This is a genomic window from Bacillus sp. MYb78 (genome assembly GCF_002975115.1).
Classification (GTDB): domain Bacteria; phylum Bacillota; class Bacilli; order Bacillales; family Bacillaceae_G; genus Bacillus_A; species Bacillus_A cereus.
The window spans coordinates 403025-460695 of record NZ_PCOB01000002.1; the positions used below are offsets into that span (position 1 = coordinate 403025).

Sequence of the window (57671 nt, forward strand, 5' to 3'; positions counted from 1 at the left end):
CGTGAGGCTGGTGTTCGTACGCTAGAACGCCAAATTGCAAAAGTTTGCCGTAAAGTAGCGAAAATTATCGTTACAGCAGAACGTAAACGTATCGTTGTGACAGAGAAAAAGATTGTTGATTTACTTGGTAAACACATATTCCGTTATGGGCAAGCTGAAAAAACAGACCAAGTTGGTATGGCAACAGGTCTAGCTTACACAGCAGCAGGCGGCGATACACTTGCAATTGAAGTTTCTGTAGCGCCAGGAAAAGGGAAACTAATTTTAACAGGGAAACTTGGGGATGTTATGAAAGAATCAGCACAAGCTGCGTTTAGTTATATACGTTCTCGTGCAGAAGAGCTTCAGATTGATCCGAATTTCCATGAGAAAAATGATATTCATATTCATGTTCCAGAAGGAGCAGTTCCGAAAGATGGACCGTCAGCAGGTATTACGATGGCAACGGCACTTATTTCTGCACTAACAGGTATTCCTGTAAGTAAAGAAGTAGGTATGACAGGTGAAATTACACTTCGTGGTCGTGTATTACCAATTGGTGGCTTAAAAGAAAAAACATTAAGTGCTCACCGCGCAGGCTTAACAAAAATTATTTTGCCAGCAGAAAACGAGAAAGATTTAGATGATATTCCAGAGAGCGTAAAAGAAAACCTTACGTTTGTGCTTGCATCTCATTTAGATGAAGTATTGGAGCACGCATTAGTAGGAGTGAAACAATGAAAGTAACAAAAGCAGATATTGTAATTAGTGCTGTTAAACCAGAACAATATCCAGACAGTGATTTACCAGAAATTGCATTAGCAGGTCGTTCAAATGTCGGGAAGTCTTCCTTTATTAATAAAATTTTAAATCGTAAAAAGTTAGTGCGTATTTCTTCTAAACCAGGAAAAACACAAACGCTGAACTTTTTCTTGATCAATGAGATGATGCATTTTGTTGACGTTCCAGGTTATGGATATGCGAAAGTGTCTAAATCGGAGCGCGCGGCATGGGGGAAAATGATTGAAACGTACTTTACAACGCGTAAGCAATTAGACGCAGCTGTATTAGTAGTTGATTTACGTCACCAACCGACAAGTGATGACGTGATGATGTATGATTTCTTAAAGCATTATGAAATCCCAACAATTATTATTGCGACGAAAGCTGATAAAATCCCGAAAGGGAAATGGCAAAAGCATTTAAAAGTTGTAAAAGAAACGCTTGCTGTTGAAATTGGCGATGAAATCGTTCTATTCTCTTCTGAAACAGGACTTGGAAAAGAAGAAGCGTGGAAGGCAATTCATAAAATGACAAAAACAAAAAACGCGTGACGAATGTCGCGCGTTTTTTTCTTTATATAAGCTGTTAACGTACGTTTAATGTAACTTCAATATTACCTCGTGTTGCTTTAGAGTAAGGACATACACCGTGAGCCGCTTCTACAAGTTCTTGTGCTTCGCTATGTGAAACGCCAGCGACATGTACATCAAGCACGGCAGATAGGCCAAAACCACCATCTGTATCTTTTCCGATAGAAACGTGAGCGGTTACTTCTGTACTTTCTACTTTCATACGTTTTGTACGAATGACAAGTTGTAATGCACTATCGAAACAAGCTGCATAACCAGCTGCAAATAGTTGTTCTGGATTTGTTGCTTCTCCACCTGCACCACCTAGTGCTTTCGGCATTTTCACATCAAGATTTAATATGCCATCATCTGAAACTACTTTCCCATTTCTTCCACCTGTTGCTGTTACTGAAGCAGTATATAATTTATCCATATTTATTCCCCTTTTCCATCATTAATTGTTTTCATTGTTTCAATTAGTTTATTTAGTTGAATTAATAAAGAGCGATATTCTTGCTCTGTAATTCCTAAGTTTGTAGCCATCGTTGTCGGTAATGAACAAGCCTTTTCCTTTAAATCTTTGCCTTGTTCTGTTAATTCAATACAAACTTTTCGCTCGTCTTCTTTGGAACGAACACGTTTTACAAGTGTTAATGATTCCATTCGTTTTAACATAGGTGTTAACGTACCGGAATCTAAAAATAGACGTTCTCCAATTTCTTTTACTGTTAGTCCATCTTGCTCCCATAGTACGAGTAAAGTAATGTACTGGGGATACGTAATACCCATCTCTTCTAAATAAGGTCGATAAAAACGAGTAACCTCTCTAGAGCAGGCATAAATAGAAAAACAAAGTTGGTTATCTAGATGCAAAGAGTCCTCTGTCATACATAACTCCCTTCTTATTAAGTTGTGCACAATTTAATTTTGTAAAATCAATATAACGAAAAATAAATAAAATGTCAAATACATTGTATTGAGAAAGTGTCTGCTACATTTTGGAACAATCATACATATTTTCCTTCATGATGAAAGAAGATAGGAAAGATGATGTTATAATTTATATGGAATAGTTTCCATCACTTGATTATGAGGACTTTTTTTGGTAACGTACAAATAGAGTTATTAATTTATAATCATTATAAAGTAGAAGTTTTTTTATTAGTTTGCTGAATCTCCTTTATTACATACGGAGAATAATTAAAAAATAATCGGTTGTTCACACGATTGTCAGATTCATAAGAGGAAAGTTGTATTATGATAGTAGATAAAGTGATAAAACGGGTGAAGGGGGACATGCTGCGTGCATATTCTTGTTGTTAGTGTAAATTATCGAACAGCCCCTGTAGAATTTCGTGAGAAACTCACATTTCAGGCAGCAGAGCTAGAGCGAGCGATGACTACATTACAAAATCAAAAGAGCGTGTTAGAGAATGTCATTGTATCAACTTGTAATCGCACTGAGATTTATGCTGTTGTAGATCAATTACACACGGGACGGTATTATATTAAGAAATTTTTAGCTGATTGGTTTCAGCTTGAAATAGAAGAAGTCGCACCATATTTAACTATTTTTGAACAAGATGGTGCAATAGACCATTTATTCCGCGTAACGTGCGGTTTAGATTCTATGGTAGTGGGAGAAACACAGATTTTAGGCCAAATAAAAGATAGCTTTTTAGAAGCACAACAAGTTAAAGCAACAGGCACAATTTTTAATGAATTGTTTAAGCAAGTCATTACATTAGCAAAACGTGCCCACTCAGAAACAACAATTGGTGAAAGTGCGATGTCTGTTAGTTATGCTGCTGTTGAGCTTGGAAAGAAAATATTTGGCGAGTTAACAGATTGTCATGTGCTTATTCTTGGTGCTGGTAAAATGGGCGAACTTGCATTGCAAAACTTATATGGAAGTGGTGCTCGTAAAGTAACAGTTATGAATAGGACGCTTTCGAAAGCAGAAGTAATGGCTGAGAAATATATGGGATATGCAAAATCGTTAAGCGAATTACAATGTGCATTATTAGAAGCAGATATTTTAATTAGTTCAACTGGTGCATCAGAGTATGTCATTACGAAAGAGATGATGACAAAGGTGGAGAAAATGCGCTCTGGTCGTCCTTTGTTTATGGTTGACATTGCAGTGCCACGTGATATTGATCCAGCGATTGATGAGCTAGAAGGTTCTTTCTTGTATGACATTGATGATCTGCAAGGAGTAGTGGAGGCAAACCGTGCTGAGCGTTTGAAAGAAGCAGAGAAAATTCAATTTATGATTGAAGAGGAAATTGTTCTATTTAAAACGTGGTTAAGTACACTTGGTGTTGTTCCATTAATATCAGCTCTTCGTGATAAGGCACTTGCAATCCAAAGTGAAACGATGGTAAGCCTAGAGCGGAAAATACCAAACCTTAGTGATCGTGAGAAAAAAGTTATTAGTAAGCATACGAAAAGTATTATTAATCAATTATTAAAAGACCCAATTTTAGTAGCAAAAGAAATAGCTGCTGAAGAGGGAGCGAGCGAAAAACTAGCGTTATTTGCAAAGATTTTTGATTTAGAAACGGAAGAAGTAGAGAGTCGTGCGGAAGAAGTAGAACATAAAAGAGTGTGGACACCATCCGTTCCATCTTTATAATTTGGAAGGATGATCGGATGAGTTTTTTAAATAACAGTATTATTTATCATATTGCAATTATTTTATATGCTTGTAGCATTAGTTTATATTTTATAGATTATTTCCAAAGTAACCGAAAGGCGAACCGATTTGCTTTTTGGTTACTTTCGATTGTATGGGTATTGCAGTCTATTTTTATGTTGCTTAGGGCGACAGATTCAGAAACGAATCCCATTTTAACTTTATTATCAGGGATTTATTTTTATGTTTGGTTATTGATTACGATGTCGTTAGTCATAAATCGATTTATGCGCGTTGACTTTTTAGTCTTCTTTACAAATGTTGTTGCATTTGGCGTAAGCGCTTTTTCTATTTTTACACCGCTCGGAAAGATGTCGCCAGTACTTGCAGAGCAATTAGTTTCAGAACTTGTATACGTGCATGTTGGAATGGCGATTATTTCTTATGCAACGTTTACGGTATCGTTTATTTTTTCTATTATGTATTTACTGCAATATCGCCTATTAAAAAAGAAAAAGTGGAATGCGAGATTAAGAAGGTTAGGGAATTTACCGAAGCTTGAATCTACGTCTTACGGATTAAATTTATTTTCTGTTCCATTTTTCTTACTAGCAATTTTATTGGGGTGTATATGGGGATATACAAAATTGGACAATTTCCATTGGTATGATACGAAAGTAATCGGATCTTTTGTCGTTCTATTTGTGTATTGCACAGGTTTATATTTACGAGCGGCAGATGTGTTGCAAGGTAAGAAAATTGTACAGTGGAATATCGGATCGTTTCTCGTAATGCTAGTAAACATTTTTCTATTAAGCAGTTTATCCAATTTCCACTTTTGGTATTTATAATGAGGAGAGAGAATTATGCGCAAAATTATTGTAGGGTCACGAAAGAGTAAACTAGCATTAACGCAAACAAACTGGTTTATTGATCAGTTAAAAGCGCTAGGTCTACCATATGAATTTGAAGTGAAAGAAATTGTCACAAAAGGTGATGTTATTTTAGATGTTACTCTTTCAAAAGTAGGCGGAAAAGGCTTGTTCGTTAAAGAAATTGAGCATGCGTTACTTACGAAAGAAATCGATATGGCTGTACATAGTATGAAAGATATGCCGGCCGTACTTCCAGAAGGTTTAATGATTGGCTGTACACCAAAGCGTGTTGACCCTCGGGATGCTTTTATCTCAAAAAATGGAGCATCGTTTAAAGAGTTAGCGGAAGGTGCTATTTTAGGTACGAGTAGTTTAAGACGTAGTGCACAGCTACTCGCTGCGAGACCAGATTTACAAGTGAAGTGGATTCGCGGGAATATCGATACACGTTTACGTAAATTAAAAGAAGAAGATTACGATGCGATTATTTTAGCGACAGCTGGATTACAAAGAATGGGCTGGGATGATGAAGTTATTACAGAACATTTAGATGAAGCGTTATGTGTACCTGCTGTAGGACAAGGTGCATTAGCGATTGAATGTCGTGAGGATGATAAGGATTTATTGCAATTGTTATCGCATATTAATGATGCGATAACAGAAAGAACAGTGGCAGCGGAGCGAGTATTTCTTCATAAACTTGAAGGTGGATGCCAAGTTCCAATCGCTGGATATGCAACCCTTACAGAAAACGATGCAATCGAATTAACAGCTCTTGTCGGCTCTATGGATGGCTCTGTTTTATTAAAAGAGACAGTAGTGGGTACTAATCCTGAAGAAGTAGGATTAGAGGCCGCGGACCGTTTAATTAAACAAGGCGCCAAAGAACTCATTCTTGCTGCAAATAAGGAGCAACAATAAATATGAACGCTCTCGCTGGAAAAACGGTATTGATTACACGTGCCCAGCATCAAGCGAAACAAATGAGTGTAGCAGTGAAAGAAAAGAGCGGAATTCCATTGGAAATTCCGCTTTTGCGTATGGAAGGTATGTCTCATAGGCAAATTCAACATATTGAAGAGCAGCTACATTCATACGACTGGGTTATTTTTACGAGCAGAAATGGTGTAGCTTTTTTTCTAGATAGTTTAAAAAAGAAACTACCACTAACCATTAAAATCGCTGCGGTAGGTGTGAAAACAAAATTAGAGTTAGAAAAAAGGGGCTATCAAGTTCATTTTGTTCCGACTTCATTTGTTGCAGAAGCATTTGCCGAAGAGCTTCTAAAAGAATTAAATGGAAACGAACGTATTTTATTTCCAAAAGGCAATTTAGCAAGAGATGTAATACCAGTTAAACTGCGTGAAATTGGTGTTTTTCTAGATGAGTTGATCGTATACGGTACGAAAGTGAATGTAGAAAAAAAGCAAGAGCTTATAGCAGCGTTGAAGTTAGGAGAAGTAGACATTATTACATTTACGAGTCCTTCAACTGTTACTAGTTTTGTTCGTTTACTTGAGGGTGCAAACTGGAGAGAATGGACAAAAAAATGTACAATTGCTTGTATAGGACCTATTACGGAAAAAGAGGCAAGTCGTTATTTTCCGTCTGTTATTGTGCCGAAAGAGTACACTGTAGAAGCATTACTACAATGTGTTTGTGAATCTATAAAATGAAAGAATGGGGATAGAAATCTATGAACTCTTTACAATTTAATCGTCATCGTCGTTTAAGACAAAGCGGGGGCATGCGTGCGCTTGTGCGTGAAACGTTTTTACATACGGAAGATTTTATTTACCCTATTTTTGTATTAGAAGGTGAAAATGTTCGTAATGAAGTTCCTTCTATGCCAGGCGTATATCAAATGTCTTTAGATTTATTGCAAGCTGAAATGCAAGAAGTTGTTGATTTAGGTATTCGTTCTGTTATTGTATTTGGTTTACCTGCTGAAAAGGATGAAGTTGGATCATCAGCATATTGTGATCATGGAATTGTACAACGTGCTATTCAGCAAATTAAAGGTGATTTCCCTGAGCTAGTAGTAGTTGCAGACACATGTTTATGTCAATTTACAAGCCATGGTCATTGCGGTGTAATTGAAGATGGTATTATTTTAAATGACGAGTCTCTTGCAGTTCTTGCGAAAACAGCTGTAAGTCAAGCGAAAGCAGGAGCGGACATTATTGCGCCATCAAACATGATGGACGGCTTCGTAACAGCAATTCGCCATGCATTAGACGAAAATGGTTTTGGACACGTGCCAGTTATGTCGTACGCTGTGAAATATTCATCAGCATTTTATGGACCATTCCGTGATGCTGCGCACGGTGCACCGCAATTTGGTGACCGTAAAACATATCAAATGGATCCGGCAAACCGTATGGAAGCATTCCGTGAAGCAGAATCAGATGTAATGGAAGGTGCAGATTTCTTAATCGTAAAACCAGCTCTTTCTTACTTAGATATCGTTCGTGATGTGAAAAATAACTTTAATTTACCAGTTGTCGCTTATAATGTAAGTGGTGAATATTCGATGATTAAAGCGGCAGCGCAAAATGGCTGGATTAATGAAAAAGAAGTTGTTCTTGAAAAATTAATTAGTATGAAACGTGCAGGAGCAGACTTAATTATTACGTATCATGCGAAAGATGCAGCAAAATGGTTACAAGAAGGAGGCGCTAAATAATGAAAAAGTTTGATAAATCGATTGCGGCGTTTGAAGAGGCACAAGACTTAATGCCTGGTGGCGTAAATAGCCCGGTTCGTGCTTTTAAATCTGTTGGGATGAATCCGTTGTTTATGGAGCGTGGAAAAGGCTCTAAAGTATATGATATTGATGGGAATGAATACATCGACTACGTATTATCATGGGGGCCTTTAATTCATGGTCATGCAAATGATCGTGTTGTAGAAGCATTAAAATCTGTTGCTGAAAGAGGTACAAGCTTCGGTGCACCAACAGAAATTGAAAATAAATTAGCAAAACTTGTTATTGAGCGCGTGCCATCAATTGAGATTGTGCGTATGGTTAACTCTGGAACGGAAGCAACAATGAGTGCACTACGTTTAGCTCGTGGTTATACAGGTCGTAATAAAATCTTGAAATTTATTGGTTGTTACCACGGTCATGGTGATTCGCTATTAATTAAAGCTGGTTCTGGTGTGGCGACTTTAGGTTTACCAGATAGTCCTGGTGTACCAGAAGGTGTAGCGAAAAATACGATTACAGTAGCTTATAACGATTTAGAAAGCGTAAAATACGCGTTTGAACAATTCGGTGATGATATTGCTTGTGTAATTGTAGAACCAGTAGCAGGAAATATGGGGGTTGTTCCTCCGCAGCCTGGATTTTTAGAAGGTCTTCGTGAAGTAACAGAACAAAACGGTGCATTGCTTATTTTTGATGAAGTAATGACAGGGTTCCGAGTAGCTTATAATTGTGGCCAAGGTTATTATGGCGTAACACCTGATTTAACATGCTTAGGTAAAGTAATCGGTGGTGGTTTACCAGTAGGAGCATACGGTGGTAAAGCAGAAATTATGCGCCAAGTTGCACCAAGCGGACCGATTTACCAAGCTGGTACTTTATCAGGTAATCCACTTGCAATGGCAGCAGGTTATGAAACGTTAGTACAGTTAACGCCAGAATCATATGTAGAATTTGAGCGTAAAGCTGAAATGTTGGAAGCTGGATTACGTAAAGCAGCTGAAAAACATGGCATTCCACATCGTATTAACCGTGCAGGTTCTATGATTGGTATTTTCTTTACAGATGAGCCCGTTATTAATTACGATGCAGCAAAATCTTCAAACTTAGAATTCTTTGCGGCTTACTATCGTGAAATGGTAGAACAAGGTGTATTCTTACCGCCATCTCAATTCGAAGGTTTATTCTTATCGACAGCACATAGTGACGCAGATATTGAGGCGACGATTGCAGCAGCTGAAATTGCAATGTCAAAATTAAAATAATGTATTAGAGAAAAATCGCTCTCCATAAGGGGAGCGATTTTTTTTTATTCATAAAGTAAGCTTTCCCTACATAAATCTGTAATGACATATAGTTTGGGAGGGGGAAAAGAAGTGGCTGCAGATCATTCGTTACGATTTTCATTAAAAGAATCTGTTTGGTTCCAAAAGGGACAGGAAGTCGATGAACTTTTGTCAATTTCGTTAGATCCAGACGTTGAGATAGAAGAGCTTGATCATGAAGTAATCGTGAGAGGGCAATTAGATTTAACGGGAGAGTATGTTGCACGAAAAGATGATTCGGCGTATTCATTAAGAGAACTATCGCCAGCAAAGTCAATTGATTATGTAGAAACAAGGGAAGATGGGGTTAATGAACTTGTTCATTCCTTTCCGCTTGAAATATCAATTCCGAGAAATCGAGTGAAAGTAATTGAAGAGCTATATGTATCAATTGAGGAATTTGATTATGAATTAAAGGAAAATGGTTGCTTACAATTATTAGCGGATATATCTATTACCGGTTTGTGTGATGAAGAGAGAAACGAGGATGAAGCTGAAGAGGAAGAAACGGTGTATGCCGAGTTAGAAGAAGATTCAGCGCAAGAGGATGAAAATAGACCGGCGCCGCATGTAGAAGAACCAGCATATAAGGAATCAGATGAGTGGGAAGATTACGCATTTGAACCGTTCCAATTAGAGGAAAGAAAAGAGCAGGAATTAGAAGAAGAGAAGATAGAGGAACATGAATTTGTGGAGCGTGAAGAGGAGCAAGAAACAACGCCGCAATTTGAATTGTTTGGGCGAAAAGATTTCAAGAAAGAAAAAGCGAAAAAGCAGGAAGAACAAGAAGAAGAGTACTCACAGCGAGATGAAAATGCGCTTTATTTAACAAAACTATTTACGAAAGAACCGGAAGAAGAATTTACAAAGTTAAGAATGTATTTCGTGCAAGAAGGGGATACAATTGAATCTATTGCAGAACGTTATGAAACGTCTGTGCAAAATGTGTGCCGTGTCAATCAAACAGAAGATATATTTTTAAATACGGGGCAAATTATTTATATTCCCGTTTCAAGGGTAAAGGCGAAATAAGGAAGTGAGTGTTTTCACTCGCTTCTTTTCTTAGAGGCTATGTTTTGAATAGAAAGGGTTATTCGTATGGATATTGAATTACGAAATCACTATGAACCTATCGTGAGGCAATATAGATTGGATACGCAGCATATGGAAGAGCACGGAAGCGTAATGAAAATTTATACGAATCAAGGTCCATATGCACTCAAGAAAATAGAAGGCAGAAAGTTAGAGCGGAATAATTTTCTGCATCATATTCAATATTTGAAGGAGAAAGGTTTTTCAAATTATGTACCTATATACCACGCGACGGATGGAAATTATATTTTAAGTGACGGGACGTATAATTATTATTTAATGCCTTGGTTAGAACGTGCAGAAGGAAACGGCGAGGATAATGATCAATACCATAAAATGTTTCAGACACTTGGAACGTTGCATCAAAAAACTGTGAAGGAAGAAACATATACGGAAGAAGATTTAGAAAAACATTATACAACTATATCCGATCGCTGGGAAAATGATGGTGAGATGTTAGAAGAGTTTCTCGTAGAATCTGAATCAAAATGGTATATGTCCCCGTTTGAATTACAATATTGTACGTACTATCATCATGTAATGAGAGCGCGTGAATTTGCAACGAAGCAATTAAATGAGTGGAACGATGCGATGAAAGAAAAAGAGAAAACACGTATTACTTTTGTGCATGGTAACGTTTCACTTAATCATTTTTTATTTGACTATGAGCGAAATGGCTATTTTATTAGTTTGGAAAAATCGAAGTTTGCAACGCCTGTGCAAGATATAGTAGGTTTTTATTCACGGTCTTTAAACACATATCCAATCGCAAGAAGTGATCGGTTTGAATGGTTTCAAATGTATCAAAAAAATTTCCCTTTTACGAAAGAAGAGCAACTACTTATGTTTGCGTATATGACGTATCCATCGCAATTTATTCGGCAAATCCAGTCTTATAAGAAAAGAAGAGATAATCGCAACGAGGAAAATGAACTGCGCGGAGTAAAGAGTTTGCAACAATCGCATTGGCTCGTTAGCAATATAGAATATTTCCTGTCACAATTACAAGCTGCCCAGCAAGGGAACGGGTAAAGTAAAACTTTAATCAGCGGGTGGCTCCAACCTAACTTCTTTGTTTTAGCTGAATTTTGAGGTGGGGTCTTATTGCCCGCAAATAGCGGGATAAAGAAGATAAGTAGAGAATGCTACTTATCTTCTTTATATTCACCCGAAAAGTCATAGTTTTAAATTTATCTTGACGAATAAGGTTTCGTTTTTTACACTATTGTATATAATAATTAACAATCATATAAATGCCTTGAAGGGGAAGAGTATAACATGAAACGTCTTCAGAGAGGAGAATCAGTAGCTGGGAGATTCTCTAGATAGTTATGTTAGAAGGTAGCCCTGGAGCATCTTTTCTGAACAGAATAGTTCTCATTAGGAAAAGACGGATTTGTCCGTTATCAAATTAAGAGTATAAGCAAATTATGAATTTGTTTGTAAATAAAGGTGGTACCGCGATGTCCCTCGTCCTTTTTGGATGAGGGACATTTTTTATTTTAAGGAGGGAAAATAATGTCAAACACGGAAAAGAATTTACCAACTAAATATGATCATATGTCCGTTGAAGAAGGTCTTTATCAATGGTGGCTTGAAGGCAAATATTTTGAAGCAACAGGAGACGAGAAGAAACAACCGTATACAATTGTAATTCCACCTCCGAACGTAACTGGTAAGTTACACTTAGGTCATGCTTGGGATACAACTCTTCAAGATATTTTAACTCGTACGAAGCGTATGCAAGGTTACGATGTGCTATGGCTTCCAGGAATGGACCATGCTGGTATCGCAACACAAGCGAAAGTAGAAGGAAAACTTCGTGAAGAAGGTATTTCACGTTACGATCTTGGCCGTGAGAAATTCCTTGAAAAAGCTTGGGAGTGGAAAGAAGAGTACGCTTCTCACATTCGTCAACAATGGGGGAAAGTCGGTTTAGGACTAGACTATTCTCGCGAACGTTTCACATTAGACGAAGGTTTATCTGATGCGGTTAATAAAGTATTCGTTCAATTATACGAAAAAGGCTTAATTTACCGCGGTGAATATATTATTAACTGGGATCCAGCAACACGCACAGCTCTTTCTGATATTGAAGTAATTCATAAAGAAGTTCAAGGTGCATTCTACCATATGAACTATCCGTTAACAGACGGTTCAGGTCACATTCGCCTTGCTACTACTCGTCCAGAAACGATGCTTGGTGATACAGCGGTAGCAGTTCATCCAGAAGATGATCGTTACAAACATTTAATCGGAAAAACAGTTACACTTCCAATCGTAGGCCGTGAGATTCCGATTATTGCTGATGAGTACGTAGAAAAAGACTTCGGAACAGGTGTTGTAAAAATTACACCAGCTCATGACCCGAACGACTTTGAAGTAGGTAACCGTCATGACTTACCACGCATCTTAGTAATGAACGAAGATGGATCGATGAACGAAAAAGCTGGTAAATATAACGGTATGGATCGTTTCGAATGCCGTAAAGAATTAGTGAAGGACTTACAAGAAGCTGGCGTATTAGTAGAAATCGAGCCACATATGCATTCAGTAGGTCATAGTGAGCGTAGCGGTGCAGTTGTTGAGCCTTACTTATCAACACAATGGTTCGTAAAAATGGCTCCACTTGCTGAAAAAGCAGTAGCGCTTCAACAAAAAGAAGAAGAAAAAGTAACGTTCGTACCAGAGCGTTTTGAAAACACATATTTACGTTGGATGGAAAATATTCATGACTGGTGTATTTCTCGTCAATTATGGTGGGGACACCGTATTCCAGCTTGGTACCATAAAGAAACTGGTGAAGTATACGTAGGTACAGAAGCACCAGCAGATATTGAAAACTGGAATCAAGATAACGACGTACTTGATACATGGTTCAGTTCAGCGCTATGGCCATTCTCAACACTTGGTTGGCCAAATGAAGATTCAGCAGACTTCAAACGTTACTATTCAACAGATGCACTAGTAACGGGTTATGACATCATCTTCTTCTGGGTATCTCGTATGATTTTCCAAGGTTTAGAGTTTACAGGCGAGCGTCCATTTAAAGATGTATTAATTCACGGTTTAGTTCGTGATGAGCAAGGTCGTAAGATGAGTAAATCTCTTGGTAACGGTATTGACCCAATGGATGTTATCGAGAAGTACGGTGCAGATGCAATGCGCTATTTCTTATCAACAGGAAGTGCACCAGGTCAAGATTTACGTTTCAGCATGGAAAAAGTAGAATCTACTTGGAACTTCATTAATAAAATTTGGAACGCATCACGTTTCGTATTAATGAACATGGATGATATGAAGTATGAAGAAATCGATTTAACTGGTGAAAAATCAGTTGCAGATAAGTGGATCTTAACTCGCTTAAACGAAACAATCGAGAGTGTAACACGTAACATGGATAAATATGAGTTCGGTGAAGCTGGTCGTTCATTATACAACTTCATTTGGGATGATTTCTGTGACTGGTACATTGAGATGGCGAAACTTCCACTATACGGTGAAGATGAAGCAGCTAAGAAAACGACTCGTTCTATTTTAGCTTACGTATTAGATCAAACAATGCGTCTATTACACCCATTCATGCCATTCGTAACAGAGAAGATTTGGCAACATTTACCGCATGAAGGCGAGTCTATTACAGTAGCTGCGTGGCCAACAGTTCGCGAAGATTTACAAGATACGGAAGCTGCGGCAGAAATGCACCTTCTAGTTGATATCATTCGCTCTGTTCGTAACATTCGTGCAGAAGTAAATACACCAATGAGCAAAAAAGTTCAAATGCAAATTAAAGCAAAAGATGAGGCTGTACTTGCTCAACTTACGAAAAATAGCTCTTACATTGAGCGTTTCTGTAACCCAAGCGAATTAACAATTCAAACGGACTTACAAGCGCCAGAAAAAGCAATGACTGCAATCGTATCAGGTGCAGAGTTATTCTTACCGTTAGCTGATCTTATCAATCTTGATGAAGAGAGAGCTCGTCTTGAGAAAGAACTTGAGAAGTTCGATAAAGAAGTAGAACGTGTACAGAAGAAACTTTCTAACCAAGGTTTCGTAGCGAAAGCTCCTGCAGCGGTTATTGAAGGAGAGCGTGCGAAAGAGCAAGATTACCTAGAAAAACGCGAAGCAGTTCGTCAACGTCTAGCAGATCTTGAAAAGTAAAAATATTTTTAGAGACTCACTATATTGGTGAGTCTCTTTTCTTTGCGTATAATAGAACTATGAAAGTTGTCTTTTGAAAGGGGAAAAGCATACGTGATACATACATACGAAGAAGCGATAGGATGGATTCATAGCCGATTGAAATTTGGTATTAAACCAGGATTAGAAAGAATGAATTGGATGCTAGAAGAGCTCGGAAATCCAGAGCGTCATATAAAATGTATTCATCTTGCTGGTACAAATGGAAAAGGTTCAACGTTAACATATATGCGTTACATGTTAGAAGGCGCGAAATATAAGGTAGGAACGTTTACCTCTCCTTACATCGAAACATTTAATGAACGCATTAGTGTGAATGGAACACCAATTGCAGATGAAGAGATTACTGAACTCGTAAAGATGGTAAAACCAGTCGTGGAAAAACTAGATGAAACGGATTTAGGGGAAGCGACTGAGTTTGAAATTATTACTGTTATGGCAATTTGCTATTTCGGTAAAGTCAATTTCTGTGATGTTGTTTTATTTGAAACAGGGCTCGGTGGACGTTTTGATTCTACCAATGTTATACACCCTGTTCTCACGATTATTACGAATATCGGTCACGATCATATGCATATTTTAGGGAATACACTAGGAGAAATTGCATATGAAAAGGCGGGGATTATTAAGTCTGGTGTGCCGGTAATTACTGGTGTAAAAGATGAAGAAGCTTTGCAAGTCATTCAAAATGTTGCACAGGAAAACCATGCAAACTTATACGAACTTGGCAAGCATTTTACAGCGTTACATAAACAGTCTAACGAAGATGGGGAACAGTTTGATTTTACTTGTCCTTTTACCGCATTTGAAGATTTGCAAATCTCAATGAAAGGTATTCATCAAGTAGGAAATGCAGCGCTAGCACTTATGGCAGTAATGTATGTAAAAACATATTTATCATTTTTAATTGAGGAAGAGGGAATAAGAACGGGATTACGGGAAGCGTATTGGATTGGGCGCTTTGAAAAGCTACAAAGTAACCCGGATATTATTATAGATGGTGCTCATAATCCAGAAGGTATCGAAAGCCTTGTGAAAACAGTAGCAGCGCATTACAAAGATAAAAATGTAATAGTTTTATTTACTGCCCTTGGTGATAAACAATTGCATAACATGGTAGGCCGATTAGAAACCATTGCAGATGAAATGATTTTTACAACATTCGCCTTTGATCGTGCTATTTCTGCAGACAAGCTTGCATCATATTCACAAAAAGAATCAAAATTAGTTTTTGAAAATTGGAAAGAGGCAATTGATACAAAAGTTGAAATGATAGGGGAAAATGATGTTTTTATCATAACAGGTTCTCTTTATTTCATTTCTGAAGTTCGAAAATATATTCGAGAGAAAAACTAGATAGTCTTTGCTATCTAGTTTTTTGTTCTACAAATGAAGTCAAATGCATACATATAAGATAAATATATAGGGTTATTTGGCGAATTCCTCTGACAAATATCTCGTTTTTTTGTGAAATGAATATGATATGATGCGGACAACGATAAGAGGTGAGGTGTGAGTGTATGGACAAGCAATCACGAACGATCTCAGTGAAAGTGAATGGAACAGAAGCGAAGTATGAGGAAAAGAAGAAAGATGAATTTGAATGGATGGTAGTAGAAAGTGAACGACCTAAAAATGTTGTTCCGTTTCAAAAAGCGAAATCAGTGTCTGTGGAAAAATACCGAAAGAAGTGGAGTAATACATTAATTGCGATCGTTGCAACCGCAATTATTATCGGTACGACGTTTGGAATGGGGATGCTTCATTTACTTACTGGACAAGGAACAACAGGAGGAAGTGAAGTAACTGCTTCAAGGCCGACTGGAAATGGAGAATCAAAGGTGGGTGGAACGGCAGAACAAACACCAGCACCGAAAGAAGAAAAACAAAAGGCGCAGACAGGAACGTCATTGGATCCGATGAAATTATTCTTTGTTCAAGGGGGGCTTTATTCTTCTGAAGAAAAGGGACAGGCAGCTCTTGAAGAATGGAAAGGCAATGGGGGCATTGGTGCTTTGAGACCGAGCGGGGATAAGTATGCAATAGTTGTTGGTATTACTAGCGATGAACAGGCTATAAATCAATTAATGACTAAGTATAAAAATGATGGTGTCTCCGTTTTAAAAAAGAACTGGGATATAACAGATAAAGCATTGCTGAAAGATGATAAAGAAGTAGGAACATTTTTAACAAAAGTGCAGCCATTATATACTCATTTAGCAAAATATGCTTCTAGCGTACAAGTTGGTGGAAAAAGCAGCGCAAAAGATATAGAAGTGATTGAAAAAGAATGGAAAGCGATTGAAAAAGAAGGGAAAAGTATGAAGCGAGAAGAAGCAAAGAAACTGTATATGTATACGTCGGTAGCTGTACAAACAGTAAAAGATGGGAAAATGGATAAGGAATCTTTGGCGAAATTAAATCAAGTTATTATTGATGGCTTACTCTCGTATGAAAAAATTGTTTCGTAGAAAGTGAAATGATAGGATAATAAAATGAGTAAGAAAGAAGTACATGTACTTCTTTCTTTTCTTTTGAATTTAGAGCAAAGTGCTTTCTCTATGACAGGAATATAATCGTATGCAATAAAGAAGTGTTATTTTTAGTTAGAGAAATTAATATTTCTTTCATTTGTGGGCAAACTATTCCTTTGATACGATTGATATAAATTGTTCTGCTTCATGTGAGAAAGGAAGGAGAAAATATGAAAAAAATAATTTTAGCTTCAGGGTCACCTCGGAGGAAGGAATTGCTTGAGTTAGCTAGCGTACCATTTGAAATCGTTGTAAGTGAAGTAGAGGAAACAATTGGTGCATATTCATCGCCTTCTGATATTGTAATGTCGCTTGCCTTGCAAAAAGCATCAGCGGTTGCAGAAAACAATAGTGATTACATTGTGTTAGGTGCAGATACAATTGTTACATATGAGTCGCGTATCCTTGGTAAGCCTTCTAATAAGGATGAGGCGAAAGAGATGTTACAATTACTATCTGGGAAAACACATGAAGTGTATACAGGTGTTGCGATTATATCAAAAGAAAAAACGGTTACTTTTTATGAGCGTACAGAAGTTACGTTTTGGGAATTAACAGAAGAGGAAATTGATACATACGTCGCGTCAAAAGAACCTCTTGATAAAGCAGGTAGTTATGGGATTCAAGGTAAAGGGTCTATTTTCGTTCAACATATTCAAGGGGACTACTATAGTGTAGTTGGCTTACCAATTGCACGTCTCGTTCGAGAATTAAAACAATTTGATATTGATGTAACCCATGCGTAAAATTGCATGGGGTTTTCTTTGAGAGAACAAATAAAGGGGTGGAGAGATGAACGGTATTCGTGATGTTGTAAGAGAAGAACAACCACGGGAGCGTTTATTGTTAGAAGGTGCTGGAAGTTTATCAAATCGAGAGCTCCTCGCAGTGTTACTCAGAACAGGTTCTAAAGAAGAAACAGTTTTAAAGTTGTCAGATAAAATTTTACACCAATTTGATGGCTTACGTATGTTGAAAGATGCAACATTAGAAGAGCTAATTAGTATACATGGTATTGGGATTTCAAAGGCATCGCAACTTATGGCAGCCTTTGAGCTAGGCAGAAGAATGGTACGTTTAGAATATCAAAATAGATATAGTATTCGAAGTCCAGAAGATTGTGCAAAATACATGATGGAAGAAATGCGCTTTTTACAACAAGAGCATTTTGTTTGTTTATATTTAAATACAAAAAATCAAGTTATACATAGGCAAACGATCTTTATTGGAAGTTTAAACACGTCAATTGTACACCCAAGGGAAGTTTTTAAAGAAGCCTTCCGTCGTGCAGCAGCCTCTATCATATGTCTTCATAACCATCCCTCAGGAGATCCCACGCCGAGCCGTGAAGATATTGAAGTAACCAAACGCTTAGTAGAATGCGGCCAGATTATCGGAATTGAAGTGCTTGATCATATTATAATAGGTGACCATAAATTCGTGAGTTTAAAGGAAAAAGGTCATATTTAAGACTATGCTTTTTACTTATTTTGTTTTATAATGTGATTTATGAGTTTTTTGTAGAAATTTATCTACAAAAAGGATAAAGATATAAAAAACGTACTGTTTTTATAATATAAAGTAAGAAAAAATGAGTCCGTGAAAACAAGAAAGGAAGATAAATAATATGTTTGGATTTGGTGGATTTACTCGCGATCTTGGAATAGACTTAGGAACTGCGAACACGCTTGTATATGTAAAAGGAAAAGGTGTAGTTTTACGTGAACCTTCAGTAGTTGCGTTACAAACTGATACGAAACAAATCGTTGCTGTAGGTAGCGATGCAAAACAAATGATTGGTCGTACACCAGGGAACGTTGTGGCACTTCGCCCGATGAAAGACGGTGTAATTGCTGATTATGAAACAACTGCAACAATGATGAAATATTACATTCAACAAGCTCAAAAATCAAACGGTTTCTTCTCACGTAAGCCGTATGTAATGGTATGTGTACCATCTGGTATTACAGCTGTAGAAAGACGTGCAGTAATCGATGCGACTCGTCAAGCGGGTGCTCGTGATGCTTATCCTATCGAAGAGCCATTTGCAGCAGCAATTGGTGCAAACTTACCTGTTTGGGAACCAACTGGTAGTATGGTTGTTGATATCGGTGGTGGTACAACAGAAGTTGCAATTATTTCTTTAGGTGGTATTGTAACAAGCCAGTCAGTTCGTGTTGCTGGTGATGATATGGACGATTCAATCATTCAGTACATTAAGAAAAGCTATAACTTAATGATTGGTGAAAGAACAGCTGAAGCATTAAAATTAGAAATTGGTTCTGCAGGCGAGCCAGAAGGTATCGAGCCTATGGAAATTCGCGGTCGTGATTTAGTAAGTGGTTTACCAAAAACAGTACTAATTCAGCCAGAAGAAATTGCAGATGCATTAAAAGATACAGTAGATGCGATTGTAGAATCAGTTAAAAATACGTTAGAAAAAACGCCACCTGAATTAGCGGCTGATATTATGGACCGCGGTATCGTATTAACAGGCGGCGGGGCATTACTACGTAATTTAGATAAAGTAATTAGTGAAGAAACGAAAATGCCAGTTCTTGTTGCAGAAGATCCATTAGATTGCGTAGCAATTGGAACAGGTAAAGCATTAGACAATATCGATCTTTTCAAAACTGCTGCTCGATAATATTGCAAAATAAAAATCAGTGAAATTAAGAGGGTGTGAACGTGCCACAGTTTTTCTTAAACAAAAGATTAATTGTTTTGTTGGTTAGTATTATTCTTCTCGTGGCATTGATTGGAATCTCATTGAAAGAACGGAACAGTTTAACATGGCCAGAGCAGTTTGTTAAAGACACTGTCGGTGTTGTAGAACGTGTATTCCAAAAGCCAGCGAAATACGTAGCTGGATTCTTCGAAAATGTAGATGATGTAAAGCGCACGTATGAAGAGAATAAAGAATTAAAAGCAAAATTAGATAATTATGCAGGTCTATCAGGGAAAGTAAAACAACTAGAAGATGATAACAAGAAGCTACAAGAGCTAACTGGTAAAAAAGAGTTAAATAGCGGGTATACTGAAATTCCAGCTACTGTTGTTTCTCGTAATCCAGATAAATGGTACGATTTAATTGGAATTGATAAAGGGGCACAGCAAGGAATTAAAAAAGATATGGCTGTAGTAACTTCACAAGGGTTAGTTGGAAGAGTGAAAAGTGTATCTCAGTTTACATCATCAGTAGAATTACTAAGTTCTATGAGCCGAACAAATCGCGTTTCTGCTATTGTACAAGGGCAAGAGAAAATCTTTGGTTTGATTGAAGGTTATGACAAAGAAAAACAATTACTTCTTTTCACAAAGATTGGCTCTGATGCACCGGTAGAAAAAGATCAACTAGTTGTAACATCTGGACTTGGTGATATTTTCCCGAAAGGTCTTGTAATTGGAAAAATCGTTGATGTTCAGCCGGATGCATATGGCTTAACAAAAACAGCTTATGTAAAACCTGCCGCTGATTTAAATGACGTAGAGCATATTACGGTTGCTAAACGTGCAACACCTTCAGCGCCATTAGAATAGGAGGAGAAGAAGAGATGATGAAGATATTAAAAAGAGCAGCTCTTCCTCTTTTGCTCCTTTTTGTGTTTCTATTTGAAAATATGTTTGCTACTGTTGTTCCAACGGATGTGTTTTGGAAAGACAGTATAGCAGCACCGCATTTCTTTATAATCGTCTTATGTTTTATTACAGTGTATTATAGTCCGGTCCAAGGGATTTATTACGGACTATTATTTGGCTTCTTATTTGATACCGTATACACAGAACTTGTCGGGATATATATTTTTGCTTATCCGATTTTAGCTTATTTAGTTTATAGTGTGATGAAAGTATTACAATTGAATTTATTTATTGTTGTTTCTATCATATTAGCTAGCATTGTAGCACTAGAGTATTATGTGTATGGATTCTTAACTTTGTTAGGACGTACTCATATGCCAGCGCATGTCTTTTTCACAGATCGTCTCCTTTCTACTTTATTGTTAAATGCTATTTTCTTATTGATAGTTTGTTTCCCACTGAGACGATATATAGTGCGTCTTTCAAAAGCGATGGAAGAAAAAGAAAAAAGGATTTTCTAATTTTATGTCGAATTGAATCGGTGGGGTGAACTTTAGTGGAAGAAAAAAAGCAACAAAATGTAACGATAAAAGGGACAAAAGATGGGATAACGCTTCATTTAGATGATTGTTGTTCATTCTCAGAATTATTGATGGAATTAGACGAAAAACTTTCTACACATTACTACGATGGTGATGGGCGCTCTTTAATTGAAGTGCATGTGAAAGTAGGAAATCGTTATTTAACAGAAGTCCAACAAGAAGAGATTCGTACGTTAATTCGTAATAAAAAGAATCTTGTTGTGGATTCAATTGAAAGTGATGTTATCACTAAAGCAGAAGCAATAGCTTGGAAAGAAGAAACAGAAATTGTCCCTATTTCCAAAATTGTTCGCTCTGGACAAGTTTTACATGTAAAAGGAAATTTGTTGTTAATTGGAGATGTTAATCCAGGCGGAACGGTTATCGCTGGGGGGAATATTTTTGTCGTAGGATCATTAAGAGGAATTGCACATGCTGGGTATTATGGGGATTCAGATGCTGTAATCGCTGCATCTGTTATGAACCCGATGCAACTTCGAATTAGTGATGTGGCAATGCGGGCTCCGGAAGAGAAAGAAGACGGAGCGGAGGCGGCAGAATGTGCGTATATTAATGAGAACAATCACATTGTTGTCGATCGCCTGCAACTTCTCACTCATCTTAGACCTAATTTAACAAAGTTAGAAAGGGGAATTGTATAGCTGTGGGAGAGGCAATAGTAATTACATCTGGAAAAGGCGGAGTAGGTAAAACTACTACATCTGCGAACATTGGTACGGCCCTAGCGTTATCTGGAAAGAAAGTGTGCTTAATTGACACAGATATCGGTCTTCGAAATTTAGACGTAGTAATGGGGCTGGAAAATCGTATTGTATTTGATCTTGTTGATGTCGTTGAAGGGCGTTGCCGTTTACCTCAGGCTCTTATTAAAGATAAACGTTTTGATGATCTTTATTTATTACCTGCAGCACAAACGAGTGATAAATCAGCGGTAACACCTGAACAAATGGATGAATTAATACAAGTATTACGTCAAGATTATGATTACATATTAATCGATTGTCCTGCGGGGATTGAGCAGGGATTTAAAAATGCGGTAGCTGGTGCGGATAAAGCAATCGTTGTTACGACTCCAGAAGTATCCTCAATGCGCGATGCGGATCGTATTATTGGGCTTTTAGAAAAAGAGGATATTGAACCACCGAAACTTGTTATTAACCGTGTACGTAGTCATATGCTTCATGAACAGGATATGTTAGATGTTGATGAAATTGTACGTACATTGTCAATCGAGCTTCTTGGTGTTGTCGAAGATGACGATGAAGTTATTCGAGCTACAAATACAGGTGAACCTGTGGCGTTGCAACCAAGCGGAAAAGCAGCGTTGGCTTATCGTAATATTGCTAGACGCTTGTTAGGTGAGAATGTACCATTACAAGCATTTGAACAAGAAAAGGTATCGGTATTTGCAAAGGTGAAAAACTTCTTTGGAATCCGTTAAGAGCACTTCGCACATATGCGAGGTGCTTTCTTTTTTCTTCACACGAATATCTTTCTTTCTTAGCTCATACATATGTACAAACTGTATACAACTGTTTCTATTGAAATTAGCTTAACGAAAGAAAGGAGACAGTATGAAGAATAGACGCGTAGAAGAAATTAAAAAGCGGATTGCAAAAAGGAAGGCCGAGCAAGAAAGGATGGAGGAAGAACAGTATTTTACCGGAGGGAATTTTGATAGCGAAACAGTAGTTATTGAAGATGGAGAAAAGGAAATGCATCCTTTATTTCGAAAGGAAGTCTTTTTCTTCAAAGTTTTATTATCGGCAATATTAGTTCTTTCGGTTGCTATTTTATATAAGAATGCTCCTTCTTCATTCAATGGAGCTAAAGCTGTTACAGAAAAAGTGATGAAAGAGGAATTTCAGTTTGCTACTGTAGCGAAATGGTACGAAAAGCAATTTGGAAAACCGCTCGTATTCTATTCGCCAAACGAGAAAAAAGAAGGAAGTATTCAGCAAAAAGATTATGCAATTCCCGCTTCTGGAAAGGTAATGCAAGGGTTTCAAAAAAATGGCCAAGGTGTATTTGTCCAAACAGCTACAAATGCAACGGTTGAGTCAGTGAATGAAGGATTAGTTGTTTTTGCGGGTAAGAAAGAGGAACTTGGAAATACAGTTCAAATTCAACATGCAGATGGTACGGAGTCATGGTATGCAAACTTAAACGATATGTCAGTGAAATTATATGATTACGTTTCAAAGAAACAAAAAATTGGAACGGTGAGTAATGATACAAATGATAAAAATGGAAAGTTTTATTTCGCGATAAAAAAGAATGAAAAATTTATTGATCCGATCCAGGTGATATCATTTGATTAAATATAGAGACGTTTTGACGAAAATTTCCGTGCATCCATTATTTTGGGTTATTATTGTCATTGGTATTTTTACTGCACGTTTTAAAGAGTTACTACTGTTATTTTGTATCGTTCTTATTCATGAACTTGGGCATGCTATTGCAGCAGCACACTATAATTGGCGTATAAAAAGAATTCAGCTTTTGCCGTTTGGTGGCGTGGCCGAGCTTGAGGAACATGGTAATAAGTCATTGAAAGAGGAACTTGTTGTCGTAATTGCAGGGCCGATTCAACATGTTTGGATGATGCTGGTAGGTTATATGTTGTTTGAAGCCGGTTGGTTGAATGCAGATTTATATTATTTCTTTATGTGGAATAATATAATTATTTTAGCGTTTAATTTACTCCCTATTTGGCCGTTAGATGGCGGGAAAGTATTGTTTAATATACTATCATATCGTTTTCCTTATTTACAAGCACATGAAAAGATGATGAAATTGTCATGTGTTTTTTTTGGTGTAATATTAGGATGGCAGTTGCTCTGGAATAGTAACAATATTATGATGTGGGTACTACTCATATTTTTGGCAGTGTCGTTATATCAAGAGTGGAAACAAAGACGGTATGCATTTATGCGTTTTTTATTAGAACGTTATTATGGAAATAAAAGAGGGATTGAAAAGATTGCACCTATTGAAGTGCAATCAGAAGATCATTTATATAAGATATTCACAAAATTTCGTAGAGGATATAAGCATTCTATTATCGTCCGTGGAAAATATAAAGAGCATTACACATTGGATGAAAATGAATTGCTCTATGCATATTTTACTGAAAAACGAACAACCTCATCAGTTGAAGAATTAATCGGTTAGTGTTGACGATAGCACTAACCTTTTATTATTGTAAAAGCAAAGAAGATTATAAAGTGAGGAAATAATTTTGAAAACGTTATATGTGAATTACGCTGGTTCGGAAAAGCGCGTTGCAATTGAAGAGAAGAAAAAGATTGTTGAGTTTTTATGGAAACGTAATGAAGAGCAAGAGATTGTTGGGCATATTTATGTTGGACGTATCGTAAGAACAATTGCTGGAATGAACGCAGCTTTTGTAAATATAGGTTTAGAAAAACATGCGTATCTTTCATACGATGATGTACCACCTTCTTATCGTATACATGAAGGGCAAGCGATACTCGTACAAGTTGTGAAAGAGGCAATTGATACGAAAGGGCCTAAATTGACAGCGAATATAGAATTTACCGGGAAATATGTCGTTTATATGCCGTTTGATGAGATGCGAGCTGTTTCTCGGAAAATAAAAAATAATAAAAGAAGACAACAGTTACTTGAAATTGAAGTAGAAGGAACGGGAGGTTACATTTTCCGCTCTGCTTCTGAAAAAGGGGAAATTGAAGAAATACAAGCTGAAATGCAAGGGTTACAACAGTTGTATGAAGAGTTAAAAAGAAAAGAGGATCAAGGAAAGGCGCCGTTATTACTTCATCGACCGGCGACCTTTTTAGATCGTGTATTTCAAGAGAACCCAATTGAAACAATTGAAAAAGTAGTTGTAGATACAAGAAGTATAGTAAAAGAATTAGAAGACAAAGTTGGAAAAGAAAAAGTATCTTTTTATAATGAAAAGTCTTCGATGTTTAACCATTTTGGAATAGAGCGTGAAATTGAGAAAGCACTCCAAAAAATTGTGTGGCTTCCAAATGGTGCTTATTTAATTGTAGAGCAAATGGAGACGATGACTGTAATTGATGTGAATACGGGCAAGTTTACTGGAAAACAAAATTTACAAGATACAGTACTTCGCACAAATGAGATGGCAGCTGAAGAAATTGCACGCCAATTAAGACTTCGTGATATTGGTGGTATGATATTAATTGATTTTATTAATATGAAAAAAAGAGAAGATAAAGAAAAGGTAAGAGAATGTCTCATAGCTGCTATGAAAGATGATCGTACTTATACAAGAGTACTTGGATTTACTGAGTTAGGAATTTTGGAGATGACACGAAAACGTAAAAAACATTCTTTACGTGACGTATTACTAGAAGAGTGTGTATCTTGCAAAGCGACGGGTTATGTAATGTCGTATGAAACAATTGCGTATGAGCTAGAGAGAGAATTAATCACATATGGCAACATAGAGGATGAGGCAGTATTAATCGCTGCGCCTAAAGAACTGCAAAAACAATTTTTGCAAAAAGAATTACAAAAAAATATTCCATTTGAAATTTATTTCAAAGATGATATTATCGAAAAGTACACTATTATCCGTTTTGGAAGTAAAAAAGAAATTGTAGAACGGAAAAAATAGTTAGTAGAAGATTCATTGACAATACTCAATGAATTATGGTAACATCTTTATGTTATAGTTTATAGCACCTAAACGGCTATATGCTACAACCGCACAAGACAGGTTCCCTAAAGGCATTTATGTCTACCTCGTTTTTGGCGAGTCTTAGTAATTAAGAGGAGGTGCAAGTATGTACGCAATTATCGAAACAGGTGGAAAACAAATTAAAGTTGAAGCTGGTCAAGCAATCTACATTGAAAAATTAGATGTTGAAGCTGGTGAAACTGTTACTTTTGACAAAGTTCTTTTCGTTGGTGGCGAAAACGTTAAAGTTGGTAGCCCAGTTGTAGAAGGTGCAACAGTTACTGCGAAAGTTGAAAAACAAGGTCGCGCTAAGAAAATCATCGTTTTCAAATACAAAGCGAAAAAGAACAATCGTAAGAAACAAGGTCATCGTCAACCTTACACTAAGCTAGTTGTTGAAGCTATCAACGCTTAATTCTGGTTAACATGATTAAAATTACGATAAGTCGCACGAAATTAGGGAGTATCCAATCATTTAAAATGACTGGACATGCCGATTATGCGCCACATGGACAAGACCTTGTCTGTGCTGGAACTACAGCGGTTGTGTTTGGTTCTATAAATGCAGTGGAAGAACTTTGTAATGTGCAGGCAACTATTGAACTCGGAAGTGATGGCGGATTCTTAACGTATGAATTGCCTAATGATTTAGACGTTCATGCAGCAGAAAAAGCACAGATACTTTTAGAAGGATTGGTTGTTTCGCTTAAGACGATCGAACTTGATTACGGAAAGTATATCCGTTTAATAGAAAAAGTGCAGGAGGTGTAACGTATGTTAAGATTAGATCTTCAGTTTTTCGCATCTAAGAAAGGTGTAGGTAGTACAAAGAACGGTCGTGACTCTCAGTCAAAACGTCTTGGTGCTAAACGCGCAGATGGTCAAACGGTTTCAGGTGGTTCAATTCTTTACCGTCAACGCGGTACAAAAATTTATCCAGGTGTTAACGTTGGTCGTGGTGGCGATGACACTTTATACGCGAAAGTTGACGGCGTAGTACGCTTTGAGCGTCTTGGCCGTGACCGCAAACAAGTGAGCGTATATCCTGTTGCTCAAGAAGCATAAGAACTCACGGAAAACTCTAACCTGAGTGCAGGTTAGAGTTTTTCTATATTAAGGGGTATCTAAATGAATGAAAAATGGACAATTATAGATGCATTGCGCCATTCAAGACATGATTGGCTCAATCGTATGCAGATGGTGAAAGGAAACCTTTCACTTGGAAAAGTGGAAGAAATTCATAGTCTCATCGATCGTTTTGTCCAAGAAGCGAGACAAGAATCCAATCTGATGGGGCTATCAATGCCTTTATTTTCAGAGTGGATTTTAACATATAATTGGAAACAGCAGCCGTGCTTATTGGAGTACGAAGTATTAGGGAAATTACATAACTTATCTCACTTAGATGAGACTGTATGTACATGGACGAATCAATTTTTCTCAATGCTTCAGCATAGTTTAGACGTATATGTTGAAAATTATGTTTGTATCACAATTGAATGTGACGCGGAGAATGCTCGTTTCTTTTTTGATTTTCGTGGTAAGCTAACGAGTGTAGAAGAACTACAAAATTGGCTTGCGACCCAAAACAATAAATGGTATTCCATTTCTTATACAGTGCGAGACGAAGAAGTCTCAGTTATATTACAACCAATTGAAAAAAGTGTGGTGAAATAATGTTTGTAGATCAGGTCAAGATATATGTAAAAGGCGGCGACGGTGGTAACGGTATGGTTGCGTATCGTCGTGAGAAGTATGTTCCTAAAGGTGGCCCAGCAGGTGGCGACGGCGGTAAAGGTGCAGATGTTGTTTTCGTAGTTGAGGAAGGCTTACGTACATTAATGGACTTCCGCTACCAACGTCATTTCAAAGCTGATCGCGGTCAGCACGGAATGAGTAAAGGTCAGCACGGGCGTAAATCTGAAGATTTACTTGTAAAGGTTCCGCCAGGAACAGTAGTAAAAGATGAAAAAACTGGTCAAATTCTTGCCGATTTAGTAACGCATGGACAAACTGCTGTAATTGCAAAAGGTGGCCGTGGTGGCCGTGGTAACTCACGTTTTGCAACAGCTACGAACCCAGCGCCAGAAATCGCTGAGAACGGGGAACCAGGTCAAGAGCGTGATGTCATTCTAGAACTTAAAGTACTAGCAGACGTTGGACTTGTTGGGTTCCCAAGTGTAGGTAAATCTACATTATTATCTGTTGTATCATCAGCGCGTCCGAAAATTGCAGAGTATCACTTCACAACAATCGTTCCGAATCTTGGTGTTGTTGAAACTGGTGATAACCGCAGCTTCGTTATGGCTGACCTTCCAGGACTAATTGAAGGCGCACATGCTGGCGTCGGACTTGGACACCAATTCTTACGTCATATTGAGCGTACACGTGTAATCGTGCATGTTATTGATATGTCTGGTTTAGAAGGCCGTGAGCCATATGAAGATTACGTAACGATTAATAATGAATTGAAAGAATACAATCTTCGCTTAACTGAGCGTCCACAAGTTGTTGTTGCAAACAAAATGGATATGCCAGATGCAGAAGAAAACTTACAAGCATTTAAAGAGAAAGTGGGAGACGAAGTAAAAATCTTCCCAATCTCAGCTGTAACAAGACAAGGTGTTCGTGACTTACTGTTTGAAGTAGCAAACTTAATAGAAACAACACCAGAATTCCCAATACATGAAGTTGCGGATGAGTCTGATACAAGTGTAATGTACAAATTTGATACTGAAGGTGTTAAATTTGAAATTACACGTGAAAGTGATGGCACGTTTGTTATCTCTGGTTACGATATCGAGAAAACATTCAAGATGACAGACTTCTCACGTGATGAATCTATACGTCGTTTCGCTCGTCAAATGCGCGGAATGGGTATTGATGAAGCGCTTCGTGCACGTGGTGCAAAAGACGGAGATATTGTGAAAATTCTTGAATATGAATTTGAATTTATCGATTAAGACTGCCGAAATACGGCAGTCTTTTTTTATATCGTAAAAATCGGATTTATATAGGAAAAAATCCCCACTAATTAAATTTTCAATTTATAATGGAAAAAGGAGTAAATGTAAAAGAATTCTTTTATGGGGAGAAAAAGAACATGTATAAAATATTAATTGTAGAAGACGATGAGAAAATTGCGGGAATATTAGAGGAGCATTTAGAAAGGTATGGCTATCAATCATTTAGAGCAAGTGATTTACGTCATATAAAAGATGAGTTTGTAAAAATAAATCCTCATCTTGTGTTACTTGATATTAATTTACCGTACTTTGACGGTTTTTATTGGTGTCGTCAAATTCGTACTGTATCGAATGCGCCGATTATTTTTGTTTCTGCAAGAACAGGGGAAATGGATCAAGTAATGGCGATTGAAAATGGCGGCGATGATTATATTACGAAGCCATTCCATTTAGATATCGTAATGGCAAAGGTGAAGAGTGCGCTTCGCCGTGGCTATGGAGAGTATGCCTCTGCTGCTGAGAGTGATTGTTTAGGTGTAAATGGACTGTTGTTATTCCCGTCCCAGCATATCGTTGAGTGGCAGGGACAACAAACTGAACTGACAAAAAATGAGTTTTACTTATTAGAGTGTTTAATGAAACAGGTGAATCAATATGTAACGCGTGAAGAACTGTTAGAAGCTCTATGGGATGAAGTAGCATTTGTGGATGATAATACATTAACCGTAAATGTAAAACGTGTAAGGAAGAAACTAGAAGAGCTAGGCATTAAAAATGCAATTGTAACGAAACGTGGATATGGTTATGCGCTTCTTACAGAGTGGGGCGAAGGACATGAAGGTTAAAAATTACCTCATGGACCGTTTTTCTTTAATTCTTTCTTATATTGTTAGCCTTTGTTTATTTGGGCTTGTTTTGCAGTTGCAAAGTCTTTTAGAAAAGAAATCCATTGATTGGAGTACGTGGTTATATGGACTTTTATTAGGAACAGTTGTGTTTACTGTATACCTCATTTACGATTACCGAAAACGGAGTGTGTTTTTAAAGAGTATCAAAAAGTATGTTACTGGCGGAAATACATTACATGACTCTTTACTTATTGATGAATCTTATACATTAGAGCAAGAAATGGTCGTTGAATCTTTTACGTTATTAAGACAGCAATATATGAATGAAGTTCATAAACAGCATGCGAAAGAGCAACAGCAAATGATATTTATGAACCAATGGATTCACCAAATGAAAACACCAGTATCTGTTATTGAATTATTGTTGCAGAAGTTTGGCAAAGAGCATCGCGAGGCAAGAGCAACAGTTGAAAGTATTCGTGAAGAAAATAACCGTATACTAAATGGTTTAGATTTAGCGTTACATATGGCAAGGCTAGAGCAGTTTGCGAAGGATTATAAAGTAGAAGTAGTAAATGTTATAGATGTCGTGCGAGGTATTATTAATGAAAATCGAAAATCCTTCATTCAATCGTCTGTATTTCCGAAAGTGATGTTTGAAGAAGATACTTGTATGGTTGCATCTGATAGAAAATGGCTGAGTATTGCTATAGGTCAAATTGTTGTAAACGCAATCAAGTATACAAAAATTTCAGCGGCAGAGAAAAAAGAAATTCAATTTCAAATTGAAGAGAAAAATCAAAAGGTGTTATTACATATTAAGGACAATGGAATTGGTATTCCAGAGCAAGACGTAAAGCGCATATTTGATCCATTCTTTACGGGAATAAATGGACGTAAAACGAGAGAAGCGACTGGGATGGGCTTATATATTACGAAGGAAATTTGCGATAATTTACATCATGGAATATATGTTCAATCGGCTGAAGGAGAAGGAACAACATTCACGTTCCAATTTGCAAAAGATGAAGAGTATCATACATTAATGAGAAAAATGACAAAACTGTAAGATAACAAAACGTTTTGTAAGGGAAATCACTCGTTTCTTTTTCTTATTTTTCTTATAGTAAATGTAAGAAGAAAACACATAGGGGGATTAGAAATGAGTGTTCTTGAAGTAAAAGGATTAACGAAGGTGTACCAATCAAAAGGTTCAGTAGCGACGACTGCTTTAAACGATATAAATTTTAAAATAGAAGAAGGCGAATTTGTAGGGATTATGGGTCCTTCAGGAAGCGGAAAAACGACGCTTTTAAATTTATTAGCAACAATTGATAAGCAAACTTCAGGTCATGTGCTTGTAAATGGTGAAGAAATTAATCAAATGCGTGCTGCAAAATTAGCGGAGTTTCGCCGTACACATTTAGGGTTCATTTTCCAAGATTTTAACTTACTTGATACGTTATCGATTAAAGAAAATATTATTTTACCGCTTGTAATGGCGAAGAAATCTGTAAATGAAATCGATGCGAAAGTGCTTGAGATTGCAAAGTTTTTAAATATTGAAGAAATATTAAATAAAAAAGTATACGAAGTATCAGGCGGACAACAACAACGTGCAGCAGCAGCGAGAGCAATCATTCATGAACCGACGTTAATTTTAGCAGATGAGCCAACTGGAAACTTAGATTCGAAGTCAGCGAAATCGCTAATGGGCGCTCTGCAAGATTTACACGAGCAAAAGAAAGTAACGATTGCAATGGTTACGCACGATCCAGTAGCGGCTAGTTATTGTGAACGTATCCTTTTCATACGCGATGGAGAAATTTTCTCGGAAATACATAAAGGAAGAACGAAACAAGCCTTTTTCCAAGAAATTCTGGACGTACTTGCGATGCTAGGAGGAGAGTATCATGAACTTTCGCCAGCTCGCGCTTAATAACGTAAAAGGAAATTGGCGTAACTATAAAGCGTTTCTTATAAGTAGTTGTTTATCGATTGTCGTATTTTTTATGTATGCTTCTTTTATTTATCATCCAGATGTCGTAAGCGGTAATATTAGTATGAGGAAGATGATCACAAAAGGATTAGAATCGATGAATTATATTGTGGTCATCTTCTCGGCACTCTTTATTTTATATGCAAATTCAACGTTTTTACGAGCAAGAAAAAAAGAGTTTGGTCTACTAACATTAATTGGCGGAACGAAATCGCAGCTCGGCCGAATGATTATATTAGAGCAACTGATGTTAGGTAGTATTGCAATTGTAGTTGGTATTGGGGCTGGAATGCTTTGTTCAAAATTATTTTTCCAAGCGTTAAGCGTATTATTGAAAATAGATAAGACACTTCCACTCGTTTGGAATAGTAAAGCAATTCTTATTACAGCTGGTGTGTACTTTATTCTATTTTTAATCCTATCATTGTTTAGTGTTTGGACAGTCGGGCGCTTGCAAATTATTGATTTATTAAGAGAAGCAAGAAAGCAAAAAGTAGAGCCGTTTGCATTTACATGGTTATGTGTAGTTGGTATAGGATGTATTATTGCTGCGTATGTACTTAGCTTCCAAGTAACGTTTCTGAATTTCCTCATCCTCTTTTTACCGGTTGTAGGACTGACAATTGGCGGAACGTATTTACTATTTACACAAGGTAGTACAGTCGTATTAAAAGCATTGCAAAAACGAAAACAATCTTTTTATACGTACCCAAATATGTTCGTCCTTAGTAACCTTATTTATAAAATGAAAGATAATGCTCGTTTTCTATTTGTAATTTCTATTATTACGGCGGTTGTATCCTCGGCAGTTGGCACGCTTTACGTATATTTTGAAAATTTGAGTGCGAAAACGGTAGAACTTACACCACACGCTATTTCATATGAGGAAAAGGGGTTAAATACGCATAGCCTTATTAATGAAGAAAAGGTACAGGAGCTTGTGAAGAGGCATGGGTTTGAAGATGCGCGAAAAGTAACCTACGTTAAACTACCGGCAACACAGAAAATAACGTTGTTTAATAGTGAACATGAAGTACCGATGACGATTATTTCAGAAAAAGAATATAATACGGAAGTGCGTAAACAAAAGAGAGAGCAACCTACAGAAGTTCATAATGCACCAGGCAGTGCAACGATGGTTATGGTCGATATGTCAAATGAACTGATGAAGATAGACCGCACGAAACCGTATGAATTTACAATTAACGGACAAAAGCAGTCTGTTCAATTAAATAATCCAACGCAGTATTCTGTTTTTAATGATAGTGAATATCTCGTTGTAAATGATCAAGATTTTGAGAAATATGCAAAACTAGTACCAGATGAAGAAAAGACGAAATATTACGGTTATTATATTGAGAATTGGAAAAGTACAGAAGATCTTGTATTAGATTTGAAAAATGAAATTGCACCAGAAAAGCAAGGAGAATTGAGAAATTCAGTGTTTGCGTATAAGGATATAAGAGAAGGTGGAGCAATTACAATGTTCATCGGTTTCTTCGTAGCGGTACTGTTCTTCTTCTTCGCTTGTAGTATGACATATTTTAAATGGTTTAACGATAAAGAACAAGATCGCATTCAATTTAAATCGTTAAAGAGAATCGGTATGACAGATAAAGAAATTCGCAAAATTGCGATTCGACAAATGGGAGTTATCTTCTTTATACCAATTTTAATCGGTTCAATTCATAGTGGATTTGCTCTTCATACGTTAGGGAAAATGCTTTATATTAATTTGTGGAAATCAGGTGCGCTTGTAATTGGAGCATACATTTTAGCTTCTGCCATTTACTTTATGATCGCGCAAAGAGGATATTTAAAACACGTAAAAAGCTAGGGGAACCTCTAGCTTTTTGCCTATGTAGTAAGTTACAGGAGGAAGATAGATGAACATTCGGCAACTAGCGCTGCAAAATATAAAAGGAAATTGGCGTAATTATAAAGTGTTTTTCTTAAGTAGTTGTTTTGCGATATTTGCATCTTTTGCATATATGTCTGTCATTATACATCCGTATATGCAAGAGACGATGTGGTATCAAAACGTACGCTGGGGACTTATCATATGTAATGTTATAATTATTTCTTTTTTCGTCATATTTATTTTGTACTCTACTTCTATTTTCATAGAAGCACGTAAGAAAGAATTAGGGTTATATATGTTAATGGGAGCAACGAAGTCTAACGTAATAGGAGTAATTATGACCGAGCAAATATTAATTGGAATTTTTGCTAATATTTTCGGTATAGGGCTGGGCTTGATCTTTTTAAAGCTCTTCTTCATGGTGTTTAGTATGTTACTGGGGCTTCCGAAAGAACTCCCTGTTATATTTGACGTAAGTGCGATGGGTGTAACATTTATTACATATATGGTCGTTTTTATTCTGTTATCTTTTATAAGTGCTTTACGTATATGGAATATAAAAATCATTCGGTTATTGAAAGAATTTCGAACAGATAAAAAAGAGAAGAAAACATCAAAGTGGCTTTGTATATTCGGCTTTATTTGTTTAGGGATAGGATATGCGTTAGCGCTACAAGTGACGATGGCTACGATAGCAATATACTTTTTCCCTGTGTCTATACTTGTCTTTTTGGGAACGTATTTTTCTTTCGCGCATGGTGCTACCCAAGTGTTAGAAATGATAAAGCGAAATAAAAAGATTATGTATACATATCCATATTTATTTATAGTGAATCAATTGTCACATCGAATGAAGGAAAATGGTCGCTTTTTCTTTCTGATGTCTATGGCAACGACGTTTGTAGTTACGGCAACAGGTACGGTGTTCTTGTATTTTTCTAGCATGCAAGATATGTGGCGAACGGGAGGGGTACACTCGTTTTCGTACATAGAAAAAGGTATTTCTACTTATGAAGTCTTTGAAGAAGGTGCGGTTGAAAAATTACTGAATCAATATGGGTATGATGATTTTGAATATATGAGTTTTGTTGGAGTGTATGCATCCTTTCAGTCTAATAAAGGAGAAACAACAATAGCACCGCTTATAAAAGAAAGTGATTATAACCAAGAAGCGAGGAAACAAAAACAGAAAACATATCATCCTAAAAAAGATACAGTGACACTCGTTTATTATAATAAATACAATAATTCGAATGTATATAATCAAAAAGAGATTCAATTGCAAGTAATGAATCAACCATATCAATTCGTATTTAACGGTCAGAAAGAAGGGGTTCAATTTAACTATCACCCTTCGTACATTAATGGTCTGTTCTTCGTTATGAATGATGAAGACTTTGACAATATAGCAAATAAGGTTCCTGATTCTGAAAAGATGATATATAGAGGCTACACATTATCAAATATCGAAAAGACGAAGAAATTGAACGAAGATTTACGGAAACATATGAAACAAGATAATAATAATGCATTTCGAAGTAATATGGAGTTATATGTAAGTATGAAAGAAGGCGGCGATATTACTCTATTTGTGGGCTCGTTTATTAGTATATTATTCTTTCTTACTTCATGTAGTATCGTGTATTTTAAATGGTTCCATAATATTGCATCGGACCGAAAGCAGTATGGTGCACTCTCTAAACTTGGAATGACGAAGGAAGAAGTATGGAAAATTTCTCGTTGGCAATTATGTATGCTATTTTTTGCGCCAATTATAGTAGGGAGTATGCATAGTGCAGTTGCGTTATATACGTTTCATAATACTTTTTTTATGGATGGATCATTAAAAAAAGTAGGTTTGTTCATTCTGTTTTATATCGTAGCATGTATCATTTATTTCTTCTTCGCTCAAAGAGAATATAAGAAACATTTAGACTAGCAAATGCTAGTCTTTTTTTAATATTCGAAATTTACATAGAAGAATATAAAAAAGTATGGTATAACAGTAAGAAAACGAAAAAGAGGGGAAAAGACGATGATTCGAGTAGGATATTTAGGACCAGAAGCAACATTTACAAATATGGCGGTGAGTCGTTTTTTTCCGGAAGCAGATCATGTACCGTATCGAACGATTCCAGATTGTATAGATGCAGCTGCAAATGAAAATGTAGACTTCGCAGTCGTACCGTTAGAAAATGCAATAGAAGGTTCAGTGAATATAACGGTTGATTATCTTGTACATGAGCAGCCGCTTTCTATTGTAGGAGAAATTACAGTACCAATTCAGCAGCATTTACTTGTACATCCGCAGTATGCAGAAGTGTGGGATGAAGTATATGCGGTGCATTCTCATCCGCATGCCATTGCACAGTGCCATAAGTTTTTAAATGAAGAATTAAAAGGAGTAACTGTTCGAGATATGACATCCACAAGTGCCGCTGCGCAATATGTGAAAGAACATCCTGAAGAAAAAATTGCCGCTATTGCAAATGAAGCAGCTGCAGAAAAATACGGATTAACAATTGTAAGACGTAGTATTCATACGCATAAAAATAACCATACACGCTTCCTAGTACTCCATAAGAAAAAGAAAGCAATACTCCCGAATAACGGAGAAAACCGCGGAGAGAAAACGACGCTTATGATAACGTTACCTGCAGATTATGCAGGTGCCCTATATCAAGTGCTATCAGCTTTCGCATGGAGAAAATTAAACTTATCAAAAATCGAATCGCGTCCGATGAAAACAGGTCTTGGAAATTACTTTTTCTTAATCGATGTCGATAAAGCATACGATGACGTATTATTGCCAGGCGTAACGATGGAACTTGAAGCACTCGGTTTTTCTGTTACTGTGCTGGGGAGTTATTCTTCTTATTGGTTGTAAGATGTAGATGAAATATTTGTATTTGCCTAATCGTCCATATCATTTCATTGCCTAGTATATTTTTTGATAGATTAATAAAATCCCACCTGCAAAAGGTGGGATTCTTTATCCCGCTATTTGCCGGGCAGCCCGATTGGTGAGGGCTGATTAAAGTTTCACTTTATTTTAACTTCGCAAGACGATCTTCTAACTGACCACGCCAAATATCAGCTAGTTCTGGAACAGCAAGAATTTTTTCAATGCCATCTTTATCTTTTCTATTATGAAAATAAATTTCGTTAGAGAACAAAACAGAAACATTGCCGGGTTGACGTTCTAGTAATGTAATTTTAGAATCTTTACGTACAGTACCTTCTTGAAGAACACGGCATAGGTAGCCAGTAAATCCAGTTGCTACAATGCGCGGCAAAATGCCAGGGATGCCAAGACGTTTTGAAATTGTGCTACAAGGTACGCGAGCTTGCGTTACTTGAATGATTGCTTCGCCTATTTGATATGTATCTCCGATGCATACGTCATGCTCTAACATATTTGTTACGGTAATGTTTTCACCAAATGTGGAAGCGGGAAGTGTAGTTTGAAATTCCTCTTCCCATAGTGCGTAATGCTCGTGTGGGTACACACAAACAGCACGATCAGGTCCCCCGTGATGTTTTAAATCCGCTACGTCATCACCACGAAATCCGTCTTTTGAGAGAAAGGCCTCTTCTGTAGGAGCTTTACATATACCTGTTATCATTTCTTTATCTTCGCCATATTTCATTTGTTTCGGTTTGCCAATGCTAAAGTGAACGAGTTCAATTCCCATATTTGATCTCCTTTACGATTGATTACAATATTATAGCATTAAAAAAGCACAGAGAATGATAAAAACTCTGTGCTTTACATTAATAAACGAGAAATCCTGCTTTATCCAGTGCCTCACAAGCAGCATCTAATTTTTCTTTAGAATCTGCCTCGATTGTATGTAAGTGAATACCATCTGTTAGTTGTGAAAGATAGGAAGCATTTGTGTTTTCGATTTTTTGTAAATATTGCTCTACATCAAAGCGATTGCTTACCATAATGGATGCTGTTAAGTCACCGTATACAGGATGCTCAACTTTTACGTCTTTAATCGTAACGCCATGGTCAACAAGCATTGTAAGTTCCTGACGTACTTCTGCTGGTTTATGTTGGCATACAATTACGCGTTCGAAAGTTTGTTGCTTCTCTTGTGGCTTTAAATATAAATAACCTTGAGCAGTCGCAATAATTGGTTTGTTTCGTGCTTTAAGCAAGGAAATATCTTGCACGATAACTTGTCTACTTACGTTCGTCTTTTTCGATAGTTCATTCCCAGATAACGGTTCATTTGCAGCAAGAAGCCACTGGAGGATAAGCTGTCGTCTTTCTTCACCTAAAATCTTTTTTTGTTCATTTTGTTTCATTATGATTTAACACCTCTATAAAATTGATTTCCAATTGTGTGTAGTGCATGAATAGTAGTATCAATTTGATCTTTCGTTGTTTGTTGTCCGAAAGAGAAGCGGACATATTGTTTGGCCTCTTCATACGTTTTTCCAATTGCAAGCATAGTTTTCGAAGGTTCTTGTTTACCGACTTGGCAAGCACTTCCGGTGGAAATGGCAATACCATGACGATTACATTCTAGCATAGTATATTGACCTTCTATTCCTTTTATTGTAACCCCAACAATATGTGGTAAACAAGAAGTAGAATGGCCTTCTACTTCAATTTCTAGCGGAAGTGTTTGTATTTGCTCTAAAAAGTAGGATCGTAACTCTTTAAAACGTAAACTTTCTTCCCATTGAGTTTTTAATATATTTTCAGCAGCTGTTAAAAAAGATGCGATGCCGGGAACATTTACTGTACCTGGGCGAAATCCTTTTTCGTGAGAAGTTCCTGGAAATACTTGTTCCCAGCGAGATTGCGGATTTATGTAGCAAGCGCCGACACCTTTTGGTCCGTATATTTTATGTGCTGAAACAGAAAGACTATCAATCCCCATCTCAAAAACATGGATAGGCAGTTTACCAAACGTTTGCACACAATCCGTATGAAATAAAACATTATATTTTTTTAAAAGTGCCCCGATTTTTGTAATGTTTTGAACGGTTCCGATTTCAGAGTTTCCATGCTGTATACTTGCTAGCACAGTATCTTCTGTAATAGCTGCCTCTAAATCTACTAAACAAATGAGTCCGCTTTTATCAACAGGAATTTCAGTGATCGTATAGCCTTTTGATTTTAGAGATTGAAAATAACTTCGAATGGATGCATGTTCCATAGGTGTCGTAATAATATGCTTCTTATTTCGGGCATTTAGAAGTGATTGAATTGCAAGATAGTTCGATTCCGATCCACCGCTTGTGAAAAATACTCCTTGTTCTTTGCCTCCAATCATTTCCGCAAATGTTTTTCGGCAAACTTGTAATAAAGAAGAAGCCGTTCCTCCAATATCATGTAAACTTTGTTCATTTCCGAAGTATTGCGAAGCTGCTTTCATATATGTTTGTAACGCTTCCTCGCTCATAGGTGTAGTAGCTGCATAGTCAAGATATATCATCATGTAAGTTCCTCTCTCTAGTAAGAGTTACATTTCTTTTACTTTTTAAATGGTAGTGAAAATAAGAATTATAAAAAAACTCTTGTCATTATTTTAAAACTATGTAAATATAGGTGTCAAGACAGTTGAAAAGTGTAAAGTAGGAGGCAACAATTATGCCAAGTGCAGATGTCTTAATTATTGGAAGTGGCGTTGCGGCACTTCGTGTTGCAAAAGAGATTTGTCACGAAAAGAATGTGATTATTATCACAAAGGAGACGAAACGTAGTAATAATACACATTTAGCTCAAGGTGGAATTGCCGCAGCGGTAGCTACATATGACAATCCTAATGATCATTTTGAAGATACGTTAGTAGCAGGGTGTCATTATAACAATGAAGAAGTGGTCCGTTATTTAGTCGAGGAAGGACCGAAAGAAATTAATAACCTTATTGAAAGAGGAATGAAATTTGATGGAGATGAAACAGGTCCTCATCTTGGAAAAGAAGGAGCGCATCGAAAACGTCGTATTTTACATGCAGGTGGCGATGCAACAGGAAAGAATTTATTAGAGCATCTTATTCAAGAAGTAGCTCCATACGTTACGGTAGTGGAACAGGAAATGGTGCTCGATTTTATTATAGAAAAAGATAAATGTGTTGGGGTTTTAACTCGCAACAATAAAGGAGAACTGAAACGTTACAATGCAGATTATACGGTGTTAGCTTCAGGCGGTATTGGCGGTTTATACGCCTTTACTTCTAATGATGAGACAATTACAGGTGATGGACTTGCAATGGTGTACCGTGCAGGCGGAGAGCTTGTAGATTTAGAGTTTATACAATTTCATCCGACGATGTTATACGCGGGTGGGCGTTGTTCCGGCCTCGTGTCCGAAGCTGTTCGCGGAGAAGGAGCTGTCCTTATAAATGGCAAAGGGCAGCGTTTTATGATGGATATACATTACGAACAGGATTTAGCGCCTCGTGATGTAGTCGCAAGGGCTATTCATGAACAGCTACTTGCGGGTGAAAAAGTGTACTTAAACATCGAAATGATTCAAAACTTTGAACAACGCTTTCCGACCGTGTCATCGATATGTAAAACGAATGGAGTCGATATAAATAAAAACCTTATTCCAGTCGTGCCCGGTACTCATTTTCACATGGGTGGCGTGAAAACGAACTGTGATGGAGAGACGTCTATTCCGAACCTATACGCAGTCGGGGAAGTAGCTTGTAATGGGGTTCATGGTGCAAATAGATTAGCGAGTAATTCATTATTAGAAGGTCTTGTGTTTGGAGGAAGAATCGGAAGACACATTTTATCTAGAGAGACAAAAGAAAAGGTGAACATGCTAGCTGAAAAAGAAGCAAAGTTTATCGTTCTGAATCATTTACCGACGAAAGAAGAAATACAAAAATGCATGATGAAATATGTTGGGATTGTGCGAACAGAGCAAAGTTTATCTTATGCGAAGAGATGGCTTAGTAAGTATGGTGTTCGAAATATGATATTACAACATGATGTTCTTACGAATGAAGAGATAACGCTTATTAATATGTTAACAGTTTGTGAGCTTATAGTTGTTTCAGCCCTGCAAAGAGAAGAAAGTATTGGCGGGCATTACCGAAGTGATTATCCAGATAAAAATATAGGAAAGAAAGAAATTGTTCGAGTAAAGGGAAAACTACAACTTGTGTGATGAGGGGAAGAGGGGCTTTATGAACACGATAAAAGTTAAAGAAGCATTAAATCGATTTTTTTTAGAAGATATAGGAGAAAGAGATGTAACATCTCAGCTTATTTTTCCAGATAACTTACTTTCGAAAGGAACGTTTCTTGCGAAGGATACAGGGGTCTTTGCAGGACGTTTAGTAATTGAATCAGGATTTAAATTAATTGATGAGAGAATTGAAGTAGAGCTTCATAAAAAAGATGGGGATCTTGTAGAAAAAGGCGAAATCATTGCAACTGTGCAAGGGCCAATTGCATCGTTATTAACAGCAGAGCGCGTTATATTAAACGTTATTCAGCGTATGAGCGGAATAGCGACGATGACGCGTAAAGCGGTTCTTGCTTTAGATAGTAGCCATACTCGTATTTGTGATACGCGAAAAACGATGCCAGGACTACGTATGTTTGATAAGTATGCAGTCGTGTGTGGTGGTGGATTTAATCATCGCTTCGGTTTATATGATGGTGTCATGATTAAAGACAATCATATTGCGTTTGCTGGTTCTATTACAAAAGCTGTTACATCAGTGAAAGAAAAGTTAGGACATATGGTGAAAGTAGAAGTAGAAACAGAAACTGAGGAACAGGTGAGAGAGGCTGTTGCTGCTGGTGCGGATATTATTATGTTCGATAATCGTACGCCAGATGAAATCCGGGAGTTTTCAAAAATTGTACCAAGCGCTATTTTTACAGAAGCTTCAGGGGGCATCACAATTGAAGATTTATCGAAATACGGAAAAACAGGGGTAGATTATATTTCACTTGGAGCGTTAACACATTCAGTGAAAGCACTTGATATTAGTTTCAATATTGAAGGGTAAGGAAAGTGGCTTAGAGGGGGAGAAACGTATATGAGTATTTTAGAACAAGTACAGCCAATTGAAACGATGTTACCAGAGCGTTATTACACGATGTCAACGGAAGATATGGAAAAGCGTGTTCGTGAAATTAAAGAGAAGATGGGGAAAATGTTATTCATTCCAGGGCATCATTATCAAAAAGATGAAGTGGTACAATTTTCAGATGCAGCAGGGGATTCACTTCAGCTTGCGCAAGTTGCAGCGAGCAATAAAGACGCAAAATATATTGTGTTTTGCGGGGTGCACTTTATGGCGGAAACAGCAGATATGTTAACGACAGATGATCAAGTTGTCATCTTACCAGATATACGTGCAGGTTGTTCGATGGCGGATATGGCAGATATTGAACAAACAGAAAGAGCGTGGAAAGAGTTAAAGAAATTATTTGGAGATACGATGATTCCGTTAACATATGTGAACTCTACAGCTGCAATTAAAGCGTTTTGTGGTCGTAACGGAGGAGCAACAGTAACTTCTTCTAATGCAAAGCAAATGGTATCTTGGGCGTTTACTCAAAAAGAGCGTCTCGTCTTTTTACCAGACCAACATTTAGGGAGAAATACAGCGTACGATTTAGGTATCCCGTTAGATAAAATGGCAGTATGGGACCCACACACAGATTCATTAGAGTACGATGGGGATATAGAAGAAATTCAAGTGATTTTATGGAAAGGGCATTGTTCTGTTCATCAAAATTTTACAGTGAAGAACATTGAGAGCGTACGAAAAAATCATCCTGATATGAATATTATTGTACATCCAGAATGTTGCTATGAAGTTGTAGCTGCTTCAGATTATGCAGGCTCAACGAAATATATTATTGATATGATTGAATCGGCGCCATCTGGTAGCAAATGGGCGATTGGTACAGAAATGAATTTAGTGAACCGAATTATTCAGCAACATCCAGATAAAGAAATTGTTTCACTTAATCCATTTATGTGTCCATGCTTAACGATGAACCGAATTGATTTGCCTCACTTATTATGGGTACTTGAAACGATAGAAAGAGGAGAAGAAATTAACGTTATTAGCGTAGATAAACAAGTAACGGCAGAAGCGGTTCTTGCATTAAATCGTATGTTAGAGCGTGTGTAAAGCAACGGTATTCCCGTTGCTTTTTTTCATACATATAATCATAACAAGAACAAAATGGGCATACATTGTTTTGAAGAAATCATTGTGGTTCTTTATGCTTATTCCACTTCGAATGATATTGAAAATCGAAGAAGTGATAAAAGTGAAAAGAAGTTAATGTTATTTAGAAAGAGTTACTTCATGAGATTTGTTACTTATAGATAAGTTATACAGGAGGGGGAAAATTTGAAAATTCATATCGTGCAAAAAGGGGATACCCTTTGGAAAATTGCGAAAAAGTACGGAGTGGATTTTGATACGTTGAAAAAAACAAATACACAACTTAGTAATCCAGATTTAATCATGCCAGGTATGAAAATTAAAGTGCCATCCAAGAGTGTTCACATGAAACAACAGGCTGGAGCAGGTTCAGCGCCTCCAAAGCAATACGTAAAAGAAGTGCAACAAAAAGAATTTGCAGCAACACCAACTCCACTTGGAATAGAAGATGAAGAAGAAGTTACGTATCAATCAGCACCAATTACACAGCAGCCAGCTATGCAACAAACACAAAAAGAAGTGCAAGTAAAACCGCAGAAGGAAATGCAGGTAAAGCCGCAAAAAGAAGTACAGGTGAAACCGCAAAAAGAGGTGCAAAAAGAACAGCCAATTCAAAAAGAGAAACCAGTTGAAAAACCGTCTGTTATTCAAAAACCACCTGTGATAGAAAAACAAAAACCGGCGGAAAAAGAAAACACGAAGTTTTCGGTAAATGTATTACCGCAACCGCCACAACCACCAATAAAACCGAAAAAAGAATATAAAATTTCGGATGTAATAAAAAAAGGCAGCGAGTTAATTGCTCCTCAAATTAGTAAAATGAAACCTAACAATATCATTTCTCCGCAAACGAAAAAAAATAATATAGTATCGCCGCAAGTGAAGAAAGAGAATGTAGGGAATATAATATCGCCACAAGTGAAGAAAGAAAATGTAGGAAATATAGTATCGCCGCAAGTGAAGAAAGAAAATGTAGGAAATATAGTATCGCCGCAAGTGAAGAAAGAAAATGTAGGAAATATAGTATCGCCGCAAGTGAAGAAAGAAAATGTAGGAAATATAGTATCGCCGCAAGTGAAGAAAGAAAATGTAGGAAATATAGTATCGCCGCAAGTGAAGAAAGAAAATGTAGGGAATATAGTGTCACCGCAAGTGAAAAAAGAAAATGTAGGGAATATAGTGTCACCGCAAGTGAAGAAAGAAAATGTAGGGAATATAATATCGCCGCAAGTGAAGAAAGAAAACGTAGGGAATATAGTATCGCCAAATGTATCGAAAGAAAATGTAGTTATTCCACAAGTCATACCGCCAAATATTCAAATGCCAAACATTCAAATGCCAATTATGGATAACAACCAGCCGCCGAATATAATGCCAATTATGGATAACAACCAGCCACCGAATATAATGCCAATTATGGATAACAATCAAATGCCGAATATAATGCCGATAATGGATAACAATCAAATGCCGAATATGATGCCGATAATGGATAACAATCAAATGCCGAATATGATGCCGATAATGGATAACAATCAAATGCCGAATATGATGCCGATAATGGATAACAATCAAATGCCGAATATGATGTCGATAATGGATAACAATCAAATGCCGAATATGATGCCGATAATGGATAACAACCAACCACCGAATATGATGCCAATTATGGATAACAATCAAATGCCGAATATGATGCCAATTATGGATAACAATCAACCACCGAATATGATGCCATATCAAATGCCGTATCAACAGCCCATGATGCCGCCGAATCCGTATTATCAACAACCAAATCCATATCAAATGCCATATCAGCAAGGAGCGCCGTTTGGACCACAATATACGTCTATGCCAAATCCGAATATGATGCCAATGGATAATAATATGCCGCCGCTTGTGCAGGGTGAGGAAGATTGTGGATGCGGAGGAGAAAGTAGACTATATAGTCCACAACCAGGTGGTCCGCAATATGCGAATCCTTTATATTATCAACCAACTCAGTCTGCATATGCACCACAGCCAGGAACGATGTATTATCAACCAGATCCACCAAATGTATTTGGAGAGCCCGTTTCAGAAGAAGAGGACGAAGAAGTTTAAAAAGGCGGGAGTATTCCCGCCTTTTTTGCATTCGTGTTAATTAAGAAAATGCAGTTTTTTTATGAAGTGCTAGAAAATTCCCAGTGAAATATTAACAGTGTAAAAACCTTCTCTGTTACTCATCATAAGAGGGAGCTTTTCAGTAGAGAAGCTCATTCTAACAGAGGGGGTTTTTGTATTGAATACGAAAGTAAAAGTGATTGCTGCTTCTTTGTTAGTTACCAGTGCATTAGCTGCATGTGGTACACCGAAAGATAACAATGCAATGGATGGACGTAACTACAATTACGAACGTACATCTTATAATGATACACACCAGTATCGTGATAATGTGACACGTAATGATCGTTATACAGATTATGTAACATATAGAAATGGTCGTAACGATACAGGATACAATTATTATCGAGATGTAAATTACAATGGACAAATTGCTAATCCGCATCCAACTCGTAATATTACAATGAACAATTCATACATTAACAATGATGGTAAAACAGCTGAAAGAATAACAAATCGTGTGAAACGTATGAATAACGTAGACCGTGTGTCTACAGTTGTATATGGAAACGATGTAGCGATTGCGGTAAAACCACGTAACACAGTGACAAATGAAACGGCGATGGCGAACGAAATTCGTCAAGCGGTTTCAAATGAAGTTGGAAACAGAAACGTATATGTTTCTGTAAGAAATGATATGTTTACTCGTGTCGATGCAATGAGTACTCGTCTACGTAACGGTACAGTTACAAACGATTTTAATCGTGACATAGTGAATATGTTCCGAGACATTCGTTACGGTTTAACTGGTACAGTACGATAGCAAAACAAAAGAGGAAGGGGTAGCCCTTCCTCTTTATTCATCGTTGTCTTGTAAACGACGTTTTTTAATAAAATAACCAACGGAGTAAGAAACTAAAAAGCATATGAAAAGAATACTACCTGTTAAAATAGCTTCAAACAGTGGTCTTTCTGGACTGAAAATAATATAAATAATAGCCATAACGATTCCTACAATAAGGGAGCGGAAGACAAGTTTATAATAAGGAGTTAATTTTATTTCCTTTTCACTTTCTTCTACATCGATTGAAACACTTAACTGTAAATAACTAAGGACGATACTTGTAAGAATAAATAATAGCCATAATGGAGATTTCGTAATTTGATCCATTCCTTCAGTGAATCCGATATAGCCTAAAATGCCAATTATACCAAGCGATTGAAAAAGAAAGGCAATACGTATGTTTTTTAATGTTTTCAGAATGAGACGTTCATCCTTTTTTTTTTCACAATATCCATCTCCTGTTTATTATGATTTCGCTGTTACTTTTATCAATTTATAATTTACATATCGTTCGTTTGGATAACAGAGGGAATAAAATATTTTTATAAACATGTTGCACTTATAATTTATTAATGTTATATTAACAAAGCGATGAGCTAATTTACGTAAGACGAGAGATATGCTTAAGTGCTAAACACGCGAATGTGGTCGCCTGGTCTCTCGCCGTAAACGCATCAAGACGCCTGCTTTGCAGGCGTCTTTCATTTTATATAAAAGTAAATGATACATGCAGATGAGGTAAACCCTTATCTGCATTTTTTATTTTTCGAAAGAAATGTAATATGGATAAAACCACCATTTCCGGAAAAACTACTAATGAAAGTATGATCTTGCCTAAAAGAGGTGAACGGAAATGAAATGGATACTGATTGCGATGCAAGCTTTCGTTATGATGTTTTGTTTCGTTTATGAAACGAATGTGAAGGCGGAAGGGCCAGTACCAGAAGTAACGGAAAAAGAACCTGAGGTTACAATTTTATTAGAGCGTATGTATGTTGATGGAGAAGTAAGTGAGGAAATACTTACAGAAAAAGTAGCGGATTTAGAAAAGTTTTTACAGCAATATAAAGAATGGCAACTTGTTGATCGTGATGATGTACAAATCGTATTACAAAAGAAAGTTGATGATATTTCTCCGTTATTGAAAACGAGCGGATATTTTGGTGTTTCAGAGGAAGGGATATTACAAATTTTCAAAGGTGTGCCAAAAAGTGATAATGCGATCCATTCTTTCTTTCAAATTGATATGAAAAAGCTTGAGAGTTATGAGCGTGCGAAATTGAAGCGTGGTATTCGGATTAAATCAAAAGAAGGTTTTGTAAAGACGATTGAAAAAATGAAACAATACGCAGTGCAAAATAAGAAAAAAAGCAGCTCATGGTGAGCTGCTTTTTCTTACTTATTTTTAGCTAAAATTTCTTTTGCGATTTCATCAATTAGCATATCTTTTCCAATTGGATTGAATGCTTTCGTATTGAAGACTTCATTTGATACTTCATATACGTGATTATTTTTAACTGCTTTATTGTCTTTCCAAACGGCACTGTTTTTGTAGTCTTCGTACACTTTATCAGCTTCGCCGCCGAAGTTTACAATAAACATTTGATCAGGCTGGAATGCAACTAGACCTTCTAGTGATACTTGCGCCATCGTTTGTTTTAAATCTGTACCTTTTGTTGCAGGAAGTTTTAAGTCGTTAAAGATGATGTCACCGTATCCGAAGCTGCCGTATACACGGAAGTTTTGAGGTGTAACTGCAACGAACATAAAGTTCTCATCTTTTGTTTTCTCTTTAATTTTTTTAGATAAAGAGTCTGCTTTCTTATCGTAGTCTGCAATCCATTTGTCTGCTTTCTTCTCTTCGTCAAATAGCTTACCTACTTCTTTAAACTTACCACGCCAGTCTTCTAAGTTTGTTTCTAGAACAACTGTAGGTGCAACCTTTTCTAGTTGATCATAAATTTTTAATTGACGGTTGTTTAAAATTATTAAGTCTGGTTTTAAAGCAGTAACAGCTTCTAAATCAACTTTAGGTGCCCAGTACCAACCAACTGCTTTTACTCCATCTAATTTGTCTGTTAAGTGATTTTGGATTTTATCTTTATATGTATTTGCTGTACCAACAGGTTTGTGTCCAAGAAGTAATAGTTCTTCTGTTGATCCAGATAAGTCAACAATTCTCTTTGGATTTACTGGAATTGTAGCTTCACCTTTAGCATGTTTTACAACTTTTGTTTTCGGTTGTTCTTTTGCTTTTGATTCTTCTTTTTGAGAAGAACAGCCAACGATAGAAAGAACAACAAGCATAATAGTAAATAAAATAAATAGCTTACGTTTCATCCTGATGTAACCCCTTTAATTAGTATTGATAATCATTATCGACATCTGTATATTAAGGTGCTTTAACCTTTCTGTCAATGGAAAATAACAGAAGTTTCAAGTGGAGAACATTTGTTGGGGCAGTCTCGCTTTTCTATCATTAAATATGTTAAAATGGAATACATGATTTAAGAGGGAGAGATCGTATTTTGTTTGAATATGTTACAGGTTACGTGGAGTATGTAGGGCCGGAATATGTCGTAATTGACCATAATGGAATTGGTTATCAAATTTTCACACCGAATCCGTATGTATTTCAAAGAAGTAAGCAAGAAATCCGTGTCTATACATATCATTATGTGAGAGAAGATATTATGGCACTTTACGGGTTTAAAACACGTGAAGAGCGTTTATTATTTACAAAGTTGTTAGGCGTGTCTGGCATTGGGCCAAAAGGCGCTCTTGCAATTTTAGCTTCTGGTCAAACAGGACAGGTCGTTCAAGCGATTGAGCATGAAGATGAGAAGTTTTTAGTGAAATTCCCAGGCGTCGGAAAGAAAACAGCACGCCAAATGATTTTAGATTTAAAAGGAAAACTAGCAGATGTCGTACCAGATGCATTTGTGGATTTATTCTCAGACACAGAACGTTTTGATGAGAAGAAAGGTTCATCAGCTGAGCTTGATGAGGCACTGGAAGCTCTGCGCGCACTTGGATACGCAGAACGCGAAGTTTCTCGCGTTGTACCAGAGTTATTAAAAGAATCATTAACGACGGATCAGTATATTAAAAAGGCACTTAGTCTTTTACTAAATGGTAAGAGGTGAGTATAATGGACGAACGTCTCCTTTCAGGGGAATCTGCATATGAAGATGCGGATTTAGAATATTCATTACGGCCACAGACGCTCCGTCAGTATATTGGCCAAGATAAAGCGAAACATAATTTAGAAGTATTTATTGAAGCAGCGAAAATGCGTGAAGAAACGTTAGATCACGTGCTTTTATATGGACCGCCAGGTCTTGGTAAAACGACGCTTGCGAATATTATTGCAAATGAGATGGGCGTTAATGTTAGAACAACTTCAGGTCCCGCGATTGAAAGACCAGGAGATTTAGCTGCTGTATTAACAGCGCTTCAGCCAGGGGATGTATTATTTATTGATGAAATTCATCGTTTGCATAGATCAATTGAAGAAGTATTGTATCCTGCGATGGAAGACTTTTGCCTTGATATCGTAATTGGAAAAGGGCCTTCAGCACGTTCTGTACGCCTAGATTTACCGCCATTTACATTAGTTGGAGCAACGACACGCGCCGGAGCATTATCGGCACCGCTTCGTGACCGCTTCGGTGTACTTTCAAGGTTAGAGTACTACACAGTAGATCAGCTTTCTGCGATTGTTGAACGTACAGCAGAAGTGTTTGAAGTTGAAATCAATTCGTTAGCTGCATTAGAAATTGCAAGACGTGCTCGTGGTACACCTCGTATTGCGAATCGTCTTTTAAGACGTGTACGTGATTTCGCGCAAGTTCGTGGTAACGGAACGGTTACGATGGAAATTACGCAAATGGCATTAGAGCTACTGCAAGTAGATAAATTAGGTCTAGATCATATTGATCATAAATTACTGCTTGGTATTATTGAGAAATTCCGTGGTGGTCCAGTTGGATTAGAAACGGTTTCAGCAACAATTGGAGAAGAATCTCATACGATTGAAGATGTGTATGAGCCGTATTTATTACAAATTGGCTTTTTACAACGAACGCCAAGGGGCCGAATTGTAACGCCGCTTGCGTATGAACATTTCGGAATGGAGATGCCAAAAGTATGATGGAGATGCCCAAAATGCTTATTACAGCGGGAATCTTACTCATCGTTGTTGGATTAGCTTGGAAGTTCATTGGCAGGCTTCCAGGCGATATTTTTGTGAAAAAAGGAAACGTTACCTTTTATTTTCCTATCATTACATGTATTGTGTTAAGTATTGTACTATCTTTTATTATGTATATAATAAATCGATTTAAATAAGAAATAGGTGGATATAGCTATGGATATAAATCTGTTTGATTTTCATTTACCAGAAGAACTTATTGCACAAGTCCCGTTAGAAGATCGTGAAACATCAAGATTAATGGTGTTAGACCGTGAAACAGGTGATATTGAGCATAAACATTTTACGGACATTCTTTCTTACTTACATGAGGGGGATTGCTTAGTTTTAAATGAAACGAAAGTTATGCCTGCTCGTTTGCACGGTGTGAAAGAAGATACAGGCGCGCACATTGAAGTACTTCTTTTAAAACAAGAAGAAGGCGATAAGTGGGAAACGCTTGTAAAGCCAGCGAAACGTGTAAAAGAAGGAACTGTTATCTCTTTTGGCGAAGGGAAATTAAAAGCAACTTGCACAGGAACTGCAGATCAAGGTGGACGTCAGCTTGAATTTTCATATGACGGCATCTTCTATGAAATTTTAGATGAACTTGGGGAAATGCCACTTCCTCCATATATTAAAGAGACGCTAGAAGATCGCGATCGCTATCAAACAGTATATGCGAAAGAAATCGGTTCAGCAGCAGCGCCGACTGCGGGACTTCACTTTACAGAAGAGTTACTTGAGAAGTTAAAGCAAAAAGGCGTTCAGTTGGCATTCATTACACTTCACGTAGGGCTTGGAACATTTAGACCAGTTTCTGCAGACACGATTGAAGAACACCATATGCACGCAGAATATTACCATATGTCTGAAGAGACAGCGACATTATTAAATCGTGTAAAAGAGAATGGTGGACGTATTATTACTGTAGGTACGACATCAACTCGTACGTTAGAAACAATTGCAACAGATCATGACGGTAAGCTTTGCGCCGCTTCTGGATGGACAGATATTTTCATGTATCCGGGATATGAATTTAAAGCAATTGATGGTTTAATTACAAACTTCCACTTGCCGAAATCAACATTAATCATGCTTGTAAGTGCATTTGCAAATAGAGATAATGTACTTCATGCTTATAATGAAGCAGTAAAAGAAAAATATCGTTTCTTTAGCTTCGGTGATGCAATGTTCGTTGCATCTCACGCTAAAATGAGAAACAAATAAAAGGAGTAAGTTATGACAGCAATTCGTTATGAATTTATTAAGACATGTAAACAAACGGGTGCCCGTTTAGGTCGTGTGCATACACCGCACGGTTCATTTGATACACCAACATTTATGCCAGTTGGTACACTTGCGACAGTTAAGACAATGTCACCAGAAGAATTAAAAGCAATGGATTCTGGCATTATTTTAAGTAATACGTATCATTTATGGCTACGTCCAGGTCATGAAATTATTCGTGAAGCAGGCGGCTTGCATAAATTTATGAACTGGGATCGTGCAATCTTAACAGACTCTGGTGGTTTCCAAGTATTCAGTTTAAGTGACTTCCGTCGTATTGAAGAAGAAGGCGTTCACTTCCGTAATCACTTAAATGGAGATAAATTATTCTTATCACCAGAAAAAGCGATGGAAATCCAAAATGCATTAGGTTCAGATATTATGATGGCATTTGATGAGTGTCCACCATTCCCGGCTACTTTTGAATATATGAAGAAATCTGTAGAGCGTACAAGCCGCTGGGCAGAACGTTGCTTAAAAGCGCATGAACGTCCGCAAGATCAAGGTTTATTCGGTATTGTACAGGGCGGGGAGTACGAAGAGCTTCGTCGTCAAAGTGCGAAAGACCTTGTTTCAATGGACTTCCCTGGTTACGCTGTAGGTGGTTTATCTGTTGGTGAACCGAAAGATATTATGAACCGTGTACTTGAGTTTACAACACCACTTCTTCCAGATAATAAGCCTCGTTACTTAATGGGTGTAGGTTCTCCTGACTCATTAATCGATGGTGCAATTCGTGGTATTGATATGTTTGACTGCGTACTTCCAACTCGTATCGCTCGAAATGGTACATGTATGACAAGTGAAGGTCGACTCGTTGTAAAAAATGCGAAATTCGCAAGAGACTTCGGTCCGCTTGATCCAAACTGTGATTGCTACACATGTAAAAACTACTCACGTGCGTATATTCGTCACTTAATGAAATGTGATGAAACGTTCGGAATTCGTTTAACGTCTTATCACAACCTTCATTTTCTGTTAAACTTAATGGAGCAGGTGAGACAAGCTATTCGTGAAGACCGTCTTGGCGATTTCCGCGAAGAGTTCTTTGAACAGTATGGCTTTAATAAACCGAATGCTAAAAACTTCTAATACATAATTTAAAAGGAGGAACAAAAGATGAATGCAGGTATGATGAATATCGTTATGATCGTTGCGATGTTTGCGATTTTCTATTTCTTATTAATTCGCCCGCAACAAAAACGTCAAAAAGCAGTTGCTCAAATGCAAAGTGAGTTAGCAAAAGGTGATGCTATCGTAACAATCGGTGGTTTACACGGTACAATCGAATCAGTAGATGAGACGAAAATCGTTATTAAATCTGGTGGTTCACACTTAACTTTCGATCGCAATGCGATTCGTGAAGTTGTGAAAAACTAATGTGGAAGGCCCTGCATGAAATGTGCAGGGCCTTTTTTAGTTACTTTGCTTTGACATATTTACACCGAAAATACCACCGAGTGTACTCGCCCCCATTAATGCTAATTGATAAAGTAATTGTGAGTTCGATAAGGTTTGAGAAAAGCCTAAATAGTTAACTAGAAAGACGAGTATAGTGAATGTGAGCCCTGTTGTGAAACCAACTAGCCAACCTTTTCCTTGAGCCTTTTTGCCGGCAGTAAATCCAGACATAAGCATAGATAAAAGAGCGAGTATAAAAATAGTAACGGTTAATGTCCCTTCATTTATATTTGTAAACTTTAATAAAAGAGCCATAATCATACTAGTAATAGATGCGAGAATTAGTAGTGTAACAATACCAAAGCCAATTGCAGTTGATAATTTTTTCGTTCCATCCATTTATGCATTCCCCCTTTTTAATACAAGCATATTTTCCTTTTGCCCAAGTTAGACTAGTTTCTTTTTTATAGGGGAGTCTATACGTAAAAAGGAGATGTAGAAATGGAATGGATATCAATAATTGGACGGACAATGCTTTTGTATATCATCATCTTAATTATTTTTCGTCTTATGGGTAAACGTGAGATAGGAGAGCTAAGTGTATTAGATTTAGTCGTATTTATTATGCTTGGAGAAATGGCCGTAGTGGCAATTGAAAATACCGATAAATCACTTTGGCATCAATTAGTTCCGATGACTTTTCTTATGTGCATCCAAATTATTTTGTCAGTCATTTCCCTAAAGTATCAACGCTTTCGGCATTTAATAGAAGGTGAGCCAGCTATTCTTGTAAACGCGGGGAAGATTGATGAAAAGAAGATGAGAAAGCAACGGTATAATATAGATGATTTAATGATGCAATTAAGGGAACAAGGAGTTGGAGATATTCGGGATGTAGAATATGCTATTTTGGAACCGTCTGGGAAGTTATCTGTCTTTCAAAAACAAAAAAATAAACAAGATACATTACAGTTTACGCTTCCTCTTATTATTGATGGAGAAATTCAATCTAGTCATTTACAAATGATTGAGCATACAGATGAATGGCTTATTGAGAAATTAAAAAACTTAGGTTATAACGATGTAACACAAATTTTATACTGTAGTTTTCAAAACGGACAATTTTTTGTTGATGTAAAAGAAAATTAGAGATTTATCCTTTGAAAGAGTAAGAATGATTGGTTTAACTAATAATCAGTGGAGATTACCCCACTGATTAAAGTTTCATCTTATTTCAAAAATGAAAGTTTACGAATGATAGGGAGACGACTTAACTCTTCTTTTCGAATGAGTTTGAAAGTGAAGAGAAGTACGATATAAACAATTGTTGTTAAAGTGATTTCCCATAATGTTTGTATGCCAAGGGAATGAGAGAAAATAATATATTTATGGAGATAAAAACCGAAGGCGCCTGCGATACCGATGGCAAGTCCGCCGAAAATATAGTCTTTTGCGTAAATGGTAAATGTAATTTTTTTTAAAACAGTAGCGTAGTGAAGAAATGTTACTGTTACAATATTTGCAGCGATAGCAAGTGCAACCCCCATCATTTGAAATTCTGGCCTTGATGCTAGTACAAAAATAACGATTAATTTCACGATGGCACCAATAAATGTATTCATCATTGCAGCCCTTGCTAAGTTTAAAGCTTGCAAAACAGAGGTAAGTGGACTTTGGAAATAATGAAATAAAAAGCAAGGCGCAAGAAGTTGAATGAATGCTGTTGCGCTGTCTGATCCATACATAAGAGTTAAAACAGGAGAAGCGAATACGTATAATATAACGACAGACCATCCGCCGGTAATTAATGAAATTCGAAGTGCTTGTTGTAAACGGTGTTCCACTAATTTATGTTGTCTTTTTGCCATTGCTTCACTAATAGAAGGGACGAGCGCTGTAGAAAGAGCGTATGTAATAAAGGCGGGTAGTGATAGAAGCGGGAATGCATAACCGTTTAATATACCGTATTGCTGGGTTGCAACAGAAGCAGCGACACCAGCGATTGCTAAGCTTTGCATAACGACAATAGGTTCAAAAAAATATGAAACGGAGCCGATTAAACGACTTCCTGTAGTTGGAAGGGCAATATCCATCAGAGAATAAAATGTCCCTTTGCTTTCCTTTACAGTAGTGAAAAATCCAGAGCGTATTGATAAATGTTTTTCTCGCTGAAATAACGTGAGTAAAAATAATAAGGATGCAACTTCACCGAGAACAGCTGATAACATAGCGCCGGCTGCAGCGTATTCTATGCCGTAAGGTAAAAATAACTGGATGCATATAGCGATAATGGTAATGCGGACGACTTGTTCTAGAACTTGCGCATAAGCGCTAGGTTTCATGTTTTGTTTCCCTTGAAAGTAACCACGCAAAACAGAAGAAACAGCAATAACCGGGACAACGGGCAAAATGGCCATTAATGGATAGTACGTTCTTTCGTCGGTTAATAATGTTTTTGCTAAAATAGGCGTGAGGAACATAATTCCGATTGTTAAAATGATACTAATAACGGATGTAACAGCTAGTGATACGGTTAATATTTTTTTAACTCTTTGTTTATCGTTTACAGCTTCCGCTTCTGCTACAAATTTTGCGATTGCGACAGGAAGACCAATTTGTGTCAATGTAATTGCTAAAATGAATGTAGGAACGGCCATCATATAAAGACCAACGCCTTCTTCTCCTAAAATACGTGCCATTACTATGCGGTTGATAAAGCCAAGTATTTTTGTAATAAAGCCGGCTATCATTAAAATAAATGCGCCTTTTAAAAAGCTTTGTCTCGTCATGTTCTTCTCCTACCTTCTCAAAATCAATGGAATGATTTACAATAATTTATATGCACGTACGAGACAAGAATGACAAGCATTTAAGAGAGTGAAGTATGATAGTGCTCTTGAAAGTAGTTATTGCTGTCCATTAGAGCGGGATTAAAGCGACTTTTTCGTGCTGAAATAAGAAGGAGATGTTATAAATGTTAGATAGAGAGGCTTTGGTAGAATCATACCGCGGACAGTTACAAGTCGTTTTAGAAAGTAAAGTAGAAGAGTTTCAAATGTTCGGTTACGACCGAGTAACAGATGATGACATTTGGAAGTTTCTCAAAGTGAAAAAGTGGAAGAAGATAGACAGCGATGTTAGATTGTATGAATTAGTTAATGACGTATTAACAGTAAGTACTAATGAATATATGACATATTTAACTGTTGAAGCTTACCAAGCACCGCTTTGGTCATTTGATGAGTACGAAAATAAATAACCGACTGCAATTGGTTTGTTCTTCCTTTTGCAGTATAATGATATGTATTGATAAAGAGGAAATAATTGTGTCTAAGATTATATATAAAGGAGGTAGTGAAGAGGAAAATAAATGATGAAAGTGTAGGGAGTGTAAAAGCTTACCTATACAGCTAGTGATGAACTAGCGAAAATTATAGAAAGGAAGTCTACTAACTAGGCGTATGCACACGTATAGCAGTGAATCGTAAAAGATTTATTGAAAGTGTTAGTAGCAGAAAGAGGGTACATATGGCAAAGCGTGGTACGAGAATTGCCGCCTTTTTCCTCATCGTCTTATTAATCGGTGGAGTAATTGGTGCGGCAGGAAAAGACATAGCAAAAGGAATTAGTCTAGGACTAGACCTTCGCGGTGGTTTTGAAATTCTTTATGAAGTAAAACCAGCCAAAAAAGGTGATAAAATCGATCGAGACGTACTTGTAAGTACAGTAGGTGCTCTTGAAAATCGTGTCAATGTTCTCGGTGTAAGTGAGCCGAACATTCAAATCGAAGGGCAAGATCGAATTCGTGTACAGCTTGCTGGTGTACAAGATCAGCAAAAAGCACGTGAAATGTTATCAACACAAGCGAAATTAACATTCCGTGATGTGGATGATAACCTTCTTATGGATGGAACGGATTTAAAAGGCGGCGGAGCGAAGCAAACGTTTGATGAGCAGGGCCGTGCGAGCGTAGGTCTTACACTAAAAAGCGCTGAAAAATTCCGTGAAGTAACTGAAAAAATTTCTAAAATGCCACCACCAACGAATTTAATGGTAATTTGGCTTGACTTTGAAGAAGGAAAAGATTCGTATAAAGCAGAATCTGCAAAACCGAATCCGAAGTTCTTATCAGCAGCAACAGTAAACCAAGTATTTAACCAAGCTGAAGTATCTATCGTAGGTGGAAACTTTACAGTTGAAAGTGCGAAACAACTTTCATCTTTATTAAATGCAGGTGCACTTCCTGTTGATTTAAAAGAAATGTATTCAACATCTGTTGGAGCGAAATTTGGTCAACAAGCGTTAGAGCAAACGATTTTCGCTAGTGCGATTGGTATCGCTCTTATTTTCTTATTTATGCTTGTATTCTACCGTTTACCAGGACTTGTAGCGGTTATTATGTTAGGTTTATACATTTTCGTTACATTACTTGTCTTTAACTGGATGCATGCAGTTCTTACGTTGCCAGGTATTGCGGCGTTAGTGCTCGGAGTAGGTATCGCAGTTGATGCGAATATTATTACGTACGAGAGACTGAAAGAAGAGCTGAAAATTGGTAAGTCAATGATGTCGGCATTCCGAGCTGGTAACCATCGTTCATTAGCAACAATTTTAGATGCAAACGTTACGACTCTTGCAGCAGCTGGTGTGTTATTCGTTTATGGTAATAGCTCTGTAAAAGGATTCGCAACAAGTTTAATCGTAAGTATTTTAGTTGGTTTTATTACGAACGTATTCGGTACTCGTTTCTTACTAGGTTTACTTGTAAAGAGCCGTTACTTCGATAAAAAACCAGGATATTTTGGTGTGAAACAAAAGGATATTATTCCATTAACAAAAGGTGTAGTGCATCCGCCAACGAGATTTGATCGTATTAACTTCGTGAATATCGGTCATAAATTCCTTATCTTCTCAATTGTAGTTGTAATTGCGGGTGCAATTATCTTACCAATTTTCAAATTGAATCTTGGGATTGACTTTGCAAGTGGTACACGTATTGACTTGCAATCAAAACAAGCCGTTACGGTATCTGATGTTCATAAAGATTTTAAAGAATTGAACATTGATGTGAAGGAAGAAAATATTGTACCGACTGGAGATGACAATAAAGGTTTCGCAGTTCGTACATTAGGTGTTTTATCAAAAGATGAAATTGCCAAAACAAAAACATTCTTCCACGATAAATATGGTACAGATCCAAACATAAGTACAGTTTCACCGACAATCGGTAAAGAAATTGCACGAAATGCATTTATCGCTGTACTGATTGCTTCCGCAGTTATCATTTTATACGTAAGTATTCGATTCCGATTTACGTATGCGTTATCTGCAGTGCTTGCGTTACTACATGACGCATTCGTTATGGTTGTTATGTTTAGTATTTTCCAATTAGAGGTAGACTTAACGTTTATCGCTGCA

General features: G+C 37.1%; 57 protein-coding genes, 1 pseudogene and 2 other annotated features (2 of these 60 running past the window's edge). Of the genes and pseudogenes, 49 read left to right on the forward strand and 9 right to left on the reverse strand.

Annotated features, from left to right (window positions below; all coding sequences use genetic code 11):
• On the forward strand, positions 1–720 hold the final stretch of the coding sequence (lon, locus tag CQ064_RS06065) for an endopeptidase La (protein ID WP_000097288.1). Its footprint begins 1611 nt before the window's first position; the window shows 720 of its 2331 coding nt (coding positions 1612–2331); its start codon lies beyond the left edge, outside the window; it ends in the stop codon at positions 718–720.
• Positions 717–1313 carry a ribosome biogenesis GTP-binding protein YsxC gene (gene ysxC / locus CQ064_RS06070; RefSeq protein WP_000869118.1) on the forward strand — a complete coding sequence of 199 codons (597 nt, stop codon included), beginning with the start codon at positions 717–719 and terminating at the stop codon, positions 1311–1313. Before lon ends, ysxC begins: the two co-directional genes overlap by 4 nt.
• A 34-nt stretch (positions 1314–1347) precedes the next feature.
• On the opposite strand, the gene CQ064_RS06075 is transcribed toward ysxC, so the two are convergent.
• Positions 1348–1764, reverse strand: coding sequence for an organic hydroperoxide resistance protein (locus CQ064_RS06075; RefSeq protein WP_000359774.1), 417 nt, complete (start codon positions 1762–1764; stop codon positions 1348–1350).
• A gap of 2 nt (positions 1765–1766) precedes the next feature.
• Entirely contained in the window at positions 1767–2219 is a 453-nt protein-coding gene (locus CQ064_RS06080) for a MarR family winged helix-turn-helix transcriptional regulator (RefSeq protein WP_000133921.1), read from the reverse strand.
• A 415-nt stretch (positions 2220–2634) separates the two neighbouring features.
• On the opposite strand from CQ064_RS06080, the gene hemA reads away from it, so the two are divergent.
• From hemA to pheA, 32 genes are all read left to right on the forward strand, one after another.
• Positions 2635–3969, forward strand: coding sequence for a glutamyl-tRNA reductase (hemA, locus tag CQ064_RS06085; protein WP_000547870.1), 1335 nt, complete (start codon positions 2635–2637; stop codon positions 3967–3969).
• Positions 3970–3986: 17 nt separating this feature from the next.
• Positions 3987–4820: a cytochrome c biogenesis protein gene (locus CQ064_RS06090; protein ID WP_000009005.1), complete on the forward strand. Its 834-nt coding sequence runs from the start codon at positions 3987–3989 to the stop codon at positions 4818–4820.
• Between the two features lie 15 nt (positions 4821–4835).
• Positions 4836–5765, forward strand: a complete 930-nt coding sequence (hemC, locus tag CQ064_RS06095; protein ID WP_001226397.1) for a hydroxymethylbilane synthase — start codon at positions 4836–4838, stop codon at positions 5763–5765.
• A gap of 2 nt (positions 5766–5767) precedes the next feature.
• Entirely contained in the window at positions 5768–6520 is a 753-nt protein-coding gene (gene hemD, locus CQ064_RS06100; RefSeq protein ID WP_000992351.1) for a uroporphyrinogen-III synthase, read from the forward strand.
• Between the two features lie 20 nt (positions 6521–6540).
• On the forward strand, positions 6541–7530 hold the full coding sequence (gene hemB / locus CQ064_RS06105; RefSeq protein ID WP_001087064.1) for a porphobilinogen synthase: 990 nt from the start codon (positions 6541–6543) through the stop codon (positions 7528–7530).
• Positions 7530–8816, forward strand: a complete 1287-nt coding sequence (hemL, locus tag CQ064_RS06110) for a glutamate-1-semialdehyde 2,1-aminomutase (protein WP_000712946.1) — start codon at positions 7530–7532, stop codon at positions 8814–8816. Before hemB ends, hemL begins: the two co-directional genes overlap by 1 nt.
• Before the next feature lie 81 nt (positions 8817–8897).
• Positions 8898–9908, forward strand: coding sequence for a stage VI sporulation protein D (gene spoVID, locus CQ064_RS06115; RefSeq protein ID WP_003271973.1), 1011 nt, complete (start codon positions 8898–8900; stop codon positions 9906–9908).
• A 66-nt stretch (positions 9909–9974) separates the two neighbouring features.
• Positions 9975–11000: a spore coat protein YsxE gene (gene ysxE / locus CQ064_RS06120; RefSeq protein ID WP_000350660.1), complete on the forward strand. Its 1026-nt coding sequence runs from the start codon at positions 9975–9977 to the stop codon at positions 10998–11000.
• A gap of 217 nt (positions 11001–11217) precedes the next feature.
• Positions 11218–11449 (forward strand) — a binding site (T-box leader).
• Positions 11450–11486: 37 nt separating this feature from the next.
• Complete coding sequence (locus CQ064_RS06125) at positions 11487–14132, forward strand: valine--tRNA ligase (protein WP_000072222.1); 2646 nt, start codon at positions 11487–11489, stop codon at positions 14130–14132.
• 93 nt (positions 14133–14225) lie between these two features.
• Positions 14226–15527, forward strand: a complete 1302-nt coding sequence (locus tag CQ064_RS06130; RefSeq protein WP_000582038.1) for a bifunctional folylpolyglutamate synthase/dihydrofolate synthase — start codon at positions 14226–14228, stop codon at positions 15525–15527.
• A 164-nt stretch (positions 15528–15691) separates the two neighbouring features.
• Positions 15692–16642 (forward strand): hypothetical protein, encoded by a 951-nt coding sequence (locus CQ064_RS06135; protein WP_000361017.1) that lies wholly within the window; start codon positions 15692–15694, stop codon positions 16640–16642.
• Between the two features lie 233 nt (positions 16643–16875).
• Positions 16876–17451: a Maf family protein gene (locus CQ064_RS06145; RefSeq protein ID WP_000720495.1), complete on the forward strand. Its 576-nt coding sequence runs from the start codon at positions 16876–16878 to the stop codon at positions 17449–17451.
• Between the two features lie 46 nt (positions 17452–17497).
• On the forward strand, positions 17498–18175 hold the full coding sequence (gene radC, locus CQ064_RS06150; RefSeq protein WP_001013391.1) for a DNA repair protein RadC: 678 nt from the start codon (positions 17498–17500) through the stop codon (positions 18173–18175).
• Positions 18176–18332: 157 nt separating this feature from the next.
• Positions 18333–19352 (forward strand): cell shape-determining protein MreB, encoded by a 1020-nt coding sequence (gene mreB / locus CQ064_RS06155; RefSeq protein WP_000466736.1) that lies wholly within the window; start codon positions 18333–18335, stop codon positions 19350–19352.
• A gap of 41 nt (positions 19353–19393) precedes the next feature.
• Entirely contained in the window at positions 19394–20245 is an 852-nt protein-coding gene (gene mreC / locus CQ064_RS06160; protein ID WP_001135472.1) for a rod shape-determining protein MreC, read from the forward strand.
• A gap of 14 nt (positions 20246–20259) precedes the next feature.
• A complete protein-coding gene (gene mreD / locus CQ064_RS06165) occupies positions 20260–20805 on the forward strand; it encodes a rod shape-determining protein MreD (protein WP_000975765.1) in 546 nt (181 codons plus the stop codon).
• A gap of 35 nt (positions 20806–20840) precedes the next feature.
• Positions 20841–21527, forward strand: a complete 687-nt coding sequence (minC, locus tag CQ064_RS06170; protein WP_000391521.1) for a septum site-determining protein MinC — start codon at positions 20841–20843, stop codon at positions 21525–21527.
• Between the two features lie 2 nt (positions 21528–21529).
• The gene (gene minD, locus CQ064_RS06175; RefSeq protein ID WP_000503309.1) at positions 21530–22327 is read left to right on the forward strand and encodes a septum site-determining protein MinD; all 798 of its coding nucleotides are present in this window, start codon (positions 21530–21532) and stop codon (positions 22325–22327) included.
• A gap of 133 nt (positions 22328–22460) precedes the next feature.
• Complete coding sequence (gene spoIVFA / locus CQ064_RS06180) at positions 22461–23207, forward strand: stage IV sporulation protein SpoIVFA (RefSeq protein WP_000797475.1); 747 nt, start codon at positions 22461–22463, stop codon at positions 23205–23207.
• On the forward strand, positions 23200–24060 hold the full coding sequence (spoIVFB, locus tag CQ064_RS06185) for a stage IV sporulation intramembrane metalloprotease SpoIVFB (protein ID WP_000599064.1): 861 nt from the start codon (positions 23200–23202) through the stop codon (positions 24058–24060). The genes spoIVFA and spoIVFB overlap by 8 nt, the downstream gene beginning before the upstream one ends.
• Positions 24061–24127: 67 nt before the next feature.
• On the forward strand, positions 24128–25516 hold the full coding sequence (locus CQ064_RS06190; protein WP_000855480.1) for an Rne/Rng family ribonuclease: 1389 nt from the start codon (positions 24128–24130) through the stop codon (positions 25514–25516).
• A gap of 77 nt (positions 25517–25593) precedes the next feature.
• Positions 25594–25671, forward strand: a sequence feature (ribosomal protein L21 leader region).
• A 14-nt stretch (positions 25672–25685) separates the two neighbouring features.
• Complete coding sequence (gene rplU, locus CQ064_RS06195; protein WP_000270907.1) at positions 25686–25994, forward strand: 50S ribosomal protein L21; 309 nt, start codon at positions 25686–25688, stop codon at positions 25992–25994.
• A gap of 11 nt (positions 25995–26005) precedes the next feature.
• Entirely contained in the window at positions 26006–26350 is a 345-nt protein-coding gene (locus CQ064_RS06200) for a ribosomal-processing cysteine protease Prp (RefSeq protein WP_002094147.1), read from the forward strand.
• Positions 26351–26353: 3 nt separating this feature from the next.
• The gene (gene rpmA / locus CQ064_RS06205) at positions 26354–26644 is read left to right on the forward strand and encodes a 50S ribosomal protein L27 (protein WP_000944957.1); all 291 of its coding nucleotides are present in this window, start codon (positions 26354–26356) and stop codon (positions 26642–26644) included.
• A 63-nt stretch (positions 26645–26707) separates the two neighbouring features.
• The gene (locus CQ064_RS06210) at positions 26708–27256 is read left to right on the forward strand and encodes a sporulation initiation phosphotransferase B (protein WP_001003587.1); all 549 of its coding nucleotides are present in this window, start codon (positions 26708–26710) and stop codon (positions 27254–27256) included.
• Entirely contained in the window at positions 27256–28542 is a 1287-nt protein-coding gene (gene obgE / locus CQ064_RS06215; protein ID WP_000497130.1) for a GTPase ObgE, read from the forward strand. The genes CQ064_RS06210 and obgE overlap by 1 nt, the downstream gene beginning before the upstream one ends.
• 140 nt (positions 28543–28682) lie before the next feature.
• On the forward strand, positions 28683–29390 hold the full coding sequence (locus CQ064_RS06220; RefSeq protein WP_002082113.1) for a response regulator transcription factor: 708 nt from the start codon (positions 28683–28685) through the stop codon (positions 29388–29390).
• Positions 29380–30462, forward strand: a complete 1083-nt coding sequence (locus tag CQ064_RS06225) for a HAMP domain-containing histidine kinase (protein ID WP_000865403.1) — start codon at positions 29380–29382, stop codon at positions 30460–30462. Before CQ064_RS06220 ends, CQ064_RS06225 begins: the two co-directional genes overlap by 11 nt.
• Before the next feature lie 93 nt (positions 30463–30555).
• Positions 30556–31332: an ABC transporter ATP-binding protein gene (locus CQ064_RS06230; protein ID WP_000114529.1), complete on the forward strand. Its 777-nt coding sequence runs from the start codon at positions 30556–30558 to the stop codon at positions 31330–31332.
• Complete coding sequence (locus tag CQ064_RS06235; protein WP_001011417.1) at positions 31307–33229, forward strand: ABC transporter permease; 1923 nt, start codon at positions 31307–31309, stop codon at positions 33227–33229. The genes CQ064_RS06230 and CQ064_RS06235 overlap by 26 nt, the downstream gene beginning before the upstream one ends.
• Before the next feature lie 49 nt (positions 33230–33278).
• Entirely contained in the window at positions 33279–35192 is a 1914-nt protein-coding gene (locus CQ064_RS06240; protein WP_001026317.1) for an ABC transporter permease, read from the forward strand.
• Positions 35193–35288: 96 nt separating this feature from the next.
• Complete coding sequence (gene pheA / locus CQ064_RS06245; protein ID WP_000621693.1) at positions 35289–36140, forward strand: prephenate dehydratase; 852 nt, start codon at positions 35289–35291, stop codon at positions 36138–36140.
• 160 nt (positions 36141–36300) lie between these two features.
• Here the strand turns inward: pheA and CQ064_RS06250 are convergent, their stop codons facing one another.
• The 3 genes from CQ064_RS06250 to CQ064_RS06260 form a co-directional block, all read right to left on the reverse strand.
• On the reverse strand, positions 36301–36948 hold the full coding sequence (locus tag CQ064_RS06250) for an MOSC domain-containing protein (RefSeq protein WP_000510664.1): 648 nt from the start codon (positions 36946–36948) through the stop codon (positions 36301–36303).
• A 79-nt stretch (positions 36949–37027) separates the two neighbouring features.
• Positions 37028–37570: a transcription repressor NadR gene (locus CQ064_RS06255; protein WP_000812276.1), complete on the reverse strand. Its 543-nt coding sequence runs from the start codon at positions 37568–37570 to the stop codon at positions 37028–37030.
• A complete protein-coding gene (locus CQ064_RS06260) occupies positions 37570–38712 on the reverse strand; it encodes an IscS subfamily cysteine desulfurase (RefSeq protein WP_000973780.1) in 1143 nt (380 codons plus the stop codon). Before CQ064_RS06260 ends, CQ064_RS06255 begins: the two co-directional genes overlap by 1 nt.
• 152 nt (positions 38713–38864) lie before the next feature.
• On the opposite strand from CQ064_RS06260, the gene nadB reads away from it, so the two are divergent.
• The 5 genes and pseudogenes from nadB to CQ064_RS06285 all read left to right on the forward strand — a co-directional run bounded on the left by nadB (position 38865) and on the right by CQ064_RS06285 (position 45349).
• Entirely contained in the window at positions 38865–40394 is a 1530-nt protein-coding gene (gene nadB, locus CQ064_RS06265; protein ID WP_001138546.1) for an L-aspartate oxidase, read from the forward strand.
• 19 nt (positions 40395–40413) lie between these two features.
• Positions 40414–41247 (forward strand): carboxylating nicotinate-nucleotide diphosphorylase, encoded by an 834-nt coding sequence (gene nadC, locus CQ064_RS06270; protein ID WP_001092228.1) that lies wholly within the window; start codon positions 40414–40416, stop codon positions 41245–41247.
• A 30-nt stretch (positions 41248–41277) separates the two neighbouring features.
• Positions 41278–42384 (forward strand): quinolinate synthase NadA, encoded by a 1107-nt coding sequence (gene nadA / locus CQ064_RS06275; protein ID WP_000025334.1) that lies wholly within the window; start codon positions 41278–41280, stop codon positions 42382–42384.
• A 225-nt stretch (positions 42385–42609) separates the two neighbouring features.
• Positions 42610–42766, forward strand: a pseudogene (gene safA / locus CQ064_RS34385) (SafA/ExsA family spore coat assembly protein); the annotation flags it as partial.
• A gap of 1938 nt (positions 42767–44704) precedes the next feature.
• A complete protein-coding gene (locus tag CQ064_RS06285; protein ID WP_001093537.1) occupies positions 44705–45349 on the forward strand; it encodes a YhcN/YlaJ family sporulation lipoprotein in 645 nt (214 codons plus the stop codon).
• Positions 45350–45382: 33 nt separating this feature from the next.
• On the opposite strand, the gene CQ064_RS06290 is transcribed toward CQ064_RS06285, so the two are convergent.
• Complete coding sequence (locus CQ064_RS06290) at positions 45383–45790, reverse strand: hypothetical protein (protein WP_033794973.1); 408 nt, start codon at positions 45788–45790, stop codon at positions 45383–45385.
• Positions 45791–46223: 433 nt separating this feature from the next.
• On the opposite strand from CQ064_RS06290, the gene CQ064_RS06295 reads away from it, so the two are divergent.
• The gene (locus CQ064_RS06295) at positions 46224–46754 is read left to right on the forward strand and encodes a BofC C-terminal domain-containing protein (RefSeq protein ID WP_000871172.1); all 531 of its coding nucleotides are present in this window, start codon (positions 46224–46226) and stop codon (positions 46752–46754) included.
• 11 nt (positions 46755–46765) lie between these two features.
• Here the strand turns inward: CQ064_RS06295 and CQ064_RS06300 are convergent, their stop codons facing one another.
• Positions 46766–47710, reverse strand: coding sequence for an iron-hydroxamate ABC transporter substrate-binding protein (locus CQ064_RS06300; RefSeq protein WP_000823606.1), 945 nt, complete (start codon positions 47708–47710; stop codon positions 46766–46768).
• A gap of 188 nt (positions 47711–47898) precedes the next feature.
• Between CQ064_RS06300 and ruvA the strand changes: the two genes are divergently transcribed.
• Genes ruvA through yajC form a run of 6 tightly spaced genes read left to right on the forward strand, consistent with a single transcriptional unit; the run spans position 47899 to position 52232 of the window.
• Positions 47899–48516 (forward strand): Holliday junction DNA helicase RuvA, encoded by a 618-nt coding sequence (gene ruvA / locus CQ064_RS06305; protein WP_000464511.1) that lies wholly within the window; start codon positions 47899–47901, stop codon positions 48514–48516.
• A 5-nt stretch (positions 48517–48521) separates the two neighbouring features.
• Positions 48522–49523, forward strand: coding sequence for a Holliday junction branch migration DNA helicase RuvB (gene ruvB / locus CQ064_RS06310; RefSeq protein ID WP_000344451.1), 1002 nt, complete (start codon positions 48522–48524; stop codon positions 49521–49523).
• Positions 49520–49720: a DUF2905 domain-containing protein gene (locus CQ064_RS06315; RefSeq protein WP_000970410.1), complete on the forward strand. Its 201-nt coding sequence runs from the start codon at positions 49520–49522 to the stop codon at positions 49718–49720. Before ruvB ends, CQ064_RS06315 begins: the two co-directional genes overlap by 4 nt.
• A 19-nt stretch (positions 49721–49739) precedes the next feature.
• Positions 49740–50792, forward strand: coding sequence for a tRNA preQ1(34) S-adenosylmethionine ribosyltransferase-isomerase QueA (gene queA, locus CQ064_RS06320; protein WP_000354019.1), 1053 nt, complete (start codon positions 49740–49742; stop codon positions 50790–50792).
• A 12-nt stretch (positions 50793–50804) separates the two neighbouring features.
• Positions 50805–51944 carry a tRNA guanosine(34) transglycosylase Tgt gene (gene tgt / locus CQ064_RS06325; RefSeq protein WP_000125365.1) on the forward strand — a complete coding sequence of 380 codons (1140 nt, stop codon included), beginning with the start codon at positions 50805–50807 and terminating at the stop codon, positions 51942–51944.
• Positions 51945–51971: 27 nt separating this feature from the next.
• Positions 51972–52232, forward strand: coding sequence for a preprotein translocase subunit YajC (gene yajC, locus CQ064_RS06330; RefSeq protein ID WP_000991115.1), 261 nt, complete (start codon positions 51972–51974; stop codon positions 52230–52232).
• A gap of 36 nt (positions 52233–52268) precedes the next feature.
• Here the strand turns inward: yajC and CQ064_RS06335 are convergent, their stop codons facing one another.
• Complete coding sequence (locus CQ064_RS06335; RefSeq protein ID WP_000349148.1) at positions 52269–52652, reverse strand: TIGR04086 family membrane protein; 384 nt, start codon at positions 52650–52652, stop codon at positions 52269–52271.
• Between the two features lie 102 nt (positions 52653–52754).
• Between CQ064_RS06335 and CQ064_RS06340 the strand changes: the two genes are divergently transcribed.
• Positions 52755–53402, forward strand: a complete 648-nt coding sequence (locus tag CQ064_RS06340; protein WP_000454821.1) for a DUF421 domain-containing protein — start codon at positions 52755–52757, stop codon at positions 53400–53402.
• Positions 53403–53482: 80 nt separating this feature from the next.
• On the opposite strand, the gene spoVB is transcribed toward CQ064_RS06340, so the two are convergent.
• On the reverse strand, positions 53483–55042 hold the full coding sequence (gene spoVB, locus CQ064_RS06345) for a stage V sporulation protein B (RefSeq protein ID WP_000198301.1): 1560 nt from the start codon (positions 55040–55042) through the stop codon (positions 53483–53485).
• 185 nt (positions 55043–55227) lie between these two features.
• On the opposite strand from spoVB, the gene CQ064_RS06350 reads away from it, so the two are divergent.
• Together CQ064_RS06350 and secDF are read left to right on the forward strand one after the other, a co-directional pair.
• Positions 55228–55512, forward strand: a complete 285-nt coding sequence (locus tag CQ064_RS06350; protein WP_000886979.1) for a post-transcriptional regulator — start codon at positions 55228–55230, stop codon at positions 55510–55512.
• Between the two features lie 269 nt (positions 55513–55781).
• On the forward strand, positions 55782–57671 hold the 5' portion of the coding sequence (gene secDF, locus CQ064_RS06355; protein WP_001119065.1) for a protein translocase subunit SecDF. 375 nt of this gene lie beyond the right edge of the window; 1890 of the gene's 2265 nt are visible here — the first part of the coding sequence; the start codon lies at positions 55782–55784; the stop codon falls past the right edge of the window.

Bases quoted from the DNA above. Each gene is read 5' to 3' on its own strand.
- ysxC (WP_000869118.1), top strand. From the start codon at position 717: ATGAAAGTAACAAAAGCAGATATTGTAATTAGTGCTGTTAAACCAGAA.
- CQ064_RS06075 (WP_000359774.1), bottom strand. From the start codon at position 1,764: ATGGATAAATTATATACTGCTTCAGTAACAGCAACAGGTGGAAGAAAT.
- CQ064_RS06080 (WP_000133921.1), bottom strand. From the start codon at position 2,219: ATGACAGAGGACTCTTTGCATCTAGATAACCAACTTTGTTTTTCTATT.
- CQ064_RS06090 (WP_000009005.1), top strand. From the start codon at position 3,987: ATGAGTTTTTTAAATAACAGTATTATTTATCATATTGCAATTATTTTA.
- hemC (WP_001226397.1), top strand. From the start codon at position 4,836: ATGCGCAAAATTATTGTAGGGTCACGAAAGAGTAAACTAGCATTAACG.
- hemD (WP_000992351.1), top strand. From the start codon at position 5,768: ATGAACGCTCTCGCTGGAAAAACGGTATTGATTACACGTGCCCAGCAT.
- hemB (WP_001087064.1), top strand. From the start codon at position 6,541: ATGAACTCTTTACAATTTAATCGTCATCGTCGTTTAAGACAAAGCGGG.
- hemL (WP_000712946.1), top strand. From the start codon at position 7,530: ATGAAAAAGTTTGATAAATCGATTGCGGCGTTTGAAGAGGCACAAGAC.
- spoVID (WP_003271973.1), top strand. From the start codon at position 8,898: ATGACATATAGTTTGGGAGGGGGAAAAGAAGTGGCTGCAGATCATTCG.
- ysxE (WP_000350660.1), top strand. From the start codon at position 9,975: ATGGATATTGAATTACGAAATCACTATGAACCTATCGTGAGGCAATAT.
- CQ064_RS06125 (WP_000072222.1), top strand. From the start codon at position 11,487: ATGTCAAACACGGAAAAGAATTTACCAACTAAATATGATCATATGTCC.
- CQ064_RS06135 (WP_000361017.1), top strand. From the start codon at position 15,692: ATGGACAAGCAATCACGAACGATCTCAGTGAAAGTGAATGGAACAGAA.
- CQ064_RS06145 (WP_000720495.1), top strand. From the start codon at position 16,876: ATGAAAAAAATAATTTTAGCTTCAGGGTCACCTCGGAGGAAGGAATTG.
- radC (WP_001013391.1), top strand. From the start codon at position 17,498: ATGAACGGTATTCGTGATGTTGTAAGAGAAGAACAACCACGGGAGCGT.
- mreB (WP_000466736.1), top strand. From the start codon at position 18,333: ATGTTTGGATTTGGTGGATTTACTCGCGATCTTGGAATAGACTTAGGA.
- mreD (WP_000975765.1), top strand. From the start codon at position 20,260: ATGATGAAGATATTAAAAAGAGCAGCTCTTCCTCTTTTGCTCCTTTTT.
- spoIVFA (WP_000797475.1), top strand. From the start codon at position 22,461: ATGAAGAATAGACGCGTAGAAGAAATTAAAAAGCGGATTGCAAAAAGG.
- rplU (WP_000270907.1), top strand. From the start codon at position 25,686: ATGTACGCAATTATCGAAACAGGTGGAAAACAAATTAAAGTTGAAGCT.
- CQ064_RS06200 (WP_002094147.1), top strand. From the start codon at position 26,006: ATGATTAAAATTACGATAAGTCGCACGAAATTAGGGAGTATCCAATCA.
- rpmA (WP_000944957.1), top strand. From the start codon at position 26,354: ATGTTAAGATTAGATCTTCAGTTTTTCGCATCTAAGAAAGGTGTAGGT.
- CQ064_RS06210 (WP_001003587.1), top strand. From the start codon at position 26,708: ATGAATGAAAAATGGACAATTATAGATGCATTGCGCCATTCAAGACAT.
- obgE (WP_000497130.1), top strand. From the start codon at position 27,256: ATGTTTGTAGATCAGGTCAAGATATATGTAAAAGGCGGCGACGGTGGT.
- CQ064_RS06220 (WP_002082113.1), top strand. From the start codon at position 28,683: ATGTATAAAATATTAATTGTAGAAGACGATGAGAAAATTGCGGGAATA.
- CQ064_RS06225 (WP_000865403.1), top strand. From the start codon at position 29,380: ATGAAGGTTAAAAATTACCTCATGGACCGTTTTTCTTTAATTCTTTCT.
- CQ064_RS06230 (WP_000114529.1), top strand. From the start codon at position 30,556: ATGAGTGTTCTTGAAGTAAAAGGATTAACGAAGGTGTACCAATCAAAA.
- CQ064_RS06235 (WP_001011417.1), top strand. From the start codon at position 31,307: ATGAACTTTCGCCAGCTCGCGCTTAATAACGTAAAAGGAAATTGGCGT.
- CQ064_RS06240 (WP_001026317.1), top strand. From the start codon at position 33,279: ATGAACATTCGGCAACTAGCGCTGCAAAATATAAAAGGAAATTGGCGT.
- pheA (WP_000621693.1), top strand. From the start codon at position 35,289: ATGATTCGAGTAGGATATTTAGGACCAGAAGCAACATTTACAAATATG.
- CQ064_RS06250 (WP_000510664.1), bottom strand. From the start codon at position 36,948: ATGGGAATTGAACTCGTTCACTTTAGCATTGGCAAACCGAAACAAATG.
- CQ064_RS06255 (WP_000812276.1), bottom strand. From the start codon at position 37,570: ATGAAACAAAATGAACAAAAAAAGATTTTAGGTGAAGAAAGACGACAG.
- CQ064_RS06260 (WP_000973780.1), bottom strand. From the start codon at position 38,712: ATGATGATATATCTTGACTATGCAGCTACTACACCTATGAGCGAGGAA.
- nadB (WP_001138546.1), top strand. From the start codon at position 38,865: ATGCCAAGTGCAGATGTCTTAATTATTGGAAGTGGCGTTGCGGCACTT.
- nadC (WP_001092228.1), top strand. From the start codon at position 40,414: ATGAACACGATAAAAGTTAAAGAAGCATTAAATCGATTTTTTTTAGAA.
- nadA (WP_000025334.1), top strand. From the start codon at position 41,278: ATGAGTATTTTAGAACAAGTACAGCCAATTGAAACGATGTTACCAGAG.
- CQ064_RS06295 (WP_000871172.1), top strand. From the start codon at position 46,224: ATGAAATGGATACTGATTGCGATGCAAGCTTTCGTTATGATGTTTTGT.
- CQ064_RS06300 (WP_000823606.1), bottom strand. From the start codon at position 47,710: ATGAAACGTAAGCTATTTATTTTATTTACTATTATGCTTGTTGTTCTT.
- ruvB (WP_000344451.1), top strand. From the start codon at position 48,522: ATGGACGAACGTCTCCTTTCAGGGGAATCTGCATATGAAGATGCGGAT.
- CQ064_RS06315 (WP_000970410.1), top strand. From the start codon at position 49,520: ATGATGGAGATGCCCAAAATGCTTATTACAGCGGGAATCTTACTCATC.
- queA (WP_000354019.1), top strand. From the start codon at position 49,740: ATGGATATAAATCTGTTTGATTTTCATTTACCAGAAGAACTTATTGCA.
- tgt (WP_000125365.1), top strand. From the start codon at position 50,805: ATGACAGCAATTCGTTATGAATTTATTAAGACATGTAAACAAACGGGT.
- yajC (WP_000991115.1), top strand. From the start codon at position 51,972: ATGAATGCAGGTATGATGAATATCGTTATGATCGTTGCGATGTTTGCG.
- CQ064_RS06335 (WP_000349148.1), bottom strand. From the start codon at position 52,652: ATGGATGGAACGAAAAAATTATCAACTGCAATTGGCTTTGGTATTGTT.
- CQ064_RS06340 (WP_000454821.1), top strand. From the start codon at position 52,755: ATGGAATGGATATCAATAATTGGACGGACAATGCTTTTGTATATCATC.
- spoVB (WP_000198301.1), bottom strand. From the start codon at position 55,042: ATGACGAGACAAAGCTTTTTAAAAGGCGCATTTATTTTAATGATAGCC.
- CQ064_RS06350 (WP_000886979.1), top strand. From the start codon at position 55,228: ATGTTAGATAGAGAGGCTTTGGTAGAATCATACCGCGGACAGTTACAA.